The 57,671-nt window shown below is 46.0% G+C and carries 41 protein-coding genes (2 of these 41 cut by a window edge); 21 read left to right on the top strand and 20 right to left on the bottom strand.

Annotation, left to right across the window (positions count from 1 at the left end; genetic code table 11):
* Positions 1-1,623, bottom strand: the 5' portion of a protein-coding gene (locus tag OSC7112_RS18620; RefSeq protein ID WP_015177354.1) for an ABC1 kinase family protein. Its footprint begins 447 nt before the window's first position; the window shows 1,623 of its 2,070 coding nt (coding positions 1-1,623); the start codon lies at positions 1,621-1,623; its stop codon lies off the left edge, out of view.
* 866 nt (positions 1,624-2,489) lie between these two features.
* Here OSC7112_RS18620 and OSC7112_RS18610 point away from each other — a divergent pair.
* From OSC7112_RS18610 to OSC7112_RS18595, 4 genes are all read left to right on the top strand, one after another.
* Positions 2,490-4,088, top strand: a complete 1,599-nt coding sequence (locus OSC7112_RS18610) for a M16 family metallopeptidase (protein WP_015177352.1) — start codon at positions 2,490-2,492, stop codon at positions 4,086-4,088.
* Between the two features lie 181 nt (positions 4,089-4,269).
* A complete protein-coding gene (locus OSC7112_RS18605) occupies positions 4,270-5,751 on the top strand; it encodes a M16 family metallopeptidase (protein ID WP_015177351.1) in 1,482 nt (493 codons plus the stop codon).
* A 1,447-nt stretch (positions 5,752-7,198) separates the two neighbouring features.
* Positions 7,199-8,899, top strand: a complete 1,701-nt coding sequence (ltrA, locus tag OSC7112_RS18600; protein ID WP_015175181.1) for a group II intron reverse transcriptase/maturase — start codon at positions 7,199-7,201, stop codon at positions 8,897-8,899.
* A gap of 5 nt (positions 8,900-8,904) precedes the next feature.
* Complete coding sequence (locus OSC7112_RS18595) at positions 8,905-10,092, top strand: RNA-guided endonuclease InsQ/TnpB family protein (RefSeq protein ID WP_015177349.1); 1,188 nt, start codon at positions 8,905-8,907, stop codon at positions 10,090-10,092.
* A 39-nt stretch (positions 10,093-10,131) separates the two neighbouring features.
* On the opposite strand, the gene OSC7112_RS18590 is transcribed toward OSC7112_RS18595, so the two are convergent.
* On the bottom strand, positions 10,132-10,554 hold the full coding sequence (locus OSC7112_RS18590) for a hypothetical protein (RefSeq protein ID WP_015177348.1): 423 nt from the start codon (positions 10,552-10,554) through the stop codon (positions 10,132-10,134).
* Positions 10,555-10,837: 283 nt separating this feature from the next.
* Complete coding sequence (gene cobU / locus OSC7112_RS18585; RefSeq protein ID WP_015177347.1) at positions 10,838-11,413, bottom strand: bifunctional adenosylcobinamide kinase/adenosylcobinamide-phosphate guanylyltransferase; 576 nt, start codon at positions 11,411-11,413, stop codon at positions 10,838-10,840.
* 309 nt (positions 11,414-11,722) lie between these two features.
* Here cobU and OSC7112_RS18580 point away from each other — a divergent pair, with 309 nt between their 5' ends.
* The gene (locus OSC7112_RS18580; protein ID WP_015177346.1) at positions 11,723-12,694 is read left to right on the top strand and encodes a glycosyltransferase family 2 protein; all 972 of its coding nucleotides are present in this window, start codon (positions 11,723-11,725) and stop codon (positions 12,692-12,694) included.
* Position 12,695: 1 nt separating this feature from the next.
* Here the strand turns inward: OSC7112_RS18580 and OSC7112_RS41110 are convergent, their stop codons facing one another.
* A complete protein-coding gene (locus tag OSC7112_RS41110) occupies positions 12,696-12,908 on the bottom strand; it encodes a hypothetical protein (protein WP_223300923.1) in 213 nt (70 codons plus the stop codon).
* On the opposite strand from OSC7112_RS41110, the gene OSC7112_RS18575 reads away from it, so the two are divergent.
* The gene (locus tag OSC7112_RS18575; protein WP_223300893.1) at positions 12,817-13,752 is read left to right on the top strand and encodes a glycosyltransferase family 2 protein; all 936 of its coding nucleotides are present in this window, start codon (positions 12,817-12,819) and stop codon (positions 13,750-13,752) included. The genes OSC7112_RS41110 and OSC7112_RS18575 overlap by 92 nt on opposite strands.
* Positions 13,753-13,884: 132 nt before the next feature.
* Here OSC7112_RS18575 and OSC7112_RS39920 read toward each other — a convergent pair whose 3' ends face one another.
* Together OSC7112_RS39920 and OSC7112_RS18570 are read right to left on the bottom strand one after the other, a co-directional pair.
* Positions 13,885-14,055 (bottom strand): hypothetical protein, encoded by a 171-nt coding sequence (locus tag OSC7112_RS39920; RefSeq protein WP_015177344.1) that lies wholly within the window; start codon positions 14,053-14,055, stop codon positions 13,885-13,887.
* Positions 14,056-14,095: 40 nt separating this feature from the next.
* The gene (locus tag OSC7112_RS18570; RefSeq protein WP_015177343.1) at positions 14,096-14,893 is read right to left on the bottom strand and encodes a cation diffusion facilitator family transporter; all 798 of its coding nucleotides are present in this window, start codon (positions 14,891-14,893) and stop codon (positions 14,096-14,098) included.
* 55 nt (positions 14,894-14,948) lie between these two features.
* Between OSC7112_RS18570 and hpsU the strand changes: the two genes are divergently transcribed.
* Positions 14,949-15,626: a hormogonium polysaccharide biosynthesis acetyltransferase HpsU gene (gene hpsU / locus OSC7112_RS18565; RefSeq protein ID WP_015177342.1), complete on the top strand. Its 678-nt coding sequence runs from the start codon at positions 14,949-14,951 to the stop codon at positions 15,624-15,626.
* A 19-nt stretch (positions 15,627-15,645) separates the two neighbouring features.
* Here the strand turns inward: hpsU and OSC7112_RS18560 are convergent, their stop codons facing one another.
* Positions 15,646-16,974 carry a hybrid sensor histidine kinase/response regulator gene (locus OSC7112_RS18560; protein ID WP_015177341.1) on the bottom strand — a complete coding sequence of 443 codons (1,329 nt, stop codon included), beginning with the start codon at positions 16,972-16,974 and terminating at the stop codon, positions 15,646-15,648.
* A 5-nt stretch (positions 16,975-16,979) separates the two neighbouring features.
* Positions 16,980-21,452, bottom strand: a complete 4,473-nt coding sequence (locus tag OSC7112_RS34615; RefSeq protein ID WP_015177340.1) for a PAS domain-containing hybrid sensor histidine kinase/response regulator — start codon at positions 21,450-21,452, stop codon at positions 16,980-16,982.
* Positions 21,453-22,531: 1,079 nt separating this feature from the next.
* Here OSC7112_RS34615 and OSC7112_RS18550 point away from each other — a divergent pair.
* Both OSC7112_RS18550 and OSC7112_RS18545 read left to right on the top strand, forming a co-directional pair.
* Positions 22,532-24,043: a mechanosensitive ion channel domain-containing protein gene (locus tag OSC7112_RS18550; protein ID WP_015177339.1), complete on the top strand. Its 1,512-nt coding sequence runs from the start codon at positions 22,532-22,534 to the stop codon at positions 24,041-24,043.
* A 10-nt stretch (positions 24,044-24,053) separates the two neighbouring features.
* Positions 24,054-25,226 carry a FliH/SctL family protein gene (locus tag OSC7112_RS18545; protein WP_015177338.1) on the top strand — a complete coding sequence of 391 codons (1,173 nt, stop codon included), beginning with the start codon at positions 24,054-24,056 and terminating at the stop codon, positions 25,224-25,226.
* An 83-nt stretch (positions 25,227-25,309) separates the two neighbouring features.
* Here the strand turns inward: OSC7112_RS18545 and OSC7112_RS18540 are convergent, their stop codons facing one another.
* Entirely contained in the window at positions 25,310-25,921 is a 612-nt protein-coding gene (locus tag OSC7112_RS18540) for a TetR/AcrR family transcriptional regulator (RefSeq protein WP_015177337.1), read from the bottom strand.
* Positions 25,922-26,033: 112 nt separating this feature from the next.
* Here OSC7112_RS18540 and OSC7112_RS18535 point away from each other — a divergent pair, with 112 nt between their 5' ends.
* The 3 genes from OSC7112_RS18535 to OSC7112_RS18525 all read left to right on the top strand — a co-directional run bounded on the left by OSC7112_RS18535 (position 26,034) and on the right by OSC7112_RS18525 (position 29,689).
* Positions 26,034-27,461 (top strand): HlyD family efflux transporter periplasmic adaptor subunit, encoded by a 1,428-nt coding sequence (locus tag OSC7112_RS18535; RefSeq protein WP_015177336.1) that lies wholly within the window; start codon positions 26,034-26,036, stop codon positions 27,459-27,461.
* A gap of 68 nt (positions 27,462-27,529) precedes the next feature.
* Entirely contained in the window at positions 27,530-28,714 is a 1,185-nt protein-coding gene (gene devC / locus OSC7112_RS18530; RefSeq protein WP_015177335.1) for an ABC transporter permease DevC, read from the top strand.
* A gap of 258 nt (positions 28,715-28,972) precedes the next feature.
* Positions 28,973-29,689, top strand: coding sequence for a DevA family ABC transporter ATP-binding protein (locus OSC7112_RS18525; RefSeq protein WP_015177334.1), 717 nt, complete (start codon positions 28,973-28,975; stop codon positions 29,687-29,689).
* A 391-nt stretch (positions 29,690-30,080) separates the two neighbouring features.
* Here the strand turns inward: OSC7112_RS18525 and OSC7112_RS34610 are convergent, their stop codons facing one another.
* Positions 30,081-33,785, bottom strand: a complete 3,705-nt coding sequence (locus tag OSC7112_RS34610; RefSeq protein ID WP_015177333.1) for a DUF4347 domain-containing protein — start codon at positions 33,783-33,785, stop codon at positions 30,081-30,083.
* Between the two features lie 300 nt (positions 33,786-34,085).
* On the opposite strand from OSC7112_RS34610, the gene OSC7112_RS37160 reads away from it, so the two are divergent.
* The gene (locus tag OSC7112_RS37160) at positions 34,086-34,451 is read left to right on the top strand and encodes a DUF4915 domain-containing protein (RefSeq protein WP_041622615.1); all 366 of its coding nucleotides are present in this window, start codon (positions 34,086-34,088) and stop codon (positions 34,449-34,451) included.
* A gap of 203 nt (positions 34,452-34,654) precedes the next feature.
* Entirely contained in the window at positions 34,655-35,371 is a 717-nt protein-coding gene (locus tag OSC7112_RS18510; RefSeq protein ID WP_015177331.1) for a DevA family ABC transporter ATP-binding protein, read from the top strand.
* 116 nt (positions 35,372-35,487) lie between these two features.
* On the opposite strand, the gene OSC7112_RS18505 is transcribed toward OSC7112_RS18510, so the two are convergent.
* The 3 genes from OSC7112_RS18505 to OSC7112_RS18495 all read right to left on the bottom strand — a co-directional run bounded on the left by OSC7112_RS18505 (position 35,488) and on the right by OSC7112_RS18495 (position 39,394).
* Positions 35,488-36,543: a glycoside hydrolase family 24 protein gene (locus OSC7112_RS18505; protein ID WP_015177330.1), complete on the bottom strand. Its 1,056-nt coding sequence runs from the start codon at positions 36,541-36,543 to the stop codon at positions 35,488-35,490.
* Between the two features lie 102 nt (positions 36,544-36,645).
* Complete coding sequence (locus OSC7112_RS18500; RefSeq protein ID WP_015177329.1) at positions 36,646-37,911, bottom strand: glycosyltransferase family 4 protein; 1,266 nt, start codon at positions 37,909-37,911, stop codon at positions 36,646-36,648.
* Positions 37,912-38,476: 565 nt separating this feature from the next.
* A complete protein-coding gene (locus OSC7112_RS18495) occupies positions 38,477-39,394 on the bottom strand; it encodes a YihY/virulence factor BrkB family protein (RefSeq protein WP_015177328.1) in 918 nt (305 codons plus the stop codon).
* 114 nt (positions 39,395-39,508) lie between these two features.
* Here OSC7112_RS18495 and OSC7112_RS18490 point away from each other — a divergent pair, with 114 nt between their 5' ends.
* Both OSC7112_RS18490 and OSC7112_RS18485 read left to right on the top strand, forming a co-directional pair.
* Positions 39,509-40,594 (top strand): hypothetical protein, encoded by a 1,086-nt coding sequence (locus tag OSC7112_RS18490; RefSeq protein WP_015177327.1) that lies wholly within the window; start codon positions 39,509-39,511, stop codon positions 40,592-40,594.
* A gap of 388 nt (positions 40,595-40,982) precedes the next feature.
* Entirely contained in the window at positions 40,983-41,876 is an 894-nt protein-coding gene (locus OSC7112_RS18485; RefSeq protein WP_223300643.1) for a CNNM domain-containing protein, read from the top strand.
* On the opposite strand, the gene OSC7112_RS42420 is transcribed toward OSC7112_RS18485, so the two are convergent.
* On the bottom strand, positions 41,849-42,028 hold the full coding sequence (locus OSC7112_RS42420) for a Rieske 2Fe-2S domain-containing protein (protein WP_397317766.1): 180 nt from the start codon (positions 42,026-42,028) through the stop codon (positions 41,849-41,851). The two genes, OSC7112_RS18485 and OSC7112_RS42420, sit on opposite strands and share 28 nt — an antisense overlap.
* Positions 42,029-42,147: 119 nt before the next feature.
* On the opposite strand from OSC7112_RS42420, the gene OSC7112_RS18480 reads away from it, so the two are divergent.
* Complete coding sequence (locus OSC7112_RS18480; RefSeq protein ID WP_015177325.1) at positions 42,148-42,342, top strand: hypothetical protein; 195 nt, start codon at positions 42,148-42,150, stop codon at positions 42,340-42,342.
* Here OSC7112_RS18480 and OSC7112_RS18475 read toward each other — a convergent pair.
* From OSC7112_RS18475 to OSC7112_RS18455, 4 genes are all read right to left on the bottom strand, one after another.
* On the bottom strand, positions 42,334-42,897 hold the full coding sequence (locus tag OSC7112_RS18475) for a DUF7638 domain-containing protein (protein WP_015177324.1): 564 nt from the start codon (positions 42,895-42,897) through the stop codon (positions 42,334-42,336). The two genes, OSC7112_RS18480 and OSC7112_RS18475, sit on opposite strands and share 9 nt — an antisense overlap.
* An 84-nt stretch (positions 42,898-42,981) precedes the next feature.
* On the bottom strand, positions 42,982-49,695 hold the full coding sequence (locus OSC7112_RS34605; RefSeq protein WP_015177323.1) for a glycosyltransferase: 6,714 nt from the start codon (positions 49,693-49,695) through the stop codon (positions 42,982-42,984).
* Positions 49,696-49,840: 145 nt separating this feature from the next.
* Positions 49,841-50,461, bottom strand: a complete 621-nt coding sequence (locus OSC7112_RS18460; RefSeq protein WP_015177322.1) for a methyltransferase domain-containing protein — start codon at positions 50,459-50,461, stop codon at positions 49,841-49,843.
* Positions 50,462-50,494: 33 nt separating this feature from the next.
* Complete coding sequence (locus tag OSC7112_RS18455; RefSeq protein WP_223300642.1) at positions 50,495-51,397, bottom strand: CmcI family methyltransferase; 903 nt, start codon at positions 51,395-51,397, stop codon at positions 50,495-50,497.
* A gap of 481 nt (positions 51,398-51,878) precedes the next feature.
* On the opposite strand from OSC7112_RS18455, the gene ftsH3 reads away from it, so the two are divergent.
* From ftsH3 to OSC7112_RS18435, 4 genes are all read left to right on the top strand, one after another.
* Positions 51,879-53,717 (top strand): ATP-dependent zinc metalloprotease FtsH3, encoded by a 1,839-nt coding sequence (gene ftsH3, locus OSC7112_RS18450; protein ID WP_015177320.1) that lies wholly within the window; start codon positions 51,879-51,881, stop codon positions 53,715-53,717.
* Positions 53,718-53,865: 148 nt separating this feature from the next.
* Entirely contained in the window at positions 53,866-54,228 is a 363-nt protein-coding gene (locus OSC7112_RS18445) for a YybH family protein (RefSeq protein ID WP_015177319.1), read from the top strand.
* Between the two features lie 240 nt (positions 54,229-54,468).
* Positions 54,469-55,107 (top strand): bifunctional 4-hydroxy-2-oxoglutarate aldolase/2-dehydro-3-deoxy-phosphogluconate aldolase, encoded by a 639-nt coding sequence (locus OSC7112_RS18440; protein WP_015177317.1) that lies wholly within the window; start codon positions 54,469-54,471, stop codon positions 55,105-55,107.
* Between the two features lie 101 nt (positions 55,108-55,208).
* Positions 55,209-55,730, top strand: a complete 522-nt coding sequence (locus OSC7112_RS18435; protein ID WP_015177316.1) for a L,D-transpeptidase — start codon at positions 55,209-55,211, stop codon at positions 55,728-55,730.
* 189 nt (positions 55,731-55,919) lie between these two features.
* Here OSC7112_RS18435 and OSC7112_RS18430 read toward each other — a convergent pair whose 3' ends face one another.
* Positions 55,920-56,747: a YwqG family protein gene (locus tag OSC7112_RS18430; protein WP_015177315.1), complete on the bottom strand. Its 828-nt coding sequence runs from the start codon at positions 56,745-56,747 to the stop codon at positions 55,920-55,922.
* A 73-nt stretch (positions 56,748-56,820) separates the two neighbouring features.
* Positions 56,821-57,671: the 3' portion of an Hsp70 family protein gene (locus tag OSC7112_RS18425; protein ID WP_015177314.1), read on the bottom strand. It continues 739 nt past the right edge of the window; 851 of the gene's 1,590 nt are visible here — the last part of the coding sequence; its start codon lies off the right edge, out of view; it ends in the stop codon at positions 56,821-56,823.

Below are 57,671 nucleotides of genomic sequence, written 5' to 3'. Positions count from 1 at the left end.
CAAGAGTTTGCTGACATCGTAATCATCGCTCTCGCGGGCATTGTTGAGCAAGTTTTCTAAGCGGTTCCAGCGGAATTCGCCTTGTTTGAACAGCAAATCTTGCAGGGATGCTCTCAATTCCGGTGCGGGGTCGCTCAACAGCCGTTTTGCGACATAAGGATAAGCTTTGCTCAACACTTTGAATTCGGGGTCAACGTTGATGGCAATCCCTTCTAACGTAACGAGCGATCGAATAATCAAAGCGTAGTAAGCTGGAACCCGGAAAGGATATTCGTACATTACCGCCGAAAGCTCGTCAGTAATGCTTTTGAAATTGAGTTCGGCAACGCTAGCACCCAAAGCATTGTTAAACACCCCCGCCAAAGCCGGAATAATTGGCGTCAAATCCGTATCTGGCGTTAAAAATTCCAACTTGACATAATCTTTTGCCAAACCTTCAAAGTCGCGGTTCACCAAATGCACCACAGCTTCCAACAAGCCGTATCGCTGATAAGGTTTAACTTCGCTCATCATCCCGAAATCGAGATAAGCTAATTGACCGTCAGGAGTTGCCAAAAGATTGCCGGGATGCGGGTCGGCGTGAAAGAAACCGTGTTCTAGGAGTTGTCTGAGAGAGCACTGCACCCCCACTTCAATTAAGTAAGGAGCGTCGATTCCTTGAGCTTTAACGGCTTCTAAATTCGTAAGTTTGATGCCGGTGATCCACTCCATTGTTAAGACGCGGCGGCGGGTATATTCCCAGTAGATGCTGGGAACGTAAATGTCTTTGATGTGGCCGTAGAGTTGGGCAAACCGTTCGGCATTGTGACCTTCGTGGGTGTAGTCCATTTCTTCGTAAATGCGCTCGCCCAACTCGTCCATAATGCCTGCGAGGTCACTGCGAATTATTTTGAAGTTGTTTTGTGCCCAAACTGCAAGACGCCGCAGGATGTAGATATCTAAGCCGATGTTTTCGGCTAAACCAGGTCGCTGGACTTTGATGGCGACTGTTTCCCCGGTTTTGAGTTTGCCTTTGTAGACTTGTCCGAGGGAAGCTGCGGCGATCGGATCTGGGCTGATTTCTGCGTAGATGTCTTTGGGGTGGGCGCCCAATTCTTCTTGGATGAATTGATATGCTACTTCGTTGGGAAATGCTGGCAATTGGTCTTGCAGCGTTGTTAGTTCTTCTAAATATACTGGCGGTACTAAGTCCGGCCGTGTTGAGAGTGCTTGTCCGATTTTGATGAAAGCTGGGCCGAGTTGGCCGAGAATTTCCCGCAGTCGGACGGCGCGACGCTTTTGGTTGGTGGCGGTACGACCTGTTTTGCTGTCGAACCACACACTGAAGGCAAAGCTAAAAAATGTCCAAACAACGCTCGACAGCCTTCCCCAGACTTGTAGAGGTCGATTTCGGTACAGGGCTGCGATCGCCACTGGATCGTACCGAACAGTATCTCCGGCCAACTCGAAAGCTATGTCTCTGGCGGATTTTAGCCGATCGTCCGTTACTACCTCAGTCTCTAGTGATACTGGTACTGCTTGCAGGGGAATGGTGTTTGCATCTTTGAGATTGCTTAGTACAGCCTGAGTCCCTGAATTTGTATAAGTTTGCGGGGAGGCTGGCGATACTGTCTTGACATTCATAAATCAGACCTAGTGTGAAGCATTGTAAATATATTGTAACAATTTGTCGCCTTATCACCACTGCTTTAAGGAAATACGGTTCAGTTAGGGGTTGTCCGCAGCGAGGAACGTCAGCTTTCGCGATCGAAGGTCAATCGATTGCGCGATTTTCGATTTTCGATTTGAGATTGACTTGCGCGAGATAAATGCTCTTTCTTGAGGATTTTCGATTTGAGATTTGGGATTGATTCCACGGATAAATGCGGGGGCTTGTACCACCTTTGAAATACTCGGTCAAGCAATCGCAGTATCTATTTTTCACGGTTTTACCCCCAGGACTGTCTTATTTCAAGCGTATTGTAGTTTACTCGACCCGACCAAGAGAAAGTTTTGCATACTTAATTGCATTGCTGCATCTGTCTGAGGGATTTCTTAACGCGGTAGTGCCTGAGAACCCGCTCTGCTGGGACAGATCGTCGGTGAGAGCGAAATTTTTACCGAGCGATCGGGCTAAATTTGCTCAGATGGGGTTGCCGGGGGTAATTTCCCAACCGATTCTAGCCACCATGACGGAAGAAGTGGCAGAGATTTTGGGATGAATAACCTCAACATTTTTTTTAATTTTTGTAACGAAAACTGAATCTTCACTAATTCCTCACCAGTCTCAACTAGCCTTCAGGTATGTAGCTAAAAGCTATAGGAATTACGCATTGTAAGGGCAGCACAAGGGTTTCAGCTTGTCGCTCGGGGCCCGGAATGACGTAATTTCGTGCTTGGTGGGTAAGTCCTATCATAGACCGCATTCACATCGATGAGCATCTACCAAGCCGTTGGACATCAAGTAAATTCCATCATCAAGAGTTTCCAATTCTTTAGTGGTTTCTAATATGTATGTTTCCAATTTACCGACCGTTAACTGCTTCTTTGAAACAATCTGGCCCAAGGGTAAGAGGCGAGCGATCGCCCTTTTACTCACCGCTGTCTTACTAACCTGGGGAATATTCCCAAAAATCGCCCATGCCCGTGAAACCGTCCCGACCTCCTATCTAGAAAAGGAAGTCAGCATTCAACCCTACTTCGATCGCGTGATCCGGCAGGTGACAGAGTTTCGCCTCGACAACGGCATGAAGTTCATCGTGCTAGAGCAGCCGAGAGCCCCTGTCATTTCCTTTCTGATTGGCGCTGACGTAGGCGGAGCCAACGAACCCAACGGCAAAACAGGGATAGCCCACTACCTAGAACACTTAGCCTTCAAGGGGACATCGAAAATTGGTACGAAAGATTACACAGCCGAAAAACCCCTGCTAGACCGAGAAGATCTAATTTTCAGCCAAATTCAGGTAGCCCAAGCAGCAGGCAAAACAGAAGAACTCGCCAAGCTCAAGGCAGAGTTTGACCAATTGGAAGTCGAAGCCTCCGAGTACGTCAAGGAAAATGAACTGGCCAGAATTGTCGAACAAGCTGGGGGCGTCGAACTCAACGCCTGGACTTCGACGGATGCCACCTCGTACTTCTACAGCCTCCCCTCCAACAAGCTCGAACTGTGGATGGCCTTGGAGTCGGAGCGATTTTTAGACCCAGTATTTCGAGAATTTTATAAAGAAAAGCAGGTGATTCAGGAAGAGCGACGACTGGCGGAGAACTCGCCGGTTAGCCAAATGGTAGAAGCTTTTGCAGCCAAGGCTTTCTCAGTGCATCCCTACCGCCACCCCGTCCTTGGCTACACCAAAGACATCGAAAATATTTCGCGGCAAGATGTGAAGCAATTTTTCGAGACTCACTACGTCCCCAGCAAGCTGACGGCGGCGGTGGTGGGAGATGTGAAAGCTTCGGAAGTGAAACGGCTTGCCGAAATCTACTTCGGCCGCTACCCAGCCAGGTCTACTCCGACCGATTTGACTGTGGTGGAGCCGGCACAAACCGAAATGAAAGAGGTCACGCTGCGGTTGCAGTCCCAGCCTTGGTATCTGGAGGGATACCACCGACCGGCGATCGATCATCCCGATCACCCGGTGTATGAAGTGATCGGCAACTTACTCAGCGACGGCCGCACTTCTCGCCTCTACAAGTCTCTGGTAGAAGAGCAGCAATTGGCCCTGTCGGCCTACGGTTTTAGCGGTTATCCGGGGGACAAGTATTCTAATTTGATCTTGTTCTTTGCGATGACGACTCCGGGACACTCGGTGGAGGAAGTGGCGGCTGCTTTGAGGAAAGAAATCGAGCGGTTGAAAACGGAGCCGGTGTCTACCGAGGAGTTGGAGCGCGTGAAAACTCAGGCGAGGGCGGGTTTGTTGCGATCGCTCAATTCTAATATGGGCATGGCGTTTTCGCTGGTGGATTATGAGGTGAAAACGGGTTCTTGGCGCAATTTATTTAAAGAGATTGACGCGCTCGCAGCGATTACTCCGGCTGACATTCAGCGAGTGGCTCAAGGGACTTTCCGCCCTGAAAATCGCACAGTTGGGCGGTTGCTGCCTAGTCCTTAAACTGATTTTCAGGGCGTTGCTGAATACAAGTATGAATTCAAGATTTCCCAATGGCTATAGGCACTCGTAGGGTGAGTTTTGTAACATCAAGCGAAAAGGTGATTCATACGCCAGAATCAGCAACGCCATTTTGGGAAATGGTTGACAGTTCACAGTCAAAAAAATTGTCAGGGGAACAAGAATGAAAAGAGGTAATTGGCTCAAAAATAAGGTGAAGTTATTTCTGATTTCCCTTTGCTTATTAACGGTTTCATCTTTAATTTTTAATCTGTCATTTTCTTCGGCGACAACCGCTAAACAGTACACGGAGTTAATATTTAACCCGCTGCCAGAGATCTCGTTGCCTAAGTACACTCGCTTCGTCCTCAAAAACGGCATAGTGGTTTACCTGATGGAAGATCGGCAATTACCCCTAGTCGAGGGGACAGCGATGTTTCGCACGGGCGATCGCTTTGAAGCGGCGGATCGAGTGGGGCTGGCCAGTTTGACTGGAGAGGTGATGCGGACTGGTGGGACTCGCCAACATTCGCCGGATCGACTTAATCAGTTGCTAGAACAGAATGCTGCACAGGTGGAAACGGGTATCTCTAGGAGTTCTGGGAGTGCTACATTTAGCGCCTTGAGCGATGATTTAGAAACCGTGTTTGGGCTGTTTGCTGAGGTGATTCAGACACCGACCTTTGCTCAAGATAAATTGGATTTGGCGTCTAAGCAAGAGGAGGGTTCGATCGCTCGCCGTAATGACCATCCCTATAGGATCGTTTGGCGAGAGTTTCAAAAGTTGATTTACGGAGAGCAGAGCCCTTACGCTCGCACAGTGGAGTATCAAACTCTCAAGAATATTTCCCGCAATGATGTGGTGAAGTTCTACGAGCAATATTTCCACCCAAAGAATATGATTTTGGGAATTGTGGGGGATTTTGACACCGCAAAAATGCGATTGCTCGTGGAAAAGGAGTTTGGCAACTGGCAATCTACTAAGGCGATAGAGGTGCCACCTTTGCCACCTGTATCGCCAGCCCATCAGGGTGGCGTCTTTTTCGTCAACCAGCCGCAACTCAGCCAGAGTTATGTGAGAATGGGCCATTTGGGCGGGATGTTAAATAATCCTGACTATCCTGCCCTGAGCGTCCTCAATGATGTACTCAATGGTTTTAGGGGGCGTTTATTTAATAATGTGCGATCGCAGCAAGGCCTTACCTATTCTGTCGATGCGGCTTGGAGTCCTGAATATGACTATCCGGGGGTGTTTACGGCTGGGGGAGCAACGCGATCGGAGGCGACGTTACAGTTTCTGAAGGCGATTCGGACCGAAATTGAGCGGGTTCGCACTGAACCCATTACGCCGACAGAATTAGCCGTTGCTAAAGATGCAGCCATCAATTCTTTTATCTTCAATTTTGAAGAGCCAGCCCAAACATTATGGCGCTTAATCGAATACGAATACTATGGCTATCCGCAGGATTTCATCTTCCGCTATCAGCGGGGGGTGGAAGCAACTACAATTGCCGATGTGCAGCGGGTGGCGCAGACTTATTTCAAGCCTGAAAACCTAGTGACATTAGTGGTGGGAAATCACGATGCAATTAAGCCACCGCTGAGCAGTTTGGGCGATTCGGTGAAGGTGCAACCAATTGATATTAGCATTCGCCCTCCGAGTTGAAAATAAAGAGAGGAAAAGGGGTAGATACTGTTGACAAAAATTTTCCTGAATTTTCCTAAATCTACTCATTGACTAGGCTATCATGTCTATAGCCTTTCGAGCGTAACATGAGGTGCACGCTCGATAAGCGGGCATAGAGAATAGGGCATAGGGAATAGGCCTGGATTGGGAATAGGCCTGGATTGGGAATAGGCCTGGAGTGGGCTGGAGTGGGCTGGAGTGGGCTGGAGTGGGCATCAGTTGCGAGCGGTGCGTACCTCATTTTATTGAGAACCGCTATATCCCTCTTTTGTCAGTTTCGGCAGAAAATAATCTGGGATGGTTATATCATAAGACTTTTACCAAAAACCTTGATTTGGGCCATTCTGTTAGAAAATAAATTCTCAAATCCTTGATCTATCTACTATCTACAGTTTTAAATTTGGTTTTCATTTTTAGTTTCCCAGAGTGACAAAAGAGGGATATATGAGTAAGCTAACAACGATCGCTCAAAAATTTTAATCAGTTATGTATAGCCTTTCGAGCTCTCATATGAGGTACTCTACAGCATCGGCCTGGAGTGGCCTGGAGTGGGCATACCTCACCACGCTTGAGAACCGCTGTACGCCATCAAGGTTGAATTGAAACTTAATAACCAGGAACGTAAGTAACCACACAAAATTAATTACCAAGAAATTGGGTCTAAAGCCCCGTCCTTACAGGACGGCTTTAATTTAGCCAAAACTGTGCTATGGTCTTTATATTCATCATAGCGACGTAAATGCTAGTATTTGAAGCCAAGCTAGAAGGAAAAAACGAGCAGTACGAACGGCTAGACGAAGCCATTCGTACTGCTCGTTTTATTCGGGTGCGACGTGAAAGTCGTGTGTAGGTGCATCAGCACTAAAGACTGAGGAGCCGTCTCCTCTATGGGACTCCTTCCCCATATTCCCATGTAAAAGGGTCAAGTACCCCGCCTACCGAGATAGTAAGTAATGAAACTAAGGGAATGCAAGGCACAAAAGCTGGAATACGGACAGCTCGTTTGATATATCCGGCAAGGGAAAGGGAGGTAAGGGTTAACGAAAGTGAATCATCGTAAGCTCCGTGAAATGACAATGGCGAAATGAGCTGATACGCCATGCCAAAAGGCAAGCAGGTAAGTCGTTGAAGTTCGGACATCAACGATGAAGGAGTAAAACCCCTGTCGGAGTATAGATGGAACCCGAACCTCTCGCAGGTCACATACACGAAACACGGTAAACCCCACTAGCTCTTGGGTAAGGTCGAAAGCCCAAGTAGGTCAACCGTAAGGAAGACGGAACTGCCGAGGGGGTAAAGGATGCCAGAAAAAGCGAAAGCCAAGGGTAACGCCCTGGATAGGGGTTCAAAATTTGCCTCTCACCAAAAGGTGGCAGACTTCTGGTAGGTCTTCAGCGATAAATCAAAGTAAAGGAATTGAACCGACGTGAAAGATAGGGTCAGTAATGACATCGGAACGAAGGAACCGTTGAGAACATGGGAATCCATCAACTGGAAACTTGTGAATAGACGGATTAAAAACCTGAGACGGAGAATTTATCGAGCAACCCAGAACGGACAGTGGAATAAGGTTCGCAGCCTTATGAAACTGATGATATGTAGCTACTCCAACCTACTACTGTCAGTGCGGAGAGTAACTCAAGAAAACGAGGGGAAAAAGACGGCTGGCATAGACGGTCAGACGGCAACCACCCCCTCCGAAAGAGTAAAACTCGTCAAAGAAATGAAGGATTACACCCTGTGGAAAGCTCAACCCGCTAGAAGGGTATATATTCCAAAAGCCAATGGAAAACAAAGACCATTAGGGATTCCAACAGTTAAAAACCGTATAGCACAAGCAGTAATCAAGAATGCACTGGAACCTAGTTGGGAAGCCCGAATGGAGGGTAGCAGCTACGGTTTCAGACCAGGTAGAAGCTGTCATGATGCCATAGAACACTCTTGGATTCGCCTTAATAAACAAGGGAATGACAGGTGGGTATTAGACGCAGATATCAAAGGCGCATTCGACAACATCAGCCACAACTTCATACTCAAAACTATTGGAGAAATACCAGGCAGAGAGTTAATTAAACAGTGGCTGAAAGCAGGTTATGTAGAATCTGAGATATTCCACGAAACGAAAAGCGGAACACCACAAGGGGGGATAATCTCACCCCTTTTAGCTAATATAGCGCTGGACGGAATAGAACAATTCCTAAGTCAATTTAAGAAAAGGCAAGGGAAGAACAAGTCTCCTAGAGCGCCTAAATATGGATTTGTCAGATACGCTGACGACTTCATTATCACCGCCGAAACAAAAGAGGATATTGAGGAAATAATTCCCTCGGTAAAGGAACTCCTCAAGACAAGAGGACTGGAATTAAATGAGGACAAAACCAATATTGTTCATATAGAACAAGGATTCAACTTTCTGGGATTTAATGTCCGACACTTCCAGGAAAGCTGTCTAGTAAAACCTCAAAAGGAAAAAGTCAAACTATTCCTTAGAGAAATTCGGGAATGGCTAAAAACCAATAAACACGCCAGCCCGGAAGCAGTTATCCAATACCTAAACCCCCGAATCAGGGGGTGGGGAAACTACTATAAGCACGGGGTAAGTAGCGAAGTGTTCAGCTATGTTGACCACCAAATTTTTCAGGCAATCTGGAAATGGTCACTAAGCAGACATCCAAACAAGGGGAAGAAGTGGGTGGCAGGAAAGTATTTCATCACTGTCAATGGCAGGAAATGGAACTTTCATGCAGCAGTTGAAGACAGAAATGGGAGGAAGAAAAACCTAATCCTAACGAAACTCGGAGACTTACCAATAACCCGCCACGTCAAAATCAAAGGAACGGCGTCCCCTGATGACCCCAACCTTACCGAATACTGGGAAAAACGTAGAACTAACTACGGAAAAACATATTTTGCCAAAGGTTCAAAGCTATTCAATGTAGCCCAGAGCCAAAGCTGGAGATGCCCCGTATGCGGTGAACACCTGTTCAATGGAGAAAAGCTACACACCCACCACAAAATGCAAGTGAAAGATGGGGGAACTAATAGGGAAAACAACCTAGTCCACCTACACCTCACCTGCCACAAGCACGTACATACGGGTAAAAGTTCTGAGGTTCTGGAGGCTTGAGCCGTATGATGCGAAAGTGTCAAGTACGGTTCTTAGGGGGGAGAGATGCGGCGACGTATGCTCTCCTACCCGACAATAGCTGCATCAGGTACTGGATCGACACAAAAGATGTAGGTCGCTACGACTTAAGTGCTTATTGTGCGGTACTTGCCAAGGAATTTCCTTGGGCTGCCAAGCTTAACTCAATGGCTAGGCAGGCTTCGGCCGAAAGAGCTTGGTCAGCGATTGCGCGGTTTTTCGACAACTGCAAAAAAGCCAAACCCGGAAAGAAAGGTTTTCCCCGTTTCAAAAAGCATGAAACCCACGGTTCTGTTGAATACAAGACTTGCGGATGGAAGCTTTCTGACGACAGGCGAAATATAACTTTCAGTGATGGATTCAAAGCAGGAAGTTTTAAATTATGGGGAACTCGCGACCTACACTTCTATCAGTTAAATCAAATCAAGCGGGTGCGCGTAGTTCGCCGAGCTGATGGATACTACGTGCAATTCTGTATTGATACTGAACGAAATGAAAAGCGGAAACCTACGGGACGAACTATTGGTTTAGACGTAGGGCTAACGCACTTCTATACAGACTCTGACGGAAATACCGTAGAGAATCCACGCTATCTGAGAAAGTCTGAAAGGTCACTTAAAAAACTTAATCGGAGACTCTCTAAAACTCAGAAAGGCTCTAAAAATAGAGTTAAGGCTCGGAATCGTTTAAGCAGAAAACACCTCAAGGTAAGTAGGCGACGTAAAGACTTTGCCGTGAAATTAGCAAGGTGCGTAATCCAGTCCAACGACTTGGTAGCCTATGAGGACTTGTCGGTGCGTAATATGGTTAAAAATAAAAAGCTGTCCAAGTCTATATCAGATGCAGCCTGGACAGCTTTTAGGAATTGGGTTGAATATTTTGGCAAAGTATTTGGGGTGGCGACTGTTGCAGTGCCGCCACAGTATACAAGTCAAAATTGTTCTAATTGCGGGAAAGTCGCGAAGAAATCGTTAAGTCAAAGAACACATATTTGTCCGCATTGTGAATTTGTTTTAGACCGAGATTGGAATGCCGCTCGCAACATATTAGAACTAGGATTGCGTACCGTAGGGCATACGGGAACCTCAAACGCCTCTGGAGATATCGACCTCTGTTTGAATGAGGAGACTCCTTCAAATAAGTCGAGTCGCCGAAAGAGGAAGCCTAAACAGTGATGTTTAGAATCACGCCCGGCTTTAGCGGGCGTGAGAATGTCAATCGCCGCTGGATCTTTTGAGTCGATCGCGAATTCCTGAAAGTTGCAGTTGGTTGCTGACTGGCGATCGAGGTTGGGGCATTTCCGTATCGGGCCAGTTTGCTAAGTCGTGACAGGGACAGGACTCCGGGGGCATTCCGGTTTTTTTGAACACTACGGGCATAGCGCAGCGCGCGCAGGGACTGATTTCCCAAGCTGGTGTCAGCAGTTGGGCAATTGTTTCGTTTGTGCCTTCTAGGTAACAGTCTCCGCTGTCGCGGGAGATGATTTTTTGCCAGCAGTCTTCAAATTCCTGGCTGTAGCGATCGCCGGCATTTACCGATTTGGGCTGCAGCGCTTCGGAACCGTTGTAAATTAATACTTTTTTGCCTAACTGAAACCAGTAAGCAATATATTTTCTTACTTCACGATCTGATGCCATAACTTTTAGTCAACCCTTCAGCTAATAATTGATTATTTTAGACTTTTAATTGGAAATCAGCACTCTTTCTTAAGAGACATTTTATCTTTTACATCATTTTAAAATTTGGCTATTTCTCATCATGTCAAATTGTTGAGCTGTTCTCCCAATAGAGTATATTTTTTGACTAATTTATGTGAGTCTTGAGCTTTCAATATTAGTTAAAATTATACCTGATTTTCAGTTATAATTGTCCGTCGGTAAACCGAGATGTTTTCTCTCTTGTCGATCGCGACTCCGACTGTTAATTTTTCGCTACGGGCGGCAGCGGGGTACCCAAAGCCCTCAGATCCAAGGCGTAACCTGCGGTGGCGAGATAAACATTATCGGCGATCGCCCCGATGCGGCGCACGAGAGTGCCGAGGCGATCGCGAAACAGCCGCCCCGCCGGATAAGCAGGCACAACGCCCCATCCGGTTTCTTCCCCTACCAAAATTACATCAGCCGCCGCCGACTTCAAACTAGCTAGCAAATTTTGCTGCACAGTCGCCCAAACAGCAGCTTCTTCTTCCAAAAGATTTGCCGTCCAAGTTCCCAGGGAATCAATCAACAAGCAATCTGAGGGCTTGCCGGCTTGCACAACTGCCGATAATTCGATCGGCACTTCCAGAGTTGCCCAATCAACTGGACGGCGATTTCGGTGCTGTTCGAGGCGACGAAGCCACTCCAAATCGGCTTCATCAACCCGGCCAGTAGCCACATAGATTACTTGTTTTCCCGAACCCGCAGCGAGAGTTTCGGCCCATTCACTTTTACCGCTTCGGGCCGGCCCGGTTACTAAGATTAATTGTCTCGATGCAGTCGGTTCAGAGTTAGTCATTAGTCAGTCGATTTTAGATTTTAAATTTTAGATTTTAGATTTACTCCACAACAAATGATTTTGGGAGATTGAAGTTTGGTCAAAATTTTAGGGCTGCTGGCGACTAATGTCGCGGGCTTGTCTCCGTTCTTTGGGCGGGGTCACAGACAAAGGATTAAACATAATTCCCAATTGCCAATTCCCAATTACCAATTACCAATTATGATTTAAACGGCCAACTACCAAATGCTTTTTAAGCGATAATAGCATTGTTGAGACAATATCAGAGTAAGTCGATCGAGAACCCCCGTATTTCCCAAGCTGTTATTTATGCCAGACGATCCTCAGATATCAGCGATTATTTGCACCCACAATCGCGCCGCCTATTTAGGTGCAGCGATCGACAGCTTGCTGGTACAGGATTTTCCCGACAACTTTGAAGTAGTAGTAGTAGATAACGCTTCTAGCGATTATGCCAGCCCCGAAAGTTCGATTTCGCGCACCCGCGAGGTGGTAGAAGCAAGGCTGGGCGATCGGCGCCTCAAGTACGTCTGGGAACCCGAAATCGGTCTCTCAGTAGCCCGGAACACCGGCGCTAAGCAAGCTCGCAGCGAAATATTAGCTTATCTCGACGACGACGCTATTGCTGAGCCGAATTGGCTCAGGGTGCTGCACAGCGCTTATCAAAGCAATCAAAAACTCGCCGTAGCCGGCGGCAAAGTAAATTTGCTCTGGCCTTCTGGAGTCTGCCCGCCCGAATGGCTGTCACCGGGATTGGCCCAGAACTTGGGAGAATACGATTTAGGCAATACTTGTCTGTACGTGACTGCTGCCGGTTTGACTCCCAGGGGTGTAAACTACTCGATCCGGCGCGCTTTTCTCGAACAAATTGGCGGCTTCGATGTCAAACTCGGTAGAGTCGGCAAAAAGTTGCTCTCAAATGAAGAGTTGCGGGCCACAGAATTAGCTTTAGAGTTAGGTTGGCAAGTAGTTTATCTACCGGAGGCCCTGGTGCTTCACCATGTCGCGACAGAAAGGCTCAACAAAGCTTGGTTTCTAGATCGCGGGTGGTGGCAAGGCATCAGCGAGTGTTATCGCGAACAATTGTCCGATCGAGCCGGTATTGCTCAGCTTTGGCGAGGGGGTGAAAGAATATTGAGGGGTGTCTGGAAGTCTTTTAAATACATTAGAGATCCGGGGCTGCGTTTTGAAAATTTCGTTTTTGCCTGGGGTCAAATCGGTTATTTGAGCGCAGCCATCCGCGGCCTGATTTTTGTACCGAAATCGACCAGCAGGCATTAGGCTATAGGCAATATCCCTCGCTGCTCAAGTCGTCGGCGCGGCTGTGCCGATCGCATTTCATCCACCAAAACTCGACCGCATTCAGGTTCAAGCACTCGATTATGACATCTAGTTCATCCAAGATTCCGGTTTCAGTTCTCATTCCGGCAAAAGACGAAGAACTTAATCTACCTGCGTGTCTGGCCAGCATTGCCAGGGCGGATGAAGTTTTCATGGTTGATTCCCAAAGCAGCGATCGCACGGTAGAAATTGCCATCAGTACCGGCGCAAAAGTAGTGCAGTTTTACTTCGACAACCGCTGGCCGAAAAAGAAAAATTGGTCTTTGGACAATCTGCCCTTTCGCAACGAATGGGTATTAATTGTCGATTGCGACGAGCGCATTCCGCCGGAACTTTGGGACGAAATCGCGCAGGCGATCGAAGACCCCAATTTTGACGGCTACTACCTCAACCGCAAAGTCTTCTTTTTAGGTCAGTGGCTGCGTTACGGCGGCCGATATCCTGACTGGAATTTGCGTTTGTTCAAGCATCAAAAAGGACGTTACGAAAACCTCGGCACTGAATCCGTCCCCAATACTGGCGACAACGAAGTTCACGAACACGTCATTTTAGCCGGTCAAGTCGGCTACTTAAAAAATGACATGATCCACGAGGATTACCGAGATTTATTTCACTGGATAGAACGGCACAACCGCTATTCTAATTGGGAAGCTCGCGTTTATTACAATATTATTGAAGGGCGCGACGACAGCGGCACTATTGGCGCTCACTTATTTGGAGATGCAGTGCAGCGGAAACGCTTTCTCAAAAAAGTTTGGGTGCGGCTGCCTTTTAAACCCATGCTCAGATTTATTTTATTTTACTTCATTCAGCTCGGCTTTTTGGATGGAAAAGCTGGCTATATTTATGCAAGGTTATTGAGTCAATATGAGTATCAAATTAATGCAAAACTTTACGAGTTGCGTTGTTGTGGCGGTCAGTTGAATGTGGCAGAACCTGAGCCTACTCTATCGCCATCAGTAGTTATCAGTCAGGAGACAGAGGTGAAATTGCCCTAATAGTCCCTCTCAGTCCGCGCACCATCCGGACAAAAGTTTGTGCAGACAGCGTTTCAACCGCCGAGTCCCTCTTAGTCTGTTATATCGTTTCCGGTGGCATCGGCATCATAAAATCGAGTCAACAGTTAACACTCAAATATTCAGTCTGCTACCAAGGGCTAAAGGTAGATGATCGCGCAGGGTTTCTTGGAGGAAATCGCTTGGTGTTAATTCGGGAATTCCTGTGCAAATATGAGAGTGCTCGGAAATGGTTAAATTAAAGTCTTTAGTGACTCGATTTAAAGTCAAATCACTGTAGGACATTAGTTATCTATTTCTCGGGTTGAGGGCAGATGAATAGATGTTATTTGATGAGTTCTTCGAGGGATGGAAAAAGCAATTTTTCGGCGCTGACTTTTTCGCAATCGCAAGGCTGTTGATTGGCGGATATTGCTGATACTTTTCCCAGCAGCAACTGGATGCTTTCGATTAGCAGCGGTAGAGTTAATAAAATAATTGATGCTGATACCAGCAAGCTAATTAAGCCGTCCGCCCAATTCCAGTGCAGCCACGCTACGGCGATCGCAGCTAAAATTACTCCAACCGACGAAAAAATGTCGGCGACTGCGTGCAGAAAGGCGCTTTTGAGATTCAAGTCGCCGTGACAGCAGGAATGCAAGCAACAAGCATTAATCGAGTTGATGCTTAAACCGACTATGGCGGTAATTAACATCGGGAGCCCTTCTACTTCGGGGGTTGGGGACAGCAAACGGGCGATCGACTCTGCGGCAATCCAAAGGGCGATCGCTACTAAACTGATACTATTAATGAAAGCAGCAATGATTTCTCCTCGTTCAGGGATTGACGATTGTGCGATCGCACAATCTACGGATTTACTTTTGCGTTTGACTGAGGAGTACCAAGTCGCTGTCAAAGTTATTGCTAAAGCTGCTACATCTGAAAAAACGTGACCCGCATCTGCTAATAAGGACAAACTATGAGAATTAAGTGCGGCGATTAACTCTGCTACAAAAAAGCTGCTAAGCAGTACCAATGCTGTTTGTAAAAGTCGCACTTTGCCAATTCTGGGATTTATATTCTCGCCTTGTGCGATATCCTTGGCGTTTTCAGAGTCAAAATTGTCCGTAACTGGAAATGTCATGCAGCAGTCCTTAAAGTTAAACTCGATTTTAAATTAAACATTAAATTAACTATCAATGACCGATTATATACCAAATCCGCACCAAGATCCGGAAAACTCGAGCGCAAATTCCCCAAATTCTCAAATAAACGATCGTCCAATTAGCGACAACCGCGCAAATACTTTGACAGGGGAATCTTTAGTTGATTTGCGGCTGTACAACCAATCAAAGTTCGATCGAGGAAAGCCCGGTTGGCTAATTTTGCTTTGGTGGTTCGTGCAGGCGATCGCATTTCCTCTCACTCCACACCCTTTGAATAGCATCAGAAGCTGGCTGCTGCGGTTATTTGGAGCAAAAATAGGTCGGGGTGTACTCATTCGCCCCACGGCTCGTTTTACCTATCCTTGGAAAATTGCAATCGGAGACTACAGTTGGATCGGAGATGATGTTGTATTGTACAGTCTCGATCGAATTGCGATCGGCCAACACTGCGTCATTTCTCAAAAAAGCTACCTCTGCACCGGCACTCACGACTCCCAAGACCCAGCCTTTAGCTTAATAACAGCATCTATTATCATTCATAACGGCGTTTGGATTGCCGCCGACTGCTTCATTGGCCCTGGTGTCGAAATCGGTGCTAACGCTTTAATTGGAGCTCGCAGCAGCGTCTTTAAAAATATGCCTGCAGGCTTTATTTGCACAGGAACACCTTGTCGTCCCCGCTGTCAGCGAGAAATTAACAAAAGTTCGTAAGAGACATTGTACCGGGAAACTAAGCAACTTTACAAGCTTGCTGCCGAATAGGAATTTCAATGACGAATTCTATTCCCTTTCCTGAGACAGGCTGGCAGTATAATCGACCTCCATGTTTTTCAACGATAATTTGGTAACTGATAGATAACCCCAACCCAGTTCCTTTACCGATAGGTTTGGTAGTAAAAAAGGGATCGAATAGCTTCTGTTCAATGCTTTCGCAAACTCCCCGACCGTTGTCACTAATATAAATAGCCACCCAATTCTCGTCAATTACTTTTGTAGAAATTTCAATCCGGTTCGGATGTTGTTTGATTTCGGCAAACGAACGATCCTGATTCGATTCATCTAAAGCATCAATGGCATTGGAAAGAATATTCATGAACACTTGATTTAGTTGTCCGGCATGGCATTCTACTGGTGGAAGCTGACCGTAATTTTTTACTACTTTAATCTCAGGGTGCTCTGGTTTTGCTTTAAAACGATGATGCAGGATGGTGAGTGTACTATCAATTCCTTCATGAATATTTACTGCTTTCACGTCTGCCTCATCCAGGCGAGAAAAGATTCGCATAGACTTGACAATCTCCTGGATGCGCTGCGTTCCTAAGTTGATTGAGTTAAGAACTTTGATAAAATCTTCATCCACAAATTCTAGTTCTATTTCATCCATTGCTGCTTGAATTCGAGGGGTGGGATTTACATAATCTTCTTGATAGAGGTGTATAATTTTTAGTAAGTTATGAGCGTACTCTTGAGCATAACCCAGATTCCCAGAGATGAAATTTATCGGGTTATTTATTTCATGAGCAATCCCAGCCGCCATTTGCCCTAAGCCGGACATTTTCTCGCTTTGGATTAACTTAAGTTGCATTTGTTGTAAATCTTCATAGGCTTGGCTAACTTCTAAAACTTTTTGCTCCAATAATGTATTTTTTTCCTCTAATTTGTCAGCTAGAACATGAAGCTTTAAATGCAGCTTGACGCGAGCTAATACTTCCTCCTGTTGGAAGGGTTTCGTAATATAATCTACAGCCCCAAGCTTAAACCCCTCAACTTTATTAGCGGTATCCGAGAGAGCCGTCATAAATATAATGGGAATCTGTTTAGTTTCTGGATTAGCCTGTAATCGACGACAGGTTTCAAATCCATCAATCTCTGGCATCATGACATCTAACAAGATTAGATCGGGGAGAGCATATTTAACTCGCTCTAGTGCCATTTTTCCAGATTTGGCAACCCGAACTTCAAATCCTTCTTGGCTTAAGGCATCAGATAAGACACCCAAGTTAGCTGAATTGTCATCAACTATAAGAATCGTACCATTTGCTTGAATTTCAGAATTCATAAACCTTACTTGTAGGACTGAATAAATGTTAATATCTCTTCGTCTTGAAAGTCCTTTGCCATCTGATGCAAAATTTTAGCAAAGGGAATGTACTTTGGGTCTATTTCTTCAAGTAATGCCGCCTGCTTAACTATTTCTCGGAAATTTCCTTTCATAGCCAGCTCATATAGCATTTCCATTTCTGTAGCAGGCGGAGCAATTAGCTCGTTGGTGTCTGAGGATCTCGCCAGCGGGTCTTCATTAGCTTCATAAACCCATTCCAAATCAAGATACTGTTGTAATTTTTGCAGGAGTTCAGTTGCCTGAATAGGTTTGGGAATAAACGTATTGCCTCCTGCTTCTAAACTTCTGTATTGATCGGTTTCAAATACGCTGGCAGAAGAGACAATAATAATAGTCTCTTTGAAACTTTCTGATTCTCGAACCCGCTTAATTAGCTCGAAGCCATCTAGTTGGGGCATTAGTAAGTCGGTAACGATTAAATCTGGGTGTACCTCCAGAATTTTTTCCCAGCCTTCCTGCCCATCGTTCGCTTCAAACACCTCAAAGCCGATCGGACTGAGCAAATTGCTAATTACCGAACGGTTAGCCCATTTGTCATCAATAACCACAATCTTAGGTTGGCGGTCTTTGATGCCGATAATCTGCCCGCGATGGTCGATTTGAGACGTTTTCACCCATTCATCGGCTTGAGATAGATTGACATCAAACCAGAAAATACTGCCAACATTCATCTCACTTTGAACCTGAATTGTACTGCCCATTAGTTCTACAATCCTTTTGCTAATTGCCAGTCCCAATCCCGTACCTTCGGTCTGCCGCCTGCGATCTCCTACCTGCTCGAAGGGCTGAAAGATAGCTTGGAGTTGATCTTGTGCAATGCCGGTACCTGTATCGCGTATTTCAAAGCGAATTTTTCCTTCTGCTGCAAAACTTACTGTAAAAGTAACACTGCCCTCATCCGTAAATTTAATAGCGTTGCTTAAAAGATTAATTAACACTTGTCGCAAGCGTTTTTCATCCGCACGAATACCGATCGGGAGTTCGGGGCTTGATGGAAAATGAAAGTGAATTCCCTTAAGCTCAGCTCGGATGCGACACATTTCTGCGACACCTTGCAGGAACGCCGGGAAATGAAAATCCGTGGGCATTAGTTCGACTTTCTGTGCTTCAATCTTTGACAAATCGAGAATATCATTGATTAACGTCAGTAAATGCGAACCGCACTGATAAATGACATCAATGCGCGATCGCTCTTCTTCATTCAAGACTTTGGAACGCTGAAGAATCTGCGCGTATCCCATGATGCCATTAAGCGGAGTCCGCAATTCATGGCTCATGTTGGCAAGGAATTCACTTTTGGCCCGACTAGCTGCTTCTGCGGCTTCCCTGGCTTTTGCCTGTACGATTTCTGTTTGTTTGCGATCGTGAATATCGATGCAAGTGCCAACCCATTCGCGGAGACTACCATCTTCATTCAGAATTGGCACCGCTCTACCTTGAAAATAACGATAGTTTCCATCTGCTGCACGGATGCGATATTCTATGTCATACAGGTTTTTCGTTTGCACTGCTTCCATCCAGGCTTGAGCCGTTCGTTCGCTATCGTCCGGATGGATTGTATCTAACCAGCCAAAACCGAGCGCCTCAGCTTCGGTTTGTCCGGTGTAAGCTCTCAGACTCGGTATATCCGAGCATCGACCCTCTGAATCCGCCGTCCAGACAATTTGGGACGTAGCCAGGATGAGCGATCGATAGCGTTCTTCGCTTTGTTTGATAGCATCTTCGGCAAGTTTGCGATCGCTAATGTCATTATTAATTTCGAGTTGGGCACAAGGTTTGCCTTCCCCGTCGCGCTGTAATGTCCAGCGACTTGCCACAATAATATGCCCACCATCACGGGTGGTATGGTGCAGTTCTCCTTCCCAACTTCCCTGCTGGAAAAACTCTGCCATTATGGTTTCTAATGGTTGAGGGAAGACGGTTTCCAAGAATGTGTGAATGTACTCCCCGGCTACTTCTGCTTTTGTCCAACCATAGAGCTTTTCTGCACCTTGGTTCCAGTAGATGATGCGGTCATCCATATCCCGAATAATGATACCATCGCTGGCTAAGTCCAGTATTTCTAGGGTTTGACGGAGTGTTTGCTCGACTTTTTTGCGATCGCTAATATCTCGTGTTGTGGCGATGATGCCGAGGATATTGCCATTACCATCCCGCCAAGGAGCTTTTGTAGTGAAAAAAGTCGCGGTTTTTTCAACGTCTGAGACATCTTCCTCGTAAGTCTCAGTGATGCCTGCTGCCATGACTTGACGATCTTTTGCCATAATTTCACGAGCAGTGTCAGGCGACATTAATTCTAAATCATCTTTGCCGATGATTTCCTCAATTGGCTTGCCTAAAAAGTTTGCCACATTGGAGTTAAGGGCAACATAACGCCCTTCCGTATCTTTGACCACAATGATGTCTGGGGTACTTTCCAAAATTGAGTTTAGCAGCGCATTGCGATCGCGCAGTTGGGCTTCAGCTTGTTTGCGATCGTTAATGTTTCGCGCTATGGCGATCAGGCCGAGAATATTGCCCTGAGCGTCCCGCCAAGGGGCTTTTGTGGTTAAAAAAGAAGTGTTCTCTTTACCATTGAAAACATCTTCTTCGTAGCTTTCAGTAATGCCTGCTTCCATAATCTGGCGGTCTTTTGCCATTATTGCAATGGCCGCAGCAGGGGGAAGGAGTTCCGAATCATCTTTACCGATAATTTCCTCAATGGGTCTACCGTAAAAGGATTTTGCCACAAAGGAATTAAGGGCAACATATCGGCCTTCCCGGTCTTTAACTACAATTATGTCTGGCGTACTTTCCAAAATAGAGCTCAGCAAGACATTGCGATCGCGCAGCACAGCTTGCTGTTGGCGCAGAGCTTCTTCAGCTTGTTTGCGCTCGGTAATATCTGTATTAGCACCAATCCATTCGCGAATTGAACCATCCCCGTTCAGAATTGGTACACCGCGACAACTCATGTCGCGATATTCCCCGTCATGACGGCGCATACGGAATTCAACTTCATAGAGCGATCGATTAGCAACAGCAGTTAACCAGGCATTACCAATATAGGAGCGATCGTCTGAGTGAATCGTGTCTAGCCAGCCCCATCCGTTGTAATCATCAAAGGTCTGTCCTGTAAATGCACTCCAAGTAGGTTGCTCGATCGCCATTTCGCCGTCCGCATTGCAGATCCAAATAATTTGAGCGCTGGCTTCCATCAAAGAACGAAATCGTTCTTCACTTTGTTTGAGGACATCTTCTGCGTTTTTGCGATCGCGAATATCTCGCGTAATAGTGGCAATGCCTACGGGTTCATTAGTCTCTGGATGTTTAATCAGAAATAGGGTGTAATCTACCAGGATGGGTTGACCTGTCTGGAAATGTCTGAAGCGAAAATCACTCCGCCAACTTCCGTCTTGCATTATTGCAGGCATAATAGACTGCTGTACAAAGTCCAGATCTTCTGCCATGAAGAAGTCGGTAATGTGTTTGGTTTTGGCTTCCTCCAAACTACTGAGCCCCACCAAATCCAGACCAGCCTGATTCACGAGTATAGGGCGACCATCCATTGAGGCAACGCCAATAAAGTCACGGCTGTTCTCGATCGTTGTAGCGAGCAATTGCCGTTCTTCCTCTGCTTTTTTGCGATCGCGAATATCTCGCACAATAGTAGAAATAAACTCGACTTCGCCCGCTGCGGTTTTGTGGACGATCAAAACCTGGGAGACAGGAATTTCTTCCCCATCGCGTGACAAAAATAGGGTTTCACCAGCCCACCTACCCTCTCGCAAGGCGGTGGGAATTATATCGTTGTGGAACTTTGCCCTTGCCGAGGGAGCTAATACAGAATCTATAGTAAACGGCGATCGTGCTTCTTCTGGAGACATCCCCAGCATTTCCTGTCCGGCTTTGTTGAGATAGACGCTATGCCCAGCCGCATCACAAACTCCTACTAAGTCGGAAGTTGCTTCCAAAATTGCCGTCATTCGTGCCTGCTTTTGTTCTGCCCGCTTGCGATCGGTAATTTCAATTACAATCCCACCAAGACCAAAAACGATGCCATTTTCATCCAACAAAGGATAGTAAGATGCTTGCCAGTAGCGCAGGATGCCCGGTTCTTTCGGCGTTTCACCCACTAATTCATAGTCGAGAATTGGCTTGCCTGTATCCAGAATGCCTTGCAGCATTGGTTCCACAGTCGGAGCCAATTCAGGCAGCACTTCACGCACTGACCTACCAATATGGTCTGCCACACAAACGCCATTCATCTGGGCCAGAACTTCGTTAATTTGGACATACCGGAGTTGGCGGTCAAAAATCAGCATTCCGGCGTTGGCACCTGCAAAAAAAGCGTCGAAGTGAGCCTGTCTCAATACCTGTGCTGTTGTGCTCTCTTGCTGTGGCGGTTGGGTTTTCTTTGGTGGGAATTTGCTCATGTTGGCTCGTGCATTTCAGCTTTTATTCTAGAACTTCTTTCCAATGGGGCGAGTACAAGGTTTTCCTTTTTTCCTATTTGGGTACTGAAGAAAAGGTTCAGTAGCGCGAGTATTAGGCTTTCAATCTGCGATCTATAGTATCCCTTGCGATACTATTTCCCTTAATTATTCGGATGTATCGCCAAGTATTTCTATTTCTCATCAATTCTATTGCTAATCAATCCTATCGGTAGAACATTGGTGACAACTTAACCTAGGGAAGCATTTGTCAATCAGCAATTATGCTCAGCATTTACTCGGGTTTTGGGTGGAGAACTTAGATTTGGGCGATCGAGCAATCATGGCGATAGCATATTTATGCCTGCCCGCCCCAAAATCGCCAATTTTCCACTCCTAAACAAGCAGTATTTTAAGTAAAATTACGGATTGACAAATGCGATTAAATTATAATTTTTCCCCATGTCAGTAGAATGCCAAGCTGTCTTGGAACGTTATCAATTTTAGCTAGAACCGTTAAATTTTCACTTAAATATACACAAGACGGACGCAACTGGCAGAGTAATAGCAATATCTCTCCCACCAGTTAAATTCATTGTAATACTTGGATATTTGACTTGTCCACTTAAATAGTCATTGAATAATCCCTGCTTAAGTTGATAACGGGACTTCAAAAAAAATAGTGGAGAGTATGATAAAATCGAATCGAGTTAATGTTGACTAAAGTTAGTAGAGCGATCGCTTTAATAATAGATGAGTCGGCTCTAGGAGCGCGAAAAAGTGGCACACTAACCGCAGCCCTCCGAAGACCAGGTATCCGAAAAATTGGCAAGAGGGATAACTGCGTAGTATGAAAAACCACATATAGCCTTTCTCGGAAAAATGAGGTACTATCGGGCTGGAGTGGGAATAGGCCTGGAGTGGGAATAGGACATACCTCACCACACTTAAGAACCGCTGTATCTATGTAACGACTTCACTTTTTTCAGCCTGAAAACAGGTTAAAATTTATGATAACGAGTTCAGTATTTTATTTTTACATTGGGTACTGAGGACTTTATTTTTTACTACTCCCTTAAAAAATGACCGCACAAAAAACATTATCACCTGAATTTCAATTGAATACAATACCAGAAGAAGTATGGACACAGCTATCGCAAATATTGACAGCTACCCTATTTAAAATAGGTGAAAATCCTGTATCCCTGCAGTCACTGGGGGAACTGATTGTATTGTTGATGGCTATCCTTGTCATAGCACGCTTTTTTACAAACTTTCTTAAAGAAAGCTTGCTTGTTCGCATGGGAATTGACGAGGGAAACCGGGAAGCAATCGCAGTAATTATTGGGTATTTAATAGTAGCTTTGGGAGTAATATTCGCCATCCAAAGCATCGGCTTCAACCTCGCTTCTTTTGCAGTAGTTGTGGGGGGATTGGGAGTCGGAATTGGCTTCGGAATACAGGATTTAACAACTAATTTTGTCAGCGGCTTAACACTGCTTTTAGACAGACCTGTGAAAGTCGGAGACTTTGTGGAATTAGAAGGATTGATGGGAATTGTCAAAAAAATCTCGATTCGATCGACTATTATTCAAACCAATGACGACTCCAGCGTCATAGTTCCCAACAGCAAAATGATTAGCAACAAAATTGTTAACTGGAGTTACGAAAACTCGCTACTCTGTCTGCGAGTTCCCGTAGAAGTAGCCGAGAATAGTAACCCGCTGTTAGTGACAGAAACTCTGTTAAATATTGCTTACGCGGAAGCCGGAGTTTTGTACGAACCGCATCCGAAAGTATTGTTTGTCGAGTTTGGCGATGATAGTTTTAAATTTGAACTTTTAGTGTGGACGGACAGGCCGACTGAAAGAGAAGTAATTAAAAGTTCTTTGAATTTTGCAATTGAATACAATTTCCGCCAGCATAAAATTGATTTTCCGTTCAATGACAGAGAAATTTATTTGCAAAACCCCGAAGTTCTGTTGTCAATGTTCAACAAAAAAGAAACTGCAATTGACCTCCCGAACAGTTACTCGGAAAATGAGCAAAAACCGCCATTTTTTGCAGAGAAACTGAAAAAGCCATCGTCCCTTAGCTGTTTGCTGCGAGAGGTGGAATACTTTGAAAATCTGACCGATCTTGAATTGCGGCAATTGATTGAAGTTGGATACCGCAAACGGCTGCGATCGCAAGAATATTTGTTTCATGAAAACGACCCCGGAGATGCTTTTTACATGATTCTTTCAGGTTCAGTAGAAGTTTTTGTAGAAGCTATTGACAAACATCTGAATTACCTCGGTACAGGTCAGTTTTTCGGGGAACTTTCTTTGATGTTGGGCATCCCCAGAACTGCTTCGGTGAGAGCTTTAGAAGAAACAATTTTGTTTGCCATAAACAAAGAAGGTTTCCAGAAAGTTTTAACTGAACGACCTGATTTATCTGAACAGATTATTAAAGAAATTGTCAAACACAAAGAAGAACTCCGCGAGAGACAGCAATTATTGCGAGAAATGGAATTGGTAGATGCAGCAGAAGAGGATGAAACTCCAGTAGAATGGGTGAGAAAACGGCTAAAAGATCTATTTACTATTTGAAATAATTTCTATGACGCGATTTATTCACGATCTCTTTGCCAAAGAATTTCTGGAAGAGTTGCTGTCCCCGATCGGAACGGTTAATATCGGTCGCGATGTCACTTCCGAAGTCCGAGAAATCGATGTTTACTTCACTCCCAGCAACGCAATTCCCGAATACTCAGAAACCCTGGGATTGTTGGGAAAAATGGCAAGCACAACTGCAATTTTTGAACCGTTTCGCAATCCGGCAAACGTCAGCGAAATTTGTAGCTGTCTGGGCAAGTTATTGGACGTGCGAGGTGAGTTGGAGCGAAAATTTAGGAGAGAAAATACTCGCTATGATGACGCTCAATTACCGAGAATGTGGATTTTGACACCCACAGCATCCAAAGCATTGGTAGATAGTTTTAATGCGACACCAGACACAGAAAATTGGATGCTGGGAATCTATTTTTTGGGGGAATCTTTGCGGACTGCAATTGTGGCGATTCACCAGTTGCCAGAAACTCCAGAAACCCTGTGGTTGAGGATTTTGGGCAAAGGGGGAGTGCAGCAAAGGGCTATTTCCCAATTAAGCACTTTAGCACCAGACGATCCGTTGCGGATTATCGCGCTAGAATTGCTGTATCGGTTACAATCAAATTTAGTAACCGATGCGCCACAAGAATTAGAGCCAGAAGAGCGGGAGTTAATTATGGCCATTGCACCACTTTTTCAACAACAAATACAAGCAGCACAGCAACAAGCTAGAGAAGAAGGGCTAGAACAGGGACTCGAACGAGGACTAGAACAAGGGCTAGAACAAGGACTAGAACGAGGGCTAGAACAGGGGCTAGAACGAGGCCGACAAGAACAACAGCGCTTAATCTTAGAAAATTTTCTGCGATTTAGATTTGGAGAATTAAGTCCAAAAATGACGGTTTTTCTATCTCCAATATCCAACTTGGCGGCGGCGGAGTTTACAGTGCTGTTGCTGGCAATCTCGATGCTGACCGTCGATGAATCGGGGCGGGAATCAGCGGTTAAATTGTTAGCTGAAAGTGCGTTGCAAATACGATCGCCTGAATTGGGCAATATTCTGCCTGCAGCAGTTACTAATTTATTGGCATTGCCTGTGGCAGCATTGACATTGTTGGTAGAACAACTGCCGCAGTTATCGGCTGAGGAATTGAGGGAAAGGTTAGGGAAAACACCTGAATAGAACCTGCGCGCCATCAAGGGATATCGCTCTTTATGGCATTTAAATGATTCTCGAATAAAATTCCTAGATTCTGTCGATCGCACTTAGGAATTAGACTGCGGGCCTAAAACCAAGTGCAGGAGACCGTCGATCAGTCGATCGCGCTCCATTGGGATAATCTCTTTACCGTGCATCATATGCTGCATTAACTGAAAATATACCAAAGCTCCGATAAAAATTCGCGCCGTTGCCTCCGGATCGGGCAATTTTAACTCTGGATGCGATGCCAAATATTCTGCTAGCCGATCGATCCCCGGTTTAGCTAAGTTTTTCACAAAAGTCTGCGCTAGCTGGGGAAAACGCCCCGACTCCGCAATCACTAACCTTACGAAATTGAGAAATTCTGGTTCGTGGGTCGCCTGATCCAATATATTTGTGGCAAGGAATCGCAGCGCTACGGCCGGTTCTTCATCCAGAACTGTAAAATGGACTTTTTCTCGCGCCAGCCGCTGCACCAAGGCCGCGAATAATCCTTCTTTATCTTGAAAATAGCTGTAAACCGTGGCTTTGGAAACTCCCCCCGTCTTCGCTACCTTGTCCATACTCGTCCCCGCGTAGCCGTGGGTTAAAAATTCTTGCATCGCACCTTGCAGGATTTGCTCGGTTTTGTCACTTGCTGCGGCGCTGTCTGGTTCGCTGGGTTTTGTCCTGGCCATCGCTTGTTTTTGTAATTCTTGCTTCGGGTCTTGACATCATTATACTGAACGGTTTAGTATTTAAATAGAACTAAACCGTTTAGTTTTGTAAACCTAAATGATGAGGTGTGTCATGGTACACCGGGCAACAGCGGACGGCTTATCCTCAACTCCATCCCTAGTTAAACAACTCCTAGTTGTGGCAGCAGTAGCAACCGTGGCGGCAGGGGGAACTACAGGCTACACGATCTGGCGATCGCGCATACCCGATCCCAACGCAGTAGCAGCAGCAGCCGCCGTCGCAGCATCCCAATTAACCCGAGTTACAGCCTTGGGGCGACTCGAACCCAGAGGAGAAGTAATTAAAGTCTCCGCCTCCGGTGCGGCGGAAGGAAACCGGATCGATCGACTCTTAGTAAAAGAGGGAGACAGGGTGAAAACAGGTCAGACGATCGCAATTTTGGACAGTCGCGATCGCCTGCAAGCCGCCTTCGACCAAGCCCAAGAACAAGTGCGCGTCGCCGAGGCAAACCTAGCAAAAGTCAAAGCAGGAGCTAAAAACGGCGAAATTCAAGCCCAAAAAGCGACTATTAGCCGTTTATCAGCCGATCGCATCAACGAGATCGCAGCGCAACAGGCGATCGTCAGCCGCCTAGAAGTCGATCGCAGCACCGAAATCGCAGCGCAACAAGCCACAATTGCTCGCATCAGGGCCGAACAGCAAGGGGAAATTCAAACTCAAGAAGCCGCAATTGCCCGCCTGCAAGCCGAACTCCGCAACGCCCAAAGCGAGGATCGGCGGTACTCGCAACTGTATCTAGAGGGAGCAATCTCTGCTTCCACCAGCGACAGCAAAAAACTAGCCGCCGAAACAACTAAACAGCAACTCAACGAAGGAAAGGCAAAACTGAATCAAATTCAGCAATCGGGCCAACAGCAAATTAACGAAGCCCAAGCCAAACTCAACCAAATTCAGCAATCGGGCCAACAGCAAATTAACGAAGCCCAAGCCAAACTCAGCCAAATTCAGCAATCTCGACAACAGCAGATTAACGAAGCTGCAGCAAATCTCGATCGCATCGCCGAAGTGCGGCCCGTTGACATAGCAGCAGCCGCCGCCGAAGTCAGTTCCGCCGCTTCAGCCGCCAAACAAGCCAAAGCCAATCTGGATCTAGCTTACATCCGTGCTCCCAGAGACGCCCAAGTCCTGAAAATTCACACGCATCCGGGAGAAAAAGTGGGAAACGACGGCATTGTCGAACTCGGACAAACTCGCGAGATGCTGGCTGTGGCGGAAATCTACGAAAGCGACGTGGACAAAGTACGCCTCGGACAAACCGCCAAAATTACTAGCGATGCTTTGATCGGCGAATTGCGGGGAACTGTCGAACATATTGGTTTGCAAGTGCAGCGCCAAAACATTGTTAACACCGATCCTTCTGCGAATATTGATGGTCGAATTGTGGAAGTAAAAGTGCGTTTGGATGCAGCTTCCAGCCAGAAAGTAGCGGGATTAACCAATTTGCAAGTCAAAGTGGCGATCGGCGAACTTAAAGATTAAGTAAGAAGACTTAAACCGCAGGGTCGCTTTCTTCAATCTAAAATCCCAAATTTAAAATCTAAAATCATATGATTGGACTCATCCAACCCTTACAACAATTAAGACGCAGAACTCCCCTCGGATGGCTGCAACTGAGTCACGACAAAGGGCGAATGGTCGTTGCAGTAGCAGGAATTGCCTTTGCTGACGTTTTGATGTTCATGCAGTTAGGCTTTCAAAATGCGCTTTACACCAGCAATACGCGGCTGCATCAAGCCTTGCAAACAGACTTAGTTTTGATTCACCCGCAAGCGCGAAATTTGATTAATTTGTCTTCCTTCCCCAGGCGCAGATTGTATCAAGCAATGAACGTACCTGGCGTGAAATCAGCCGAGCCGCTTTACGTGAAAATTGCTAACTGGAAAAATCCCGAAACTCGGCGCGAAACGTCGCTGATGGTGGTGGGTTTCAATCCCAGCCACCCGGCGTTTGCGCTGCCAGAAGTCAACCAAAATTTGATCGCGATTAAATTGCCGGATACCGTGTTGTTCGATCGAGCTTCTAGGGGAGACTACCAAAAAACGATCGCACAAATAGCTGAAGGCAAAGCCGTTAAAGCTGAGGTAGAGCGGCGCACGATTAACGTCAGCGGTTTATTCACAGTTGGAGCATCTTTTGCTGCCGACGGTATTTTGATGACTAGCGATCAAAATTACCTGCGCCTGTTTGCGAGACAAAACGCCGCGAGTGTTAATGCCGGGTTAATTCAACTGCAACCCGGTGCTGACCCCGTGGAAGTTCAACAAGTTTTGAAAGCATACTTACCAGATGATGTCAAGGTACTAACCAAACAAGAATTTATCGATTTTGAGAAAAACTATTGGGCTAAGAATACTGCGATCGGCTTTGTGTTTAATTTAGGCGTCGCGATGGGTTTTGTAGTTGGTGTCATTATTGTTTATCAAGTTCTCTCAACCGATGTCAGCGACCACATGGGAGAATACGCTACTTTCAAAGCGATGGGCTACCGCAATGTTTATTTACTGGGCATCGTTTTTGAAGAAGCTCTAATTCTTTCCGTCCTCGGTTTTTTGCCGGGAGTAGGAGTCTCTTTCGGACTCTACTCTTTAACTCGCAATGCTACAAATTTACCTCTTTATATGACGCTGCTTAGAGCAGTTATAGTATTACTTTTGAACGTGATTATGTGTACTATCTCGGGAGCAATTGCCACTCGCAAACTGCAAGCAGCCGATCCAGCAGAGATGTTTTAATGGAAAATTTAAAAGAGAGTCGGAAGGACACTAAATCTGGATTATAAACCCCTCAGACTACGTGGCTGGAACCTTTCTTTCCTACACAAACGAAGTCCGCCGCAGCGGACTAAAGAATAAAGGGAGTATTAAAGCCAGATTTTGTATAAACTCCTGACTCCACACATATTTTTTGTAATCATTCTCTTGTTTTTCTCTCTACATTTTCGGCGAAGAAAGCGGTTTATTCTTAAATCTCAAATCTCAAACCAATAAGTTATGAATTCTACTACTCTCTACCCGACAACCAACGCCTTACAGATTCCTGCACCTATAATTTCCGCGCACCAACTCGACCACTACTTCGGTCAAGGTCAACTGCGAAAACAGGTACTTTTTGGCATTAATCTCGACATTAATGCAGGTGAAATCGTGCTGATGACTGGGCCTTCCGGTTCGGGAAAAACCACACTTTTAACTTTGATTGGCGGGCTGAGATCCGGTCAATCGGGAAGTCTCAAAATTCTCGGTCAAGAAATGTGCAAAGCCAGCGCAGACCAATTGGTAAAGGCGCGGCGCAAAATTGGCTATATTTTTCAGGCGCACAACTTGCACCGCAGTTTGACGGCGCTACAAAACGTGCAGATGGGTTTGGAAGTTCACGGGAATTTGTCGCGTTCCCAAATGCGCGATCGCTCTGCAAAAATGCTAGAGTTAGTAGGACTGGAACAGCGGATTAACTATTATCCAGATGACTTGTCGGGAGGACAGAAACAAAGAGTGGCGATCGCCCGCGCTTTGGTCAGTCAACCGCAAATTGTTTTAGCTGACGAACCCACAGCCGCCCTCGACAGCAAATCCGGTCGCGAAGTGGTGAATTTGATGCAGCAACTGGCTAAAGAGCAGGGCTGTACTATTCTGTTAGTAACCCACGATAACCGAATTTTGGATATTGCCGATCGCATCCTTCACATGGAAGATGGAAAATTAGCCTAATTTTAAAATTTCCGAAGAATAGACATCATATCATTTCCGGTTACACCGGAATGATGTTGACGGTTGACTGTTGACAGTGAACAGTGAACAGTCAACAGTTAACAGTCAACAGTGAACTCGAATTTACTATTCCGATACTAACGGATTTGATATCACCCATAACTCCCTCATTTTCAATTTTGGATGTCAAACCCTAAATCCGAAAATTTGCCGATATTTGAAGATTCGCACTCACTCCTGTAATAACACCTAACAACTACCCTGTCAAGATGTTTTTGATAATTTTTTCCTGATTATTTTGAGTGATTGCTAACTGGCTAAAGCTCAAACCTCCGGTTAGTGCGATCGCCTCTCTGTGATGGCCTAGCCTATCGTTTCTTCCGCAGCAATCTTACAAGAAAGAGCTACTCTTAAAAGCAGTTGGATTCACATTATAAACCAATCCCAAGTAGTCATTCCCAGATTTAATCGCCGTTGCAGTTAGAGGCATCACCCCATCTAAGATGACATTAACCGACTCAAAGGTTAGTTGACTGAAATTGGCACCAATCAACTTTATTTTATCGTCGGCAGTGAAGTCAGTAATCACATCAGCTTGAGATGGGTTAGGAGGGGTATATTGTAACACAAAGGTATCAGGTCCCAAGCCACCTATGAGCACATCGAAACCTCGATCGCCCCATAACTCATCATTCCCATTCCCACCAATCAAGACATCATTTCCCTTCCCCCCGTGTAAGGGATCATTATCATTGCCACCAATGAGAGTATCATTGTCATTATTTCCACTCAAGAAGTCATCACCATTACCACCAGACAATTGATCGGATTCTTTACCCCCAAACAAGTTATCGTTCCCATTACCGCTATCAATGGTATCAGCACCTTGGTTGCCATAGATGGTGTCATTCTCGTCACTTCCCGTCAAGTTATCATTACCTGATAACGCGAATAGCGGTTTGCCGAAGGCTGATTGTGGGATACTGATATCATCTTCATCACTCAGTAGATAGTTGCCATCTACTTCTTGATTTTGTGGCAAATTAGTTGGTTCACCGCGATCGATATTACTGACTGATGGCGTGTTAATTGCGATCGTTATGGGTGTCGGTGTCGGCGTTTCCGTTGGTGTTTCCGTTGGTGTTGGTGTCACCGTTGGTGTCGGTGTTACCGGTGGAATTGGAATTGGCGTTGGTTGGGGAACCGGCACCGCAATATTAACGTTAAAAGTCCCTAAACTACCAGCAACATTGAAATTGCCAAGACTATCTTTAACTTGACTTGCTTGCAACTTAACAGTATAAGTTCCATTGTCAGTATTATCCCAACTTTCCCCAGGCGGAATAAACGAATAAGTTGCTGTCCGAGGCGTACCATTACTATTAGTATCGACACTGACAAATTTGGCAGGAATGTCACCGCCAGACCAATTTATCAAAATATCAGAACTGTCCAAACTTGAAACATCGACAGCATTATTATCGCTGAAAGTAACTGTCAAACTTTGACTGGTTCCTCCGGCTGTCGTAATATCAGCAACAGGACTTATGGTGACGATGGGAGCAACCCCATCGACTAATACGCCTGTGGTGCTACCGACGCTATTTAAAGTTAGGAGCGCGTTGGCATGGGTGGCATTTTGAATGGTAGCATTCGTGGGTAAAGTTAAGGCCGTACCAACTGTGATGCCGTCGGTATCTAGGTTGCCAGAAGCAACAGTATAGCGGAAGGTATGGGTGGTGGCAGAGGCTCCTGTACCGTTGAGGGTAGCGTTGAGGGTGCCGCCAGTATCTAGGGTAATCGGTAAGTTGGCACCGCCAGTGATGGTTACGGGTTCGTTGAAGGTAACGGTAAAGTCCAGGTTTTCTCCAACTCGATAGGTGCTATTGGTGGGTGCGCTGACACTGGTGATGGCGGGTGCGGGGTTGACGGTAATATTGGCGGTTTCGTCAGCGGTGCTGAATACGCTGGATGTACCGTTGGCAGTTAAGTCTGCTGTTACGTCTGCTGTGCCGCCGTTGGTGCCGGTGATTTGGTCCCAGGCTTTGAAGGTGATGGCGTTAGTGACAGTGCCATTGTAGCTGGCATTGGGGACAAAGCGGATTTTGGTATTGGCATCACTGGCCAGAAGTAAGGCGTTTGTGGCACTAACTCTGGAGGTCTTTATCATAGTGCCGTCGGTGGTGTATTGCCAGGGGGCATTTATCCAGATAGTGCCGTCGGTGGTGTATTGCCAAGTGCCGTTAGTTGTGTCTAAGTTGGTGATCGCGATGCCTTGTTTGGCATCGGTATCACTGTCGGTGATTTTTGTTCCCCCCAGATTCGCGATAATTGTGCTAATTGGTGTGCCGGTACTGTCGCTGTCTCCTTGGTTGATGGCGGTGAGCGCGGGGGGGCCGCTGTTATCTAATACGGGGGAGTGGTTGACGTTGACGTTGACGTTGACGGTGATGGGAGTGCTGACACCGCTACTTTCTTTGGCGGTGTAGGTGAAGGTGTCTACGCCGTTGAAATTGGCATTGGGGGTGTAGAGGATGTTTTTTTTCGGGTCGATCGCGATCGCATTGACCGAAGACCCAAACGGGTTAGCTGTGGCGTTAAAGGTAGTATCAACCGCCCCAGTAGTCGGGTTGAACTTCGCAACCTTGGCCGATATGCTCATGAAAGACCAGCCACCAACTATGGAGTTGTCACTGCTATCGAAAGCGATCGCATTGAATTGAACACCCACATTTGGGTAAAAGGTAGTATCAGTCGCCCCAGTAGTTGGGTTTAATTTCGCACTTCGGATGGGAGGATGACCGGCGTGTAACCCCCCGGAAACCCAGCCACCGACAATGAGGTTGCCACTGCTATGGAGGGCGATCGCCGTGACACTCCAAAAACCCGCATCATTGGGGTTAAAGGTAGTATCAGCAGCCCCAGTAATCGGGTCTAACTTGGCAATGTAGTTGCGGGTTTGACCGCCGATTTGGGTGAACCAGCCACCGACATAGGGGTTTCCACTGCTATCGAGAGCGATCGCATCGACCGAATTATCCGCATTGGGGTTAAAGGTAGTATCAGCAGCCCCAGTAATCGGGTCTAACTTGGCAATGTGGTTGCGAGTTTGACCGCCGATGGTGGTGAACCCCCCACCAACAATGGGGTTGCTACTGCTATCGAGAGCGATCGCATGGACATAACTATTCGCATTGGGGTTAAAGGTAGTATCAGCAGCCCCAGTAATCGGGTCTAATTTGGCAATGTTGTTGCGAGTTTGACCGCCGATGGTGGTGAACCCCCCACCAACAATGAGGTTTCCACTGCTATCGAGGGCGATCGTATTGACATAACTATTCGCATTTGGGTTAAAGGTAGTATCAACAGTCCCATCAGAGTTTAACTTGGCAATGTTGTTGCGATTTTGACCGCCGATGCCGGAGAAAATGCCACCGACATAGATCGAATCACCAATAATCGCTGTGCCGTGGCTAGGGCCGGTGACGATACTATCAACACTGAGTCTGCCGGTTCCCGTGTCGTTCGCTAAAACATCGATAGCGGTGGAAGTAGGGGTAGCAGTAACATTGATTCCTTTGCTATCTGCGGTGCCAGTGAGTCCGGCTAAAGTGTAGTTATAATTGGCAAAATTCAGGGGTTTGGTTTCAATTTCCCCAAATTTCACTTCTAACTCCCCGTCGCCGCCACTTGCCGCAGAACCCGTTATGTTATTAGAAGCTGCTACATCTGCGCCTGTTATTTCGCTGAGATGCTTGACAAAATTGAGGCCGGTTTCTCCTGAACCCGCATCGCATCCATAAAATAGGATATCGCCGTTTTCAGTTAGGGCATTTCCCCACTGTTTTATCTGACTGCTGCAATTTTCTAGGTTGTGAGAGTCGAGTATGTCAGAACCGAGTTTTAAACTACCTTCGCTACCGTGGGAAAGGATGTGCACGGCTGCAATATCTTTTTGATCGGCCAAGGCTTGGGTAATTTGTGCGATCGCGCTCGAATTTTCTTTTAAAATTACAATTTGAGCGGAATTGACGTTTTGAATCAGGCTTTGATAATCTTGTAGAGACGAGTCAACGAAAATGATTTCCTTGTTCATGGTCATCACCTTATTGTTTTTTGTTAAGTCTAGGACTTACGCATTCAGCGCAATTAACAACAATAGATGAGGCTTTTGGTGATACCAAAAGCCGAGAACAACGAAATCTCGGATTAGTGCGTAAGTTCTAACTCATTCACGGCAAAACTTTTTGCTTACCAGATGATAATCTTATCTAATCAATCACAAATTTTGCCGAGTTAGTAAATAATTATACTATACTGCTATTCAAGCATTTACTACAAAATTAATAGTGCTTTGTTTACTTAAATTAATGAAATTTAAACGATCTTAAAAGATTTGGTAAATATTAATTCATTGGTGTTAAACAATGACGATCGCACCGGAGGGAAAGGAAGCGGTTGGCGGCTGGGTGCGGTGATTAATTCTCGGATTTTCTCAATGCGAGCAAAACATAGGTGCTGTGCCAGAAATCAACAGAATCTAGGCTGTTTGGCGAATCTTCGATCGCGCAATGGGGCTTTACTGTACGAACGCCTCTATTTAAGCTCAAAATATCAACTTTGGCTAGACGATGTGCTAGCTGCGGGTGGGGAACATCGAGGTGACGATCGCCTATATATTCCAAGAATCGGCTATACTACAGGAGATATCGACATTCACGAGATCGCAGTAGATAAAAATCATCAAATCATTACTCTCTGATGTGCAAATAATTCCCGCACCGCAAAAACCAATGGCTTTAGGTTTTCCAACGGAAGAAATTGCTCAGTTAGTTACGTTGAATTTTTACCGCAGATGGCATAGTTGGGAATTTTTACCGCAGATGGTAGCGGATAGACGCAGATTAACGCAGATCAATGTTGATTGAGGACTTTAGTCATCACTACCAACCTCAGTTTTCACTTATGAAATCCACTAATATCAGCACGACAACTAACAAATTACCGATTTCTGAGCCTGTAATTTGTCTGCACGAACTCGACCACTACTTCGGTCAAGGTCAACTGCGAAAACAGGTACTTTTTGGCATCAACTTAGAAATTAATGCCGGGGAGATTGTCCTGATGACCGGGCCTTCTGGTTCTGGAAAAACAACGCTTTTGACTTTGATTGGCGGGCTGAGATCCGGTCAATCGGGAAGTCTCAAAATTCTCGGTCAAGAGATGTGCCATGCGAGTTCAGACCAATTGGTAAAGGCGCGGCGCCAAATTGGCTATATTTTTCAGGCGCACAACTTGCACCGCAGTTTGACGGCGCTGCAAAACGTGCAGATGGGTTTGGAAGTTCACGGCAATTTGTCGCGTTCTCAAATGCGCGATCGCTCTGCAAAAATGCTAGAGTTAGTAGGACTGGAACAGCGGATTAACTATTATCCAGATGACTTGTCGGGAGGACAGAAACAAAGAGTGGCGATCGCCCGCGCTTTGGTCAGTCAACCGCAAATTGTTTTAGCTGACGAACCCACAGCCGCCCTCGACAGCAAATCCGGTCGCGAAGTGGTGAATGTGATGCAGCAACTGGCTAAAGAGCAGGGCTGTACTATTCTGTTAGTAACCCACGATAACCGAATTTTGGATATTGCCGATCGCATCCTTCACATGGAAGATGGAAAATTAGCCTAATTTTAAAATTTCCGAAGAATAGACATCACCCATAACTACCCCATTTTCAATTTTGGATGTCAACATTTAATCCAAAATTGCCAAACCCCAATCTAAACTCGTCCTGGGACTGTTCACTAATTGCTAACAACTAATCCTTGCCGGTAAATCCCCAAATTTTGCAGGTACATTGCTTCGAGTTTGGGCATCGACGATTCCACAGAACCGCCATAACGCCGAAAAGAAGGCCAGATGTAAGCTAGTTTTCTGACTGCTGACTCCAATCGACCCGCTTCTATATCTTCTAATGCACCTTTTTCTCGGATTAACTCTATAGCCATCAAATCTTGATTTTCGGGGCTGAAATCGCGGACGCCAAATTTTTTGGCAAATCTGTCCCAAGTGGTGCTGAGAAACTGATATCGCCCCGCAGCGTCGGAACAGAGTTTTTTGCCGTAGCGGCGGCCGCACCTCATTTCCCTGGGATGATCTTGAAAGCTGACAAATTTCGTGCCGGTGTATTGGGTGCGGTAGCCGTCGGGGCTAGCGGTTCCTTCGGCGGTGGCTATGGTGTCGAGAAAGGCTTTGACTCGACGTTCTGGCCCGATGCTATCGAGTCTGCTATCCTGTATGGGCTCTGGTGAATTCAGGGTTGCAGTTTCCGGTGCTCGATCGCGATCGATGTTATCCTCTCCTTTGTCTGGTGAATCGAGGGCCGCAACTTCCGGGAGGCGTTTCGGGGCGGGCGAGCTTTCTGCCGAGACCGATTGCCCCCAAAGTCTCGGGGTCATTCGACCCAAAAAAAAGCACAAACAGATGCACAAACTCCATGAAAGTTTAAAACGGAGGCGTTTGGACAGTTGCCTGCGCTGCAGCACCGGCCACCCGTGCAGGGGGAGGGCTGCGGGCAAGATTCCCGTTTGCTGGCCGAAGGCGAACAGCGATTTCAGCGCTAGCAAGGTTTGCTTGTAAACACCGGGTGCAAGTTTCCGAGATCTCATTGCTGCAGCGAAAGTCTCGACATCAGTCAGAGTCACTTCTGCCAGCGGTTTTTCTACAAACAGCCGAAAACGGTTGGCAGCCTGCCAGCTAAAGCGCTTGCGGCGGGGGGATTTGCGCTCCACCCACAGGCGAATTAGCTCGATATCTGAAATGGGTTGCAGATGGCTTCCCAGATGTTCTGGCGCGTACAATAGTACCTCCTGATATCACTTATAGTTGAAGGTTCCCAGTTAGAACGGATGAGTGAAACAGGGATCAAGGGAAACTGGCTTCAACCATACTAAGTGATACTACTAAGCGCTCACCGGGTCAAGCTCAAGGGCCGATTGTTCGAGCAGTTGAGTGTAAAGTTGACTGAGTTGGGAGGCGATACCGTCCCAACTGAAATAGCTTTCGACGCGCTGGCGGGCTGTGTGTCCGAGTTGCTGGCGCCATACTGAGTCAAGTAACAAGCGATCGAGCGCCTCGGCAAAGGCTGCTTCATTTTTCGGCGGCGCGAGCAAACCTGTTTCTTGCGGCACTACAGTATATTTGAGCCCTCCCACGTCGGAGGCGATGACCGGCGTGCCGCACGCCATCGCTTCAATGGCGACTAAACCGAAGGGTTCGTAGTGGCTGGGAACGACGCACACATCGGCGGCGGCGTAGTAGGCGGGGAGAATGTCTCTGTTCAAGGCGCCGGGAAAACTGGTAATGTCGCTGAGCCCGAGTTCTTCCACGATGCTGCCGATACGATCGCGCTCTTTGCCATCGCTTTCCCCCGCACGCCAGCCGCCGCCAATTATGAGTTGTAAATTGGCTTTGGGTACTGCCGACAGACTGACGGCGCGGACTAAGATTTCGATGCCCTTGCGGGGGTCGAAAGGGCCGACGTACAACACGACTTTGGTTTCGGGGGCTATTCCCAAGTGGCGGCGGGCGGTCGATCGGGCGATCGAGCCGAACCGTTCAACGTCCGTACCGCAGGGAATGATGTCAATATTGCCTTTTGAGGAAACCAGAGACCTCATGTGTTCTTTTTCTTGGGGACTGGTAGCCACCACGCGATCGGCTGTTTCCAAAAGTGTTTTTTCGACTTGCAACCTGGTTTTGGCAATCATCGGAATTGTCGAAACCGACTTGTATTTAACTGCTGCCAAAGAATGGTAAGTGTGAACTTGCAGCAGGGGTTGCGATTTTTTCAACTCCATTCCCACCCAAGAAGACAGCCAGTAATTCGTGTGAACTAAGCGATATTGAAAGCCTGATTCTAACTGAAACTTCTGAAATTCTTGAACAAAGATTGGCAAATATCCGTAGAGTTCGTCGCGGGGAATAAATTCTTGCGGCCCTGCTACTAGCCGAATTGTCCGGCAATTCGGACTGTGCTGTACAATTCTTGCTTGTTGGCGATCGGATGAGCGGGTGAACATATCAACTTGCCACCCCTGTTTTGCCAAAGCTTCGCCTAATTGACGCACGCAAACATTTTGCCCGCCCGCTTCTTCTTTGCCAATTTCCACAGCGGGATCGCTGTGTACGGATATGAGAGCGATACGTTTTTTAGTTAATGAAATCATGATTATTTACCAAAAATTAAAAATAATTGCGGAGAAGATTGAAAGCGCAATTTGGGCTGCGGCGGCGGGACTGGAATCTTCTAGCTAATTTGTATTAAAGTGAAAATGCGGGATCGATAAATCATCCTTCCGGGATAAGTTGCACGGAAAAATTCACAGAGGACTTCCTTCTGCTGACAGAGACATCCAGCAGCTCAAAATCTAGATAATCTAAATAGAAATGAACGAGGGTGAAGGAAAGTTCCCGTATTTATCTCGCTGTCAAACTCGCACCTCCTAGCCATCTCTAACTAGAGCCTGCTTTCAGCTTGCTGCTAGAGATGCGAGGTCAGCAGAAGGTAGAATTTTACCCCTCTGAATAAATAAGTAGGGCTTTAGAGAAAGCAGAAGTCGGTCGTCCCGAAGACAGAATGTTACAGGGGAATCGAAAAAAAAGCAAAGTTATTGCATTCAAAATTTTTCTTTCGTTCCGCCTTGCACCTTCTGCCTTTTTCTCCCTTCCTTCTTGCTTATTTTGTCAAACCAGGAATGCGAGTTTAACCTCAAATTTCCGGTTTGTCTAATGTTAAGAGTGCTTCCGATGTTTGCGTGCGGAGGATTCCCCGTTTTCGCTGTTTAGGATATTCTTTCGCGAACCTCGCATGAGAGATCCGTATCGGTTAGCCCAAACTTGGGTAAACTCGGCACCTAAAAAGAGAATTTGAGCGGAATAATTAATCCAAAGCAGGATAATCACGAACGAGCCAGCAGCACCGTAGGTAGAGGCAATACCGCTACCTCCGAGGTAAATTCCTATTAGGGACTTGCCGATCGTAAACAGCACTGAGGTGATGGCGGCGCCGATCCAAACATCATTCCAGGCAAGATGGACATCGGGTAAAAGTTTGTAAATTAAGGCAAAAAGCAGCGTAACTACGCCAAAAGAGAGAGCAAAGTCCACAATCTGCCAAATGTTGATTGGTAAGTGCAGCAAGCCGTTCAACCAATAGCTAACTGCCGCTAAAACGGCACTAATTACTAAAGATACTAGCAGTAGAAAACCTATGCCTAAAATCATTGCAAAAGACAATACGCGGTCTTGGAGAAATCCCCAGATTCCTCGTCCGGGGGGCGGTGAAACATTCCAAATAGTATTGAGGGCTTCTTTGAGATTAGTAAACACGTTGGAAGCGCCCCACAAAAGTGTAGCGATGCCGACTAAAGTAGCAATCATTCCCGACTTTGGTTCGGAGGCTTTCAGGATGAGTTCTTGGACGGTTTCGGCGCCATCTTTGCCAATTAAACTTTGGAGTTGGGCGACGATTTGACCTTGGGCTGCGTCTGCACCAAATACTAAACCGGCGATCGCAATTACGATAATTAGCAGCGGGGCGAGGGAGAAGACTGTGTAATAGGCTAGGGCGGCGGCTAGGGTTGGCGCTTTATCTTCTTGCCATTCAGTAAAAGTTTCTTTGAGTAGCGATATGACTGTTTTTAATTTCACGGCATTGGGTTTCCTTATACTTGTCGTCCACCAAGGGATTTTAATAGGTTAAGAGTTTTTTAGCGTCCGTCACAAGATAGATTTATCGATTAGCAAATTCGGAACATTACTTTTATGTCTGATTCCAACACAAGTGTTAACAGCACCGATGTAACATTGTCCAAAAAAGCAATTTCTTGGGCTAAATTGAGCGCCTTAGTAGCGGCGCTCAATTTTTTGCTGGTGCTTTTCCATTTCAGTTACCTGCAGTTGCGCCCTGTTTATCAGAGCTATTTTCCGGGTTTAGTTAAAATTTATGACCCGATTAAAGGCATAGATTCGAGTTTAGCAAATCCCGAATTTTTGAAAAGTGCTGACCATTTTTGGCGAATTGATACGTTTTTTATCTGTTTTTTTGGGGCGGAATTTTTGATTAAAAGTCTGTTCCACACCCGCCGTAAACCGGGGGTAACTTGGTTTGATTTTGTGCTGAGGCGCTGGTACGAGGTGTTTCTGGTGATCCCGATTTGGCAGGGGTGGCGGATTCTGCCGGTATTGGTGCGGCTGCACAAGTCGGGTTTGGTGAATCTCGATCGCGTAGTTGCTCAAGTTACCTACGAACCGGTGGCTTATTTAGCCCATACGATGTCGGAATACATGATGGTGCGGTTTATCAATCAAGCTAAAAGTTCGATCGAACAGGGCGACGCGGCGCAGATGTTGCTGGCGCAGCAGCCGTACCTTCACGTCAATCAGGAAAATACGATCGAACAAATTACCAAGCGGATTTTGGATCTGACAATTTACAAAGTTTTGCCGCAGGTGCAACCGGATTTGGAAGAATTGCTGCACCACAATTTAGAAACAACAATCAAACAGTCGGATTTCTATCAAATCCTGCAAACTTTCTCTCCGATTAACATTTTGCCTACTGAGATGACGGAACAGCTAGCGAATTATTTAGCTAAAACTGCTGTGGATGTGGTATCTACTACTTATGAAGACGATAAAGGTAGAAAAATTCTCGATAATTTCAGCCAAGAATTTAATCAAAGTTTGCGGCGGGAATTGCAAGATGAGAAAACTCTTGGGGAATTGCAGTCGCTGCTGTCGGATTTGTTAGAAGAAGTGAAGTTGAATTACATTCAAGGCGGGTTGAATTCCGATCCGGTGCAGACTTTTACGGAAATTAACTCGCTCCGGGAAACAAGGGAGAGTTGATACAGCAATGAGTTCCGGTGTTGTGAATTAGATTTTTTGACTCACATCTTTCATCATTGTCAAGAACAGGCTTTTCGGCCTGTTCCACAAAAGATAAATTTTCTCGCTTCACACACCGAAAAGCCTGTTCCTAAACAAGTAATTGAGAATGGTGCAATATCTCAGTTAAAACGAACCGCGAAGACACCAAGGGCGCGTTCGGCGAAGCCGTTCCCGAAGGGTAGGAAGACAAGAGAAAGAGTTCACAAGTTCTACGGGTAAGGTGCGCTGGGCGCACCTACGAATACGGGTAGTGGGGATATCCGCAATGTCTGGCGATCGATCTATCTCACTCCCCAGCTAAAATAAAATAATTAACTTAAAACCTCTATCATATTAGATATCTATCTTGAACAACCTTACTTGCCTGGAAATAGAAGTCGCTCAAACAATGCTGAGATTAGCAATGTTGCTAGGCTTAACACTTTTAATCGCCTTTTTTGTGGCGTCAGAACTAGCATTAGTATCAGCCGATCGCCATCAAATCCTCCAACTTGCCCGCTTGGACGATCGCCCAACCGCTAAAACCGCCGAACTCGTCCACCAAGCCCAGAACAACATACCGCATTACCTGTCTGTGACTCAAACTGGCACAACAGCAGGGAGTTTGCTGTTGGGTTGGTTGGGTGAGGGAGCGACTGTACACTGGATCGAACCGTGGATCGACAAATTGCCGATCGGTCATTTGCCGGCCGTGCTGACTGCTCATTCGATCGCAGTTCCCACAGCTTTTATCTTAGTAACTTACGTAGAAATAGTCTTAGGAGAACTAATCCCCAAAGTATTAGCAACCCACGCCCCAGAACGCACCGCTTTGCTGTTGATGCCGGCCCTCGAACTCTGCTCAAAATTACTGTGGCCGCTGCTAGCAATTCTCAACGGTACCGTGCGGCTTCTGACCGGTTGGATTACCAGTAAAGAGTCTCAACCTTTGCTGTTACCTTCCCAGGCAACTATCCTTCAAAAAGATGCTCATTCGGCACTAATTTCTGGCAATTGGGAAGTGACAGCAGTTAACGAAAAACTCGGGTTAAACCTGCCGACTAACCAAGCTTACCAAACAATCGCCGGATTCGCGATCCACCATTTAGGTAAAATGCCAAATCAAGGCGATCGGCTATTGTGGGGCGAGTTGGAAATAGAAGCAGAAAGTGTAGTAGAAGGCAGTTTAGAAACAGTGCTGCTGCGTCAGGTAACTCGCCCTTTGTTTGAGACTCAGCAGCCCGAACTCGTGTTGAATTGATAGCAAATCGGGGTGCAAATTTGATTGTAGAGCCAACCGTGATAATGGCATTGCAATGCGCCGCTACAAACCTTTCCTGCGGATAAAGGACTGCTGCGGTGCAAACAGCGATATCGTAATGTCGCAGCTTGTCCATTTTCTGGGCGAAACATTGCCAGCCACTCCCCGTCAGGCGATCGGGCTAAAACAGCGTTAGGTTGTAATTAGTCACTCAGTGCGAAAACTTACCAAAAATCTGCAAATTGCATAAAGCACAGTTTATGAGGTGGATATGCTGAAAGCGCTTTGGGCTACTGTTCGACAAGGGAAAATTGAGCTGCTGGAGTTATCAGAGTTACCCGAAGGGGCAAAAGTATTAGTAACACTCTTACCTGATGCAGAAGCTGAGTTTTGGCTTCAAGCGAGTCAAACATCACTAGATAGAGTTTGGGACAATACTGAAGATTCAGATATTCGCTTAATTTAATTGTTCAAATATCCATTCATAGCTCCTCTTCAAGCTTTCGATAATTTCCTGGGAAATTTCTGTTTTTTCGATACACATTCTGATAGCAGAATCTTTACAATCCATATCGCCAAGCACATAAATTCTCAGATGTTTTGGAATAGCATTGTAAACTTCTTGCAAGCTACTTTTATTTTCTTTTGTTGGTAACGTTAAGAATCTAGCAAAGGCTTGAACACAAGTCTCTGAAACTGTTTGCTTGCCTTGAAGCAAATTTATCGTATCTTCCACTTCTTTGACAAACTCATCAATCTCTATATAGAATTCTAAAGTCGAGTTTCCGTAGTAGAGATGGTGACAGCTTATCCTCGCACCCTTGGGAACTTCGGTAACAACCCATCCCTCAGCAACTTTGGTTTTGAATTCCTCAAAGTTAACCAATTCCCAACAATCGATCGTACCGTCCTCAAAAACTCCGATGATGGTTTCATAGTAGTCCCCGTTGTGTATAAATGCCGACAACCCTTTGCCTCTAATTATTTCTCCATTTTCACCGTTTCTATATATTTGAAGCATTTCTTTTGCGCTTCCAAATCAAGTTCCAATTGCCTAACTAATCGATCGCGCAGGGCGAGCCGCTGCCCGCCCTGCGCGATCCGTTTACTTGACAGCAAGCTCGATCGCACCCCCAACAAACTGCTCGTAATCCGCCAACAACCACGGAGGCAAACAAGTATTCGCATCCTCAACCCGCAACTGTCCAGGGCGACAATACAGCATCGCCGCCAACAAATTATTCACAGCTTTAGGCGCTCCAAACCCTTTACTCAACTCAACAACCAACGACTTGAAAAACTCGCGATCGCTCTCATTGAGCGGCTCGTTAATAAACCCGCTGCCCAACAGTGCTTTGTAACCTTTGCCAAAATCGCTCCGGTAAAAAACTTCTACTTGTTCGCCGGAAACGCTCAGCCACAAATCGGCAATTTGCTTGCGAATATGCCGCAAATCTGCTATTACCAATTCAGCCGTCGGGTCGATTTCATAGAGATTGACAGCAGCAGTTAATTGATTGAGAAACTGCGGCAGATAATCTTGTTTGACAAGTGTTGGTTCTGTTGTCGCAAATGCGCTTTCAAACACCTTTTCGTAATCTTCAAGCAACCACTGCGGCAAGCGGGTGCGAGCGTCGGGAACCCGCATTTTTCCCGGAACAAAATACAGCATCGCCCCCAGCAGAGCATTGATAGCTTGAGGCTGCACCAACCCTTTGCTAATTTCGGTCAATTTCTGCAAAAACTGCTGTTCGGCTTCAGTCATCGATTCTGCTTGCAAGCCGCAGCTAAGAAGTGCTTGATATCCCTTGCGAACGTCTCCTCGGTAAAAACTTTCGAGTTTCTCTGAGGGAACAGTCAGCCAAAAATCAGCCATTTGTTTTCTAATTTGGCGGAGTTCCAAAACTACCGATTCGTCAGACGGATCGATGCGGTAAAGATTGACGCATCCTAACAGTTGATTCGCAAATTGTCGCGATTGAATGTATTGAGCTAGCAAGTCAGAAGTAGAATCAGACTTGACGGCGGCTTCCGTCTCAAAAACTTGTTCGTAATCCCCAATTAACCAGTGTGGCAAACGGTTGCGAGCGTCGGGAATTCGCATGGTTTCCGGCGGGAAATACAGCATAGCGGCAAGCAAGGCGTTGACAGCTTTGGGATGCACTAATCCTTTGCTAATCTGGGTTAATTGCTGCAAAAACATTTGTTCGCTTTCCATCATCGGTTGACGTTGGAAACCGCTCTTGAGCAGCATTTGATAGCTGTTACCTGAAGCGCTTCTGTAGGCGATTTCGAGGTTTTCGGCAGGAACGTTCAGCCAAAAATCAGCTATTTGTTTGCGGATTTGACGCAGTTCGGATATTGCTGAGATGTTTGAGGAGTTTCGTTGGTAAAGCTTGAGGGCATTCGAGAGAATCTCGTCCAAATCTGGCTGCTTGGGAATGCTATCCTGTAAGTTGTGCGATGCTTCCAGGTGGCTGGTTTGCCATTTGCCAAAGAGTTCTTGGAATAATTTGCCGATCGCCCCAGAGTATGCCACACTGTCAAAACAAGCCGGATTAGCTTGCATTTTTTGCTGAATTTCCTGCCGTTTTTGCTGCCGCAATTGCGGGTTAGTGCCGAGGGTAACGGCTAGCTGAATGTAAGATGCTTCGTCATACGCAATTAAATCAGGCATTTGCAGTTCCCGCAGCATCGCCGAACCTTGGCGGAACCGCAAAGCATTTCCTTCCACAACCACCGCCGGCAATCCTACTTGCAAAGGATCGATTAACGATGTTGCCCCAGCATAAGGATAGGAATCGAGATAAACATCTGCTAGCTGCAAAAATTCTTTCACATCCGCGCGACTAGGCAGTTGTTTTACGAACCGCAAGCGGTTGTTATTGACGCCGTATTTAGCGCAGACAGCATTCAGATTGTTGACAAAAGGTGTGGCAGGATAGGTGCGAGTCCAAGCGGGGCCGAAGGGATATAAAATCAAGATTGAATCGGGTACAGCAGCTAGAATTTTTACCCAACTCTCCCTCAACTCCGGCAGAATTTTGTAGAAGTTAGCGCCGGAGATAAAAACGGTTGTATTGTCTGAAATTCCCAGACTTTGGCGGGTAGGTTTAACTGTAGCTACTTCCGATTCTGTTGCGTATGTGAAACAAAAACCGCTGCCTTGGAGAACAGCCAACTGTTCGCGATATTGTTCTTGATAACTAGCATCCGGCGCGGTAAATTGACCTGCGATGTAGTAATCCATGTGCCGGATTCCGGTGGTAGTGGGAGAACAGAAAGATGTAGTTTGTACCCGCGCTAAACGGTGCATTGCTAGTGAAGTCAGCGGTTTGTTAATAGCTGTTAAATTCGTACCGAAAAACAGGATATCTAAGTCGTCGGCGCGGATTGTTTGGACTTGCGATGTAAAGTCTTTCGGGAGTGCAACCAGTTTGTCGGCGCGACTTTGACAGTATTGTTCTAATTGGTGGCCGCTGGTGTTGAGCGCGTACAGGTAAATCTCGAACTGGTTGCGGTTTAAATGCTCGAAAACCGGGATGGTAGCGAAGGTTTCGGTTTGCGGCGCGAAATGGTCGTTGATGATGCCGACGCGGATTTTTGTCCGATTTGGCGATCGCGCCGGGAAGATACAATCAATTGAACTGCCGCGATTTTTGAGCGAAAACTCAATAATTTCCGCCCGTTTCGTGTAAATATCGCGCAGGTTTGCCGTGGTAAAATAAAGCGGGATAAAGTTCGCAACTTGCGCGAACAACAAAGCAATATTCTGCCACAGTGGCGAATCTGCATTCTTGAACAAATTAGTATGTAAGTAATCAATCCAGCCTTGGATGAATTGATAGTAACTGTCTGCTTCTCCTCTGGTTTGAAATACGTTCGGACAAGTAAACATGAATTTGAGATATTCGTTGGCGAACCAATTAGGCACTGTAGCGCGATCGTACTTAAGCGGCAATTGGTCTGCCCGCCGGTACAGCATTGCTGCGAGCAGGTAATTGATGGCTTTTGGCTCGTTAAATCCTTTCGCCACATTGGCGACTAATTCGCTCACAAAAGTCTCTTCTGTATCTGTTAGCGGTTCATATCTAATGTCGCTGGCCAGCAGCGCTTGGTGCTGTTTGCCGGCATCGCCTGCAAAGGCACTTGCAACTTGTTCTGCTGGTAAATTAAGCCAGATATCAGCAATTTGTTTGCGGGTAGGTTGACTGTTGGCCGTAGCTGATTCGTTACTTGATTCTTTTTGTTGCTGATTGATTGAGCTTGAAAATCCGGTAGAAGGTTGATGAGATTCACCAAGCAATAGTAGTGAAACTAATGCCTCTTTTAGTTGGGCAGATTGACTGCACTTTAGTCCCTCTCGAATTTGAGCAATCGCAGCCTCCGAGTCTCCGTCTGTCAGGAGTTTCTTGGCTGTATTTAAGGCATACAAAGCATAATGTTCTCTGGCTTGATTCGATAACTTATCGGCGATCGCGCTTGGCAAGTAGGATTGAGAAATCTCGATCGATCTTCGCACGTCAGCTATTAGTCCGCCTGATTTGAGCAAGCGAGTATTGTCTGACGAAGAATGTTGGCGATACCAAGCTAGCGGTTCAGGTTCGTACCAAATCGGATAATGCACTGCAATTCGCTTCCACATCTCCCAATCAGAAGCAGCACCAGCTTGAGGGCAGAAACCGCCCAGATTTTCGTAAACGCTGCGTTTAACTGCAATAGGAGAAGCTTGCAGCCGACACATAACAATAATCTGTTCTAACCAATCACTAAGTACCCCTGGAGTTTCTCTTTCTAACCAAGATACCCAACGCTGATTTCCTGCTTCGTCTGTATAAATGTGGCGGCAAAAAGCTGCACCAACGCTCGGTTCTTTTTCTATACCTTCTCGCAAGCGACTGTAAAAACCAGGTAATACAACATCGTCGTCGTGTAAAATGTGAACCCACTCACCGTGAGATCGTTGAATGCAGAGATTAAAGATAGCAGTTTGACCGATATCTTGTTCTGGATGTCGATAAAAATTAACTCGTCCACCACCGACAGCTTTAACAATTGCCTCCATTTCATCTTGGATAGATTGGTTCGAGCAATCGTTAACCACTTCAACCTGCATTTCCTCAGAACTTGGAGCCTGTTGCAAGACGCTTTTTAACGCTTGCTCTAAATATTTGACGCGGTTGTAGGTGGGAATCATTACAGACCAAAAGGGTCTGCGAATATTAGGGGCAACGGGGGAAATTTGGGTAACTTCTAGAGAAAGAGCCGGAACAACAGGAACAGCAGTAACATTTTCAGTAACATTTACGGACTGTTTTTGGGCTCCAGCTAACTGTCGCATCCACTCTTTGACTTGAGTAGCGTCAGTCATCCGATTTTTCACTTCAGAACTCAGTAAATTGAAATACGGACTCTGTAAAATTTTATGGTGCAATCTTTGAACATCTTGCACAATTTCTCCCTTCAGCAAGTTTTCTCTTGTCAGTTGCTTGAGGTGAACGCGCCAGTGCGATAAACTTTTGTTGACAAAACCGATTTTGTAGCAGCTCATAATTCTGAACCACATTTCAACATCAACTAATTGCTGCAATTCTACATCGAACAATCCGACGCGATCGAAAACTTCCTTTCTAATCAGAACTGTACTCGGTTCTCCAATTTTATTAATCGGATTGTTCAAAAGATTAGGCTCTGCCAGCAGTGCTTTCCCATCTTGTACTGGTTGCAAGTTTGACCAGTTTTGAGAGATTTCTACAGCTCCTCTACCGATTGCTTGGCAAGCCGGATCGGAGTTGGCATCTCCTGCTAGCAAAACTCCCCGCCGCGAAAATACCAAACCTATTTGTTCGTCCTGTTCTGCTAAATTCACCAGTTCGGCAACACACTCCGGCTCTAGCAAGTCATCTTGACATAACAACTTAATATATTTCCCTTTAGCCTGAGAAATACAGTGATTCCAATTTTTTACTAATCCAAATTGATTGTGAGTCCAAATTCTGAAATGACCGGCAAACTTGTCCGTAAGCGACTTAGCGATCGCCACTGTTTGGTCAGTCGAACCGTCATCCGAAATAATAATTTCTAGGTTTGGATAAGTCTGAGCCATAGCGCTACAAAGTGCCTCGCTCAGGTATTTATCGCCGTTATAAGTAGGAATGCAAATGCTAACTAAAGGCTGGCTTGTTTCACTCTGGTTGAACTTTTTATTGAACTTATTAACTAAATGCTGGCTAAAGCAAGGGTCGCGCTTGATAAATTTATTCCACCTCGCTACCATCAATTTAGCCGCCGTTTCCTCAATTTTTAACTGTTCTACATCAGTTAGTTCAAAAGCCCAACCTTTTAATTCTTGATGCCATACTTTGGCGTGACTTATATATATATTACGATAGCCGTTAGCCATCATTTTTAAACACAAGTCAACATCACTGAATACAATTGGTAAGTTTTCATCAAAACCGCCGATGCTGGTAAATACTTCGCGGCGGCACATCAAGCAGGCTCCCGTGACAGCCGATACGTTATTAGTAAATCCTATATGTACCATATCGTCATACGGTACTGCCTTGCTAATTCCCTTGTAGGCATGACTGGCAATCCCGTTAACACCTAGGATAAATCCTGTGTTTTGGATAGAATTATCTGGATATAGCAACATCCCTCCCACAGCGCCAATTGACTGTCTTTGAGCTTGCTCGACCATAGCATTGAGCCAGTCTTCTTGGTGCACTTGGGTATCATTATTTAAAAAAAGTAAGTAATCTCCTTGTGATTTTTCTACACCAAAGTTATTGATTCTAGAGTAATTAAATGGAATGTCTAACCTGTAGCATTTAAACTTAGCTGGTTGCAGATTTTGCCATTTTTTAATTAATTTAGTTGTTTCAACTTCTACACTGCCGTTATCTATCACTATAACTTCGTAATTAGGATACAAAGTATGGGTAAAAATTGATTCTAAGCATTTATTTAAGATACTGCCAAAATCCCTGGTGGGAATGATGATACTAACCAATTTGTCACTTTTGATGGCGTAGCGAATAGTATAGTGACCGGGGTAATTTTGATGCGTGAGAACTTGTCCAGGTTCGCCTCTTCTGCGAATTGCATCTGTTAGGGTTCTCACTGCTGCTTCGTAGGCATAAGGTTTGGCTTCTCTAGAAGCAGAGGCAGATTCTGGGTGAAATCTCCAGTGGTAGAGGATTTTAGGTATGTGGAATATCTTGTTAGTTTTTTCTGTAAGCCTCAAAACCAGATCGTAATCTTGACTGCCCTCAAAACCTTCTCTAAATCCACCGATCTCGTTGACTAGCGATCGCCGGTAAGTACCCAGATGGCAAGTGTACATCCGAGACAAAAATGAATCAGGACACCAATCTGGCTTGTAACATGGAAGACAAACATTGTTGCGATCGTCTACCTTATCTTCATCTGAATAAATCATGTCTGCATCGGGATGCTCGTTCAGCAGCATTACCACTTCATGCAAGGCATCTGCCACCAGCAAATCGTCGTGATCTAGCAGCGAGATAAATTCACCAGTTGCTAATTGCAGGGCAGAATTTGACGCGCGAGATATATGACCGTTTTGGCTTCTAAAAACTCCTTTAATTCTCGCATCTTTTGCCGCATATTCTTCTAATATCCGCTTGACATGAGGCTGCGTTGAAGCATCGTCAGCAATGCACAATTCCCAGTGAGTGTAGCTCTGATTTAAAACAGATTGAATTGCTTCTCTCAAAAACTGCTCTAGTGTATTGTAAACTGGCATCACAATACTGATAAGTGGCTGATAGCTCAACTGATTCGTAGAATTCATCTCTGGGAAACCTCTGTGTCAACTAATTTTTTTTGAGCTTGCTTGTCTTTAAAAATGCTGCGACTGTCAGCAGCTAATTGGCTAAGGTACGAGTTACCTCTTAAGTGCTATATCTTCCACATATTACAGTGTTTTTTTCTAGCGGTTACGGTACTCGGTAAGCCAGCCAAAACCCGTTTCCTACCTTGCTGTCCGGGTCTTCTGTGCCTAGCAGTTGCCAATTGACAGCAGGAATACCGTCATTAGCTGTTTTGAGATTCTCCAAGAATTTTCTCAGAGTTGTTGAGGTAAATTTCCAGTAGTGTCCGCCTTTACCGCCATATAAATTCTCTGCTGGAGCAGTCTCGATCTTCCATTTTTCTCGGTGTGCTTTAACTAATCGATCGTAGGTAGATAGCGGGCGATTGTCTCCCGCAAGAGCATCCGGCTGCGGGACAATCATCACCACATATCCCCCTGGCTTGATAACTCTTTGCCATTCTAATAAAGCAGATATGGGATCGGGAATGTGTTCAAATACGTGGCTGGATAAGACAAAATCCTGACTTTTATCTTTGACTGGAATGTTGTCTGCCTCGCCGTACATATCTATCTTCGTCGGTTGCTCTCCCATGTTAACTTGGTTGTCTTGAAACAAATCCTCGTCAAATTTTGGAGCAACATTAATTGCATTCACGCCAAAAGGATTGTGCGAGGCTGCTCCCAGTTCGATTCCTGAGAGTCCTGTTAATAACTTTAGCGTTGGTTGGTGCAGTGGAAATTTCATGGTTATCTTTGACTTGCAGTACAATATAAATATTTAGCGCCGAATTAAAAAACCAGCAGTTGCAAAAGTAAAGCCAAATTTCTGTTCGCGCAGGTAATCTCTTTGATAATCATCAGGATAAATGGCAAAATATTCTTCCATTGCTTCGTATGGCCCTTCCCCCCATCCGGGTAAAACTGGGTGTCCGTTAATATTACTATCTTCAACTACTAAATAATCGCCTGTTTCCAGTAGCGAGCGCAGCATTTGCATCTCGCCCAAAACGTGCTGCTTTTCATGGTTGCTATCCAGGATAGCAAATACCGAACCGGGAAATTCTCTCCGCAATTCGACTATTCTTTGAGAAACTTTAGGATCGGTGGAGGATGACAGCATTAACTCGATGCGCGGATGATTTCTCACTTTGGGATGGAGAGATGTATGGTCAATATCTACCGAAAATACTTGAGAGTTATTATTTATTTGTTCTAGAATAGAGGCAAAAAATAAAGTACCACCACCATAGAAACTGCCAAATTCTAGGATTAAACTAGGTTTTAAGTCCCACAGGATTTCTTGGTAACTCCACATATCGCAGGGAGATTTTAGTGCTTTAACGCCTGCCCATGTAGTCGCATCCCAAATTTGGTTATTGTAGTACCACAAGTGATAGCGCAGACCTGCATCCGTTGTAGAACCCAACTGATTTTTTGATAATTGATATTTAATTCTTCCCAGCAAACACAAAGCATCTGAATTGTCTGGCTGACCGTCAATGATTTTGGAACAAATTAACTCTGCCCGAAAGTAGTCGCCGCAATCATATAACTTAGTTGCAGCTATAATATTCTCTGTGAAGTTGTGCATATCAGTTAAAAAGCTAGTTATTTCGCCTTTCCTGCCCGCCTTTTTTCGCTGCCGAAGATTGCGATCGCCTCGCATAAGCTTGGTAAACATAAGCTTGGCACAGTACATCAGCCAACCGCATCCGCATTCATCAGAAGTTCAGAACCCTTGCCACAATGAGTCTGGCTGTTGCCCCGGTGCTTCACTACCGCTATACATTTGCCCAGCCTCAAGAACAAGAATAAATTGCACCCATCTTACCTCTAACTAAAGCATCTTATCAGGAGTTAGCCCAATTAACCTGACGAGGGCGATCGCCCTTCCCCCAGCAGCTAAACTCGCTCCATACTTGGTCGGGACATTGACAAATATTACTTTATAGTGTACTCAAAAATTCACCTTGTGTTAGTAAAGTATCTCAATCTCCTGACGCCGCGCAGGGCTGTTCCGTTCCCGCGACCTCACCTGAGATCGCCACAGCAGGGCCGGGATTCCTCACCACACAAAAACAAGTTACAATTACGTTAAGATTGATGAACATAAATAAAAATTCCCAAATCACAGGGACTAAAAATTAGGAGGATCGACCTCGGTGAATAAACGGTGGAGAAACGCTGGCCTGTACGCACTGCTGGCTATTGTAGTCATTGCCTTAGCAACGGCTTTTTTTGACAAACAGCCCCCAAGCCGCGAAGTTTGGAAGTACAGTCAATTCATTCAGGAAGTCGAAGGCAAGAGAGTAGACAAAATAAATATCAGTTCCGATCGCAGCAAAGCCCTGGTCACAGCCCAGGACGGCAACAAGGTACTCGTCAACCTGCCGAACGACCCCGAACTGATCAACATCCTGACCAAAAATAACGTAGATATTTCAGTTCTGCCCCAAAGCGACGAAGGCTTCTGGGTAAAAGCCCTCAGCAGCCTGTTCTTCCCGATCTTGCTCTTGGTGGGACTGTTTTTCCTGGTGCGGCGCGCCCAAAACGGGCCCGGCAACCAAGCCATGAACTTCGGCAAATCCAAAGCTAGAGTCCAAATGGAGCCACAAACTCAGGTGACTTTCGGCGACGTGGCCGGCATCGAACAAGCCAAGCTAGAGCTCGCAGAAGTCGTGGACTTCCTGAAAAATGCAGACCGCTTCACCGCAGTCGGAGCAAAAATCCCCAAAGGCGTGCTGCTAGTCGGCCCTCCCGGAACTGGCAAAACCCTGCTGGCAAAAGCAGTGGCTGGAGAAGCAGGCGTTCCCTTCTTCTCGATTTCCGGTTCAGAATTTGTGGAAATGTTCGTGGGTGTCGGTGCTTCCCGCGTCCGCGACTTGTTTGAACAAGCTAAATCTAACGCTCCTTGTATCGTATTTATCGATGAAATTGACGCCGTAGGCCGCCAGCGGGGCGCTGGTTTGGGCGGTGGTAACGACGAACGGGAACAAACCCTGAACCAGTTGCTGACCGAAATGGACGGCTTTGAGGGCAATACTGGCATCATTTTGATTGCTGCCACGAACCGCCCCGACGTACTCGATGCGGCGCTGCTGCGTCCGGGTCGCTTCGATCGCCAAGTTGTAGTCGATCGCCCCGACTTCGGAGGCCGCCTAGAAATTCTCAACGTTCACGCCCGCGGCAAAACTTTGTCGAAAGACGTGGACTTGGAAAAAATCGCCCGCCGGACACCCGGTTTCACAGGTGCGGATTTGTCCAACCTACTCAACGAAGCAGCAATTTTAGCCGCCCGCCGCAACTTGACCGAAGTCTCGATGGATGAAGTCAACGACGCGATCGACCGCGTGCTCGCTGGCCCGGAAAAGAAAGACCGCGTGATGAGCGAAAAGCGCAAAACCTTAGTAGCTTACCACGAAGCCGGTCACGCTTTAGTCGGCGCGCTGATGCCCGACTACGACCCCGTGCAGAAAATTAGCATTATCCCCCGCGGCCGCGCTGGCGGTTTGACTTGGTTCACACCCAGCGAAGATCGGATGGATTCTGGCTTGTATTCTCGGTCTTACTTGCAAAATCAAATGGCGGTAGCTTTGGGCGGCCGCATTGCTGAAGAGATTGTCTTCGGCGAGGAAGAAGTAACGACTGGGGCGTCGAACGACTTGCAGCAAGTGGCAAGAGTAGCGCGGCAAATGGTGACTCGCTTCGGAATGAGCGATCGGCTAGGCCCTGTAGCTCTCGGTCGCCAACAAGGCAATATGTTCATGGGTCGCGATATCATGGCTGAACGCGATTTCTCCGAAGAAACCGCAGCGACGATCGACGATGAAGTGCGTTTGCTGGTAGAGCAAGCTTACCGCCGCGCTAAAGATGTACTCGTCGGCAACCGCCACGTCCTTAATGCTTTGGCAGATCTGCTAGTTGAAAAGGAAACTGTGGATGCGGATGAATTGCAAAGTTTGTTAGCTAATAGCGATGTCAAGATGGCGACGATCGCCTAATCAATTTTGGATTTTGGATTTTGGATTTTAGATTGAATCTAAAGTTTGAAATCGATAATTGGGGTGATTCTGGGATTGTCGGGAATCGCCCCGATTTTTTTTGTGGGCACACAGGAAGCAGCGAAAAAAAGCATTGGAGTAGCAAACCATGATCGTCACTGAAGATAGAGCGCGTGAACTTGCACTTGATTGGGTAGAAGCTTGGAATACTCATAATCTCGATCGAATCATGTCCCATTACGCAGAAGATGTAATTCTGATATCGCCTGTCGCAGCGCAACTGCTAAACGAACCATCTGGGACAGTGACAGGCAAAGAAGCGCTGCGAAACTACTTCAAAAAGGGGCTGGAAGTTTATCCTGACCTCAAGTTTGAGTTGCTTGATGTGATGTGGGGAGTTTCCAGTGTTGTCCTTTACTACATCAACCAAAAAGGCACCAAGACAGGTGAGTTTATGGAAGTCAGTTCAACCGGAAAAGTGACTAAAGTTGTTGCTCATTACAACGGGTAGAGCGAGGTTATGCAAATGGCGGTAATATGGATGGCACAACCGAGCGATGCTGAGGCTTTACTTTCTCTAGCTAGCGAGTCAAAGGCAGTCCACTTGCCTGTGGTGTAAAGAAAATAACGCAATTTTAACCGCCCCCTCGGAAACCCACGGATGTGGGTTTTGTTTGTATAGACGCGGTTTCAACCGCTCGGTCTTCCGATATGAAATGTATTGAATTATCTGGGGGCAACATCAGTTAGCATGAATCATCAATCTTGGTTGACACTACTAAAAAAACACCGGGCGATCGCAGTCATCCGTTCATCAGAAAAGGAACTTGCTTCGCAGATGGCAAAAGCGGTAGCAGCAGGAGGAATCCAGGTTATTGAAATTACTTGGAATACCCACAAAGCCGCTGAATTAATTGCGGAACTCCGCTCGGAATTCCCTACTTTTAGTATCGGCACCGGCACTTTATTAAACTTAGAAGAGGTGCAGCAAGCAATAGACTGCGGCGCTCAATTTCTGTTTACTCCGCACACCGATGTAGCGATGATTAAAACAGCAGTTGACGCCGGAGTGCCGATCGTCCCCGGTGCTTTTTCTCCTACAGAAATTGTGACCGCGTGGCAAGCAGGCGCTACCTGCGTTAAAGTGTTTCCGATATCGGCTTTGGGAGGCGCGGCTTACCTGAAAAGCCTGCAAGGCCCCCTGGGAAACATTCCTTTAATTCCCACTGGCGGAGTGACGCTGGAAAATGCGAAAGTATTTATTGACGCCGGGGCGATCGCCGTTGGTTTAGCCGGAGACTTATTTCCCAAACACTTAGTGGAAAATCGCGATTGGCGCGCGATCGTCCAAATTGCCCGATCTCTCGCCCAAAACTTAACAACTTGTTAAGCCATGTTTCCCAATCCAACATTTCAAATCTACAATCTAAAATAGGACAAGCCAATCTAAAATCTAAAATCTAAAATCTAAAATAGTACGAGGTGTGAGAAATGAACAGCATTATCAACTCAACTTACTTCCGCCGCGCTGGAACTTTCTGTGCCGGCTGCGCCCTCACTTTTGCTGCATTCTGCGGCGGTTCAATTCCTGCAATTGCCAGCGAACAGCACAACATAATTGCCAATAAAATTATGCTGTTGCAGCAATCCAGCGAACGCTGGATTGAAATAGATTTGTCCAGACAAAGGTTAATAGCTTGGGAAGGAAATACACCCGTTTACGCGGTGATTATTTCCAGCGGCAAATCATCGACTCCCACCCGCACGGGAACCTTTGCCGTTCAAACCAAATACCGCGTTACTAGAATGACTGGGCCGGACTACGACGTGCCCGACGTTCCCTATACAATGTATTACGACGGCGGCAATGCAATTCACGGCGCTTACTGGCACAATTTGTTTGGCAATCCCGTTACTCACGGCTGCACAAATGTAGCTGTCAATCACGCTAAATGGCTATTTGAATGGGCTTCGGTGGGAACACCCGTGGTGGTACACAAATCTCAGGTTTAGGGCATTGGGCATGGGGCATTGGGCATCGGGCATAGTCGAACATTATTAGAACTTATGCACCGGTGGTCAGAAACAGGGTTTTTTTGCGAAATACTGCGTTACAGCCGTAGATTCGGTCAAAAACCCGGTTTCTTCGATCGGAGTTCATCAGTTGTGGTTTTTTTTAGCTTGCTTATTTCATTGCTGCCTTCAAGCACAATCCCAATTATATAAAACCTCACTAAAATCTAATTCTCTGAGTGCTGATTCATCAATAAAAAAGTTACCTACACCAGTGTCTCCCCACATGATATCTACTGTCTCATTGCAATCGGTATCCATTTGCAATAGAAGAATGTCTGGCTTTTGTTTTTGCTCGGAGTTACTCCTATATTTTCTTACGTCCTCTTGTGTAAAATCAGGATAACCACCTATTTTATGACCAACGGGTTGCGATATTTCTAGGTACTCATCCTCAATTTCATGGTTCATAAATAACTCTTCAATTTCCGAGCCTAAAAGTTCGGTAAATTGGTAGTCATGGGTACTAATCGGCGCATATTTTTTAGTAAATTGCAAGCTGTAACAGCCCTGAACAGGAAAATATTCTGGTTCCGGCAAAAAATCATAATTGGTAATAATGTTTTCAACTTTGAAGTCGGGCTGAGGAAAATAGATTATTTTGAATTGGTCTTCGATTGTATGATTATCTGCATTGGCAGAATTGTCCAAATTTAAACCATATAGGTCATCGTCAGCTATATAGAACTGCAAAATTCCCCGATCGGGAAAACCATCTAAAGGCGGTATTTCATCAAAGTTAAGTTGCGCTAGCAAAAATAAATATTTACCGTCACAACTTTTGGGATATTCAAAGCCTTTAGGTAAATAAGGACATCCCCCAAATTTACTCTGCCACCAATTAACGTCATCATTATTCTGGGTTTGAATTTCGATGTAAGGTTTAATGGTAGCTTCGATTCTGTCGCGATACTTTTCTAATTCGGGAGAGAGTGGAAATTCTAATTTATAATTCATCTGCTTTTAACAATTTGTTTTGAAGGCAATCAGTAGGGTGCGCCGAAGCGCACCTTACCTGTAAAGTCTATCCTTAACTTAACTGCACCACGGGTTTATCCTCTAACAAAGTTTCATTTGTCAGCAAATCTTCCACGGTAATGCGTAAAAAGCGCTGTTCGTCAACGCGGAATAAAACTTTTATGCGATCGCTCCCCGGATACCCAGGCGGCGTCAATTGAGCGATGCTGCGTGCTCCGTCTTTATCATTTAAGGGCTGTACCGATGTTTGGCCCGCGAGTTGGCGAGTAATTATCCTGTCGCCATCAAAATATATCTCCGTGCCGCCAGTTTCCGCTCCCAATTCGCCGATAATTAATTCTATACTTGGCTGACTTTCTAAAGAAGCTCCCAAGACTAATTCTACGGGTTCGCTCATCGGATAAGACTGGCCGGATTTGATTAAACTGTGCCAACTGTGGCAATTGTCGCGGCGGTTCCAGTAGCGAATTCCGTAACTGTGATAGAGAAAATCTTTGATTTCTATGCCTTGACTCAGTTGCAGAGCACCTTGGGCGATCGCCTCAAAGGGTTTGTCGCAGCGAATTTTTGCCGGATCGAAATATTGTTCCACCCAACGCCCGACAGCGGGAATTTGCACAGTACCGCCAACTAGCAAAACTGCGTCGATATCGCCAATTTCTAAGCCTTGGCGCCGCGCTTGCTGCAATACTTGATTCATGCACTCGTCGAGTTTCTCAAAAAACTGATGTTCCGCCAGGATAGATTCAAAACGAGTTCGGTCTAATTCTAATTCGTAACTCTCAAAATTTTCGTCATCAAAATAAACCTCAACCGCCTGATTCACCAAAGACAATTGAATCTTTAACCGTTCTGCCAATCTCGTTGTAATCGGAGATTTTGCCAGCCCTTTTGTTTGAACAA

The sequence above is a fragment of the Oscillatoria nigro-viridis PCC 7112 genome (genome assembly GCF_000317475.1).
Lineage (GTDB): Bacteria > Cyanobacteriota > Cyanobacteriia > Cyanobacteriales > Microcoleaceae > Microcoleus > Microcoleus nigroviridis.
This window is presented reverse-complemented; position numbering and strand designations above follow the sequence as displayed.

What these genes read in the sequence shown, in the direction of transcription:
- OSC7112_RS18610 (WP_015177352.1), top strand. Translation starts at nt 2,490, where the DNA reads ATGTATGTTTCCAATTTACCGACCGTTAACTGCTTCTTTGAAACAATC.
- OSC7112_RS18605 (WP_015177351.1), top strand. Translation starts at nt 4,270, where the DNA reads ATGAAAAGAGGTAATTGGCTCAAAAATAAGGTGAAGTTATTTCTGATT.
- OSC7112_RS18595 (WP_015177349.1), top strand. Translation starts at nt 8,905, where the DNA reads ATGATGCGAAAGTGTCAAGTACGGTTCTTAGGGGGGAGAGATGCGGCG.
- OSC7112_RS18590 (WP_015177348.1), bottom strand. Translation starts at nt 10,554, where the DNA reads ATGGCATCAGATCGTGAAGTAAGAAAATATATTGCTTACTGGTTTCAG.
- cobU (WP_015177347.1), bottom strand. Translation starts at nt 11,413, where the DNA reads ATGACTAACTCTGAACCGACTGCATCGAGACAATTAATCTTAGTAACC.
- OSC7112_RS18580 (WP_015177346.1), top strand. Translation starts at nt 11,723, where the DNA reads ATGCCAGACGATCCTCAGATATCAGCGATTATTTGCACCCACAATCGC.
- OSC7112_RS41110 (WP_223300923.1), bottom strand. Translation starts at nt 12,908, where the DNA reads ATGAAAACTTCATCCGCCCTGGCAATGCTGGCCAGACACGCAGGTAGA.
- OSC7112_RS39920 (WP_015177344.1), bottom strand. Translation starts at nt 14,055, where the DNA reads ATGTCCTACAGTGATTTGACTTTAAATCGAGTCACTAAAGACTTTAAT.
- OSC7112_RS18570 (WP_015177343.1), bottom strand. Translation starts at nt 14,893, where the DNA reads ATGACATTTCCAGTTACGGACAATTTTGACTCTGAAAACGCCAAGGAT.
- hpsU (WP_015177342.1), top strand. Translation starts at nt 14,949, where the DNA reads ATGACCGATTATATACCAAATCCGCACCAAGATCCGGAAAACTCGAGC.
- OSC7112_RS18560 (WP_015177341.1), bottom strand. Translation starts at nt 16,974, where the DNA reads ATGAATTCTGAAATTCAAGCAAATGGTACGATTCTTATAGTTGATGAC.
- OSC7112_RS34615 (WP_015177340.1), bottom strand. Translation starts at nt 21,452, where the DNA reads ATGAGCAAATTCCCACCAAAGAAAACCCAACCGCCACAGCAAGAGAGC.
- OSC7112_RS18550 (WP_015177339.1), top strand. Translation starts at nt 22,532, where the DNA reads ATGACCGCACAAAAAACATTATCACCTGAATTTCAATTGAATACAATA.
- OSC7112_RS18545 (WP_015177338.1), top strand. Translation starts at nt 24,054, where the DNA reads ATGACGCGATTTATTCACGATCTCTTTGCCAAAGAATTTCTGGAAGAG.
- OSC7112_RS18540 (WP_015177337.1), bottom strand. Translation starts at nt 25,921, where the DNA reads ATGGCCAGGACAAAACCCAGCGAACCAGACAGCGCCGCAGCAAGTGAC.
- OSC7112_RS18535 (WP_015177336.1), top strand. Translation starts at nt 26,034, where the DNA reads ATGGTACACCGGGCAACAGCGGACGGCTTATCCTCAACTCCATCCCTA.
- devC (WP_015177335.1), top strand. Translation starts at nt 27,530, where the DNA reads ATGATTGGACTCATCCAACCCTTACAACAATTAAGACGCAGAACTCCC.
- OSC7112_RS18525 (WP_015177334.1), top strand. Translation starts at nt 28,973, where the DNA reads ATGAATTCTACTACTCTCTACCCGACAACCAACGCCTTACAGATTCCT.
- OSC7112_RS34610 (WP_015177333.1), bottom strand. Translation starts at nt 33,785, where the DNA reads ATGAACAAGGAAATCATTTTCGTTGACTCGTCTCTACAAGATTATCAA.
- OSC7112_RS18510 (WP_015177331.1), top strand. Translation starts at nt 34,655, where the DNA reads ATGAAATCCACTAATATCAGCACGACAACTAACAAATTACCGATTTCT.
- OSC7112_RS18500 (WP_015177329.1), bottom strand. Translation starts at nt 37,911, where the DNA reads ATGATTTCATTAACTAAAAAACGTATCGCTCTCATATCCGTACACAGC.
- OSC7112_RS18490 (WP_015177327.1), top strand. Translation starts at nt 39,509, where the DNA reads ATGTCTGATTCCAACACAAGTGTTAACAGCACCGATGTAACATTGTCC.
- OSC7112_RS42420 (WP_397317766.1), bottom strand. Translation starts at nt 42,028, where the DNA reads ATGTTTCGCCCAGAAAATGGACAAGCTGCGACATTACGATATCGCTGT.
- OSC7112_RS18480 (WP_015177325.1), top strand. Translation starts at nt 42,148, where the DNA reads ATGCTGAAAGCGCTTTGGGCTACTGTTCGACAAGGGAAAATTGAGCTG.
- OSC7112_RS18475 (WP_015177324.1), bottom strand. Translation starts at nt 42,897, where the DNA reads ATGCTTCAAATATATAGAAACGGTGAAAATGGAGAAATAATTAGAGGC.
- OSC7112_RS34605 (WP_015177323.1), bottom strand. Translation starts at nt 49,695, where the DNA reads ATGAATTCTACGAATCAGTTGAGCTATCAGCCACTTATCAGTATTGTG.
- OSC7112_RS18460 (WP_015177322.1), bottom strand. Translation starts at nt 50,461, where the DNA reads ATGAAATTTCCACTGCACCAACCAACGCTAAAGTTATTAACAGGACTC.
- OSC7112_RS18455 (WP_223300642.1), bottom strand. Translation starts at nt 51,397, where the DNA reads ATGTTTACCAAGCTTATGCGAGGCGATCGCAATCTTCGGCAGCGAAAA.
- OSC7112_RS18445 (WP_015177319.1), top strand. Translation starts at nt 53,866, where the DNA reads ATGATCGTCACTGAAGATAGAGCGCGTGAACTTGCACTTGATTGGGTA.
- OSC7112_RS18440 (WP_015177317.1), top strand. Translation starts at nt 54,469, where the DNA reads ATGAATCATCAATCTTGGTTGACACTACTAAAAAAACACCGGGCGATC.
- OSC7112_RS18435 (WP_015177316.1), top strand. Translation starts at nt 55,209, where the DNA reads ATGAACAGCATTATCAACTCAACTTACTTCCGCCGCGCTGGAACTTTC.
- OSC7112_RS18430 (WP_015177315.1), bottom strand. Translation starts at nt 56,747, where the DNA reads ATGAATTATAAATTAGAATTTCCACTCTCTCCCGAATTAGAAAAGTAT.